At 68.4% G+C, this 55,729-nt stretch carries 51 protein-coding genes, 1 tRNA gene, 1 other RNA gene and 1 pseudogene (1 of these 54 cut by a window edge); 23 read left to right on the top strand and 31 right to left on the bottom strand.

Annotated elements, in window-relative coordinates; all coding sequences use genetic code 11:
* The 7 genes from AUL33_RS04590 to AUL33_RS04560 all read right to left on the bottom strand — a co-directional run.
* Positions 1-288 carry the 5' end (the start) of an ABC transporter ATP-binding protein gene (locus AUL33_RS04590; RefSeq protein ID WP_062204360.1) on the bottom strand. 1,380 nt of this gene lie to the left of the window's left edge, so only the first 288 of its 1,668 coding nucleotides appear in the window; the start codon lies at positions 286-288; the stop codon falls past the left edge of the window.
* Positions 289-302: 14 nt separating this feature from the next.
* Positions 303-1,352: a cation diffusion facilitator family transporter gene (locus AUL33_RS04585; protein ID WP_062204357.1), complete on the bottom strand. Its 1,050-nt coding sequence runs from the start codon at positions 1,350-1,352 to the stop codon at positions 303-305.
* Positions 1,353-1,361: 9 nt separating this feature from the next.
* On the bottom strand, positions 1,362-2,486 hold the full coding sequence (locus AUL33_RS04580) for an ABC transporter permease (RefSeq protein ID WP_062204613.1): 1,125 nt from the start codon (positions 2,484-2,486) through the stop codon (positions 1,362-1,364).
* Between the two features lie 157 nt (positions 2,487-2,643).
* Complete coding sequence (locus tag AUL33_RS04575; RefSeq protein ID WP_062204355.1) at positions 2,644-3,732, bottom strand: microcin C ABC transporter permease YejB; 1,089 nt, start codon at positions 3,730-3,732, stop codon at positions 2,644-2,646.
* 47 nt (positions 3,733-3,779) lie between these two features.
* Positions 3,780-5,660, bottom strand: coding sequence for an extracellular solute-binding protein (locus AUL33_RS04570; RefSeq protein WP_062204353.1), 1,881 nt, complete (start codon positions 5,658-5,660; stop codon positions 3,780-3,782).
* On the bottom strand, positions 5,657-7,654 hold the full coding sequence (locus tag AUL33_RS04565) for an extracellular solute-binding protein (RefSeq protein ID WP_082652324.1): 1,998 nt from the start codon (positions 7,652-7,654) through the stop codon (positions 5,657-5,659). Before AUL33_RS04565 ends, AUL33_RS04570 begins: the two co-directional genes overlap by 4 nt.
* A gap of 264 nt (positions 7,655-7,918) precedes the next feature.
* Positions 7,919-8,788: a cytochrome c family protein gene (locus AUL33_RS04560; protein ID WP_082652312.1), complete on the bottom strand. Its 870-nt coding sequence runs from the start codon at positions 8,786-8,788 to the stop codon at positions 7,919-7,921.
* Positions 8,789-8,996: 208 nt separating this feature from the next.
* On the opposite strand from AUL33_RS04560, the pseudogene AUL33_RS22720 reads away from it, so the two are divergent.
* Both AUL33_RS22720 and AUL33_RS22480 read left to right on the top strand, forming a co-directional pair.
* Positions 8,997-9,707: pseudogene (locus tag AUL33_RS22720) on the top strand (3-deoxy-manno-octulosonate cytidylyltransferase); the annotation flags it as partial.
* Entirely contained in the window at positions 9,693-10,604 is a 912-nt protein-coding gene (locus tag AUL33_RS22480) for a prephenate dehydratase (protein ID WP_062204611.1), read from the top strand. The pseudogene AUL33_RS22720 and the gene AUL33_RS22480, both read left to right, overlap by 15 nt.
* Before the next feature lie 113 nt (positions 10,605-10,717).
* On the opposite strand, the gene AUL33_RS21495 is transcribed toward AUL33_RS22480, so the two are convergent.
* From AUL33_RS21495 to AUL33_RS04545, 3 genes are all read right to left on the bottom strand, one after another.
* Complete coding sequence (locus tag AUL33_RS21495; RefSeq protein WP_082652311.1) at positions 10,718-10,864, bottom strand: DUF1127 domain-containing protein; 147 nt, start codon at positions 10,862-10,864, stop codon at positions 10,718-10,720.
* A 165-nt stretch (positions 10,865-11,029) separates the two neighbouring features.
* Positions 11,030-11,995 carry an NAD(+) diphosphatase gene (nudC, locus tag AUL33_RS04550; RefSeq protein WP_062204348.1) on the bottom strand — a complete coding sequence of 322 codons (966 nt, stop codon included), beginning with the start codon at positions 11,993-11,995 and terminating at the stop codon, positions 11,030-11,032.
* Positions 11,995-12,420 (bottom strand): HIT family protein, encoded by a 426-nt coding sequence (locus AUL33_RS04545; RefSeq protein ID WP_062204345.1) that lies wholly within the window; start codon positions 12,418-12,420, stop codon positions 11,995-11,997. The genes nudC and AUL33_RS04545 overlap by 1 nt, the downstream gene beginning before the upstream one ends.
* A 30-nt stretch (positions 12,421-12,450) precedes the next feature.
* On the opposite strand from AUL33_RS04545, the gene ffs reads away from it, so the two are divergent.
* An RNA gene (ffs, locus tag AUL33_RS04540) (signal recognition particle sRNA small type) lies at positions 12,451-12,547 on the top strand.
* A 73-nt stretch (positions 12,548-12,620) separates the two neighbouring features.
* Here ffs and AUL33_RS04535 read toward each other — a convergent pair.
* Positions 12,621-13,223 (bottom strand): isoprenylcysteine carboxylmethyltransferase family protein, encoded by a 603-nt coding sequence (locus AUL33_RS04535; RefSeq protein WP_062204341.1) that lies wholly within the window; start codon positions 13,221-13,223, stop codon positions 12,621-12,623.
* A gap of 247 nt (positions 13,224-13,470) precedes the next feature.
* Here AUL33_RS04535 and AUL33_RS04530 point away from each other — a divergent pair, with 247 nt between their 5' ends.
* The 3 genes from AUL33_RS04530 (at position 13,471) to recR (ending at position 16,520) form a co-directional block, all read left to right on the top strand.
* Positions 13,471-15,480, top strand: a complete 2,010-nt coding sequence (locus tag AUL33_RS04530) for a DNA polymerase III subunit gamma/tau (RefSeq protein ID WP_062204338.1) — start codon at positions 13,471-13,473, stop codon at positions 15,478-15,480.
* A 26-nt stretch (positions 15,481-15,506) separates the two neighbouring features.
* A complete protein-coding gene (locus AUL33_RS04525) occupies positions 15,507-15,830 on the top strand; it encodes a YbaB/EbfC family nucleoid-associated protein (protein WP_062204335.1) in 324 nt (107 codons plus the stop codon).
* Positions 15,831-15,914: 84 nt separating this feature from the next.
* Positions 15,915-16,520, top strand: coding sequence for a recombination mediator RecR (gene recR, locus AUL33_RS04520; protein ID WP_062204332.1), 606 nt, complete (start codon positions 15,915-15,917; stop codon positions 16,518-16,520).
* Between the two features lie 4 nt (positions 16,521-16,524).
* Here recR and AUL33_RS04515 read toward each other — a convergent pair whose 3' ends face one another.
* A complete protein-coding gene (locus AUL33_RS04515) occupies positions 16,525-16,893 on the bottom strand; it encodes a VOC family protein (RefSeq protein ID WP_062204328.1) in 369 nt (122 codons plus the stop codon).
* Positions 16,894-17,006: 113 nt separating this feature from the next.
* Here AUL33_RS04515 and AUL33_RS04510 point away from each other — a divergent pair, with 113 nt between their 5' ends.
* Positions 17,007-18,248 carry a lytic murein transglycosylase gene (locus tag AUL33_RS04510; RefSeq protein WP_082652310.1) on the top strand — a complete coding sequence of 414 codons (1,242 nt, stop codon included), beginning with the start codon at positions 17,007-17,009 and terminating at the stop codon, positions 18,246-18,248.
* Positions 18,249-18,293: 45 nt separating this feature from the next.
* Positions 18,294-19,199 carry a cation diffusion facilitator family transporter gene (locus tag AUL33_RS04505; protein ID WP_062204322.1) on the top strand — a complete coding sequence of 302 codons (906 nt, stop codon included), beginning with the start codon at positions 18,294-18,296 and terminating at the stop codon, positions 19,197-19,199.
* 68 nt (positions 19,200-19,267) lie between these two features.
* On the opposite strand, the gene AUL33_RS04500 is transcribed toward AUL33_RS04505, so the two are convergent.
* Positions 19,268-21,259 carry a PhoX family phosphatase gene (locus tag AUL33_RS04500; protein ID WP_062204319.1) on the bottom strand — a complete coding sequence of 664 codons (1,992 nt, stop codon included), beginning with the start codon at positions 21,257-21,259 and terminating at the stop codon, positions 19,268-19,270.
* A gap of 68 nt (positions 21,260-21,327) precedes the next feature.
* Here AUL33_RS04500 and AUL33_RS04495 point away from each other — a divergent pair, with 68 nt between their 5' ends.
* Entirely contained in the window at positions 21,328-21,852 is a 525-nt protein-coding gene (locus AUL33_RS04495) for a PRC-barrel domain-containing protein (RefSeq protein ID WP_062204316.1), read from the top strand.
* Positions 21,853-21,928: 76 nt separating this feature from the next.
* On the opposite strand, the gene AUL33_RS04490 is transcribed toward AUL33_RS04495, so the two are convergent.
* Positions 21,929-23,404 (bottom strand): trypsin-like peptidase domain-containing protein, encoded by a 1,476-nt coding sequence (locus AUL33_RS04490; protein WP_062204313.1) that lies wholly within the window; start codon positions 23,402-23,404, stop codon positions 21,929-21,931.
* A 161-nt stretch (positions 23,405-23,565) separates the two neighbouring features.
* Positions 23,566-24,729 carry a DNA recombination protein RmuC gene (locus AUL33_RS04485; protein ID WP_062204308.1) on the bottom strand — a complete coding sequence of 388 codons (1,164 nt, stop codon included), beginning with the start codon at positions 24,727-24,729 and terminating at the stop codon, positions 23,566-23,568.
* 98 nt (positions 24,730-24,827) lie between these two features.
* On the opposite strand from AUL33_RS04485, the gene def reads away from it, so the two are divergent.
* Genes def through truA form a run of 3 tightly spaced genes read left to right on the top strand, consistent with a single transcriptional unit; the run spans position 24,828 to position 27,058 of the window.
* Positions 24,828-25,346: a peptide deformylase gene (gene def / locus AUL33_RS04480; RefSeq protein WP_062204306.1), complete on the top strand. Its 519-nt coding sequence runs from the start codon at positions 24,828-24,830 to the stop codon at positions 25,344-25,346.
* A gap of 13 nt (positions 25,347-25,359) precedes the next feature.
* Positions 25,360-26,307: a methionyl-tRNA formyltransferase gene (fmt, locus tag AUL33_RS04475; protein WP_062204293.1), complete on the top strand. Its 948-nt coding sequence runs from the start codon at positions 25,360-25,362 to the stop codon at positions 26,305-26,307.
* Between the two features lies 1 nt (position 26,308).
* The gene (truA, locus tag AUL33_RS04470; protein WP_062204290.1) at positions 26,309-27,058 is read left to right on the top strand and encodes a tRNA pseudouridine(38-40) synthase TruA; all 750 of its coding nucleotides are present in this window, start codon (positions 26,309-26,311) and stop codon (positions 27,056-27,058) included.
* Between the two features lie 19 nt (positions 27,059-27,077).
* Here the strand turns inward: truA and AUL33_RS04465 are convergent, their stop codons facing one another.
* Both AUL33_RS04465 and dapE read right to left on the bottom strand, forming a co-directional pair.
* Complete coding sequence (locus AUL33_RS04465; RefSeq protein WP_244491975.1) at positions 27,078-27,701, bottom strand: hypothetical protein; 624 nt, start codon at positions 27,699-27,701, stop codon at positions 27,078-27,080.
* Positions 27,673-28,854 carry a succinyl-diaminopimelate desuccinylase gene (dapE, locus tag AUL33_RS04460; RefSeq protein WP_062204285.1) on the bottom strand — a complete coding sequence of 394 codons (1,182 nt, stop codon included), beginning with the start codon at positions 28,852-28,854 and terminating at the stop codon, positions 27,673-27,675. The genes AUL33_RS04465 and dapE overlap by 29 nt, the downstream gene beginning before the upstream one ends.
* Positions 28,855-29,126: 272 nt before the next feature.
* On the opposite strand from dapE, the gene AUL33_RS22715 reads away from it, so the two are divergent.
* Entirely contained in the window at positions 29,127-30,461 is a 1,335-nt protein-coding gene (locus AUL33_RS22715) for a lytic transglycosylase domain-containing protein (RefSeq protein WP_062204282.1), read from the top strand.
* 82 nt (positions 30,462-30,543) lie between these two features.
* Here the strand turns inward: AUL33_RS22715 and dapD are convergent, their stop codons facing one another.
* Entirely contained in the window at positions 30,544-31,398 is an 855-nt protein-coding gene (gene dapD, locus AUL33_RS04450; RefSeq protein WP_062204278.1) for a 2,3,4,5-tetrahydropyridine-2,6-dicarboxylate N-succinyltransferase, read from the bottom strand.
* Between the two features lie 87 nt (positions 31,399-31,485).
* On the opposite strand from dapD, the gene AUL33_RS04445 reads away from it, so the two are divergent.
* Both AUL33_RS04445 and AUL33_RS04440 read left to right on the top strand, forming a co-directional pair.
* Complete coding sequence (locus AUL33_RS04445) at positions 31,486-32,364, top strand: TIGR00730 family Rossman fold protein (RefSeq protein WP_062204275.1); 879 nt, start codon at positions 31,486-31,488, stop codon at positions 32,362-32,364.
* A 91-nt stretch (positions 32,365-32,455) separates the two neighbouring features.
* Positions 32,456-32,767, top strand: coding sequence for a hypothetical protein (locus AUL33_RS04440; protein WP_062204272.1), 312 nt, complete (start codon positions 32,456-32,458; stop codon positions 32,765-32,767).
* Between the two features lie 12 nt (positions 32,768-32,779).
* Here AUL33_RS04440 and AUL33_RS04435 read toward each other — a convergent pair whose 3' ends face one another.
* From AUL33_RS04435 to argB, 4 genes are all read right to left on the bottom strand, one after another.
* The gene (locus tag AUL33_RS04435; protein WP_062204270.1) at positions 32,780-33,505 is read right to left on the bottom strand and encodes a pyrimidine 5'-nucleotidase; all 726 of its coding nucleotides are present in this window, start codon (positions 33,503-33,505) and stop codon (positions 32,780-32,782) included.
* A 58-nt stretch (positions 33,506-33,563) separates the two neighbouring features.
* A complete protein-coding gene (locus AUL33_RS04430; protein WP_062204267.1) occupies positions 33,564-34,754 on the bottom strand; it encodes an OprO/OprP family phosphate-selective porin in 1,191 nt (396 codons plus the stop codon).
* Between the two features lie 145 nt (positions 34,755-34,899).
* Positions 34,900-36,207, bottom strand: a complete 1,308-nt coding sequence (locus tag AUL33_RS04425) for an MFS transporter (RefSeq protein ID WP_062204264.1) — start codon at positions 36,205-36,207, stop codon at positions 34,900-34,902.
* 145 nt (positions 36,208-36,352) lie between these two features.
* Complete coding sequence (argB, locus tag AUL33_RS04420; RefSeq protein ID WP_062204262.1) at positions 36,353-37,237, bottom strand: acetylglutamate kinase; 885 nt, start codon at positions 37,235-37,237, stop codon at positions 36,353-36,355.
* Positions 37,238-37,417: 180 nt separating this feature from the next.
* On the opposite strand from argB, the gene AUL33_RS04415 reads away from it, so the two are divergent.
* On the top strand, positions 37,418-38,242 hold the full coding sequence (locus AUL33_RS04415) for a hypothetical protein (protein WP_156419279.1): 825 nt from the start codon (positions 37,418-37,420) through the stop codon (positions 38,240-38,242).
* Here the strand turns inward: AUL33_RS04415 and AUL33_RS04410 are convergent.
* On the bottom strand, positions 38,231-40,888 hold the full coding sequence (locus AUL33_RS04410; protein WP_062204260.1) for a response regulator: 2,658 nt from the start codon (positions 40,886-40,888) through the stop codon (positions 38,231-38,233). The two genes, AUL33_RS04415 and AUL33_RS04410, sit on opposite strands and share 12 nt — an antisense overlap.
* A 241-nt stretch (positions 40,889-41,129) precedes the next feature.
* Between AUL33_RS04410 and AUL33_RS04405 the strand changes: the two genes are divergently transcribed.
* On the top strand, positions 41,130-41,354 hold the full coding sequence (locus tag AUL33_RS04405; RefSeq protein ID WP_062204253.1) for a hypothetical protein: 225 nt from the start codon (positions 41,130-41,132) through the stop codon (positions 41,352-41,354).
* Between the two features lie 598 nt (positions 41,355-41,952).
* The gene (locus tag AUL33_RS04400; protein WP_374754404.1) at positions 41,953-42,585 is read left to right on the top strand and encodes a TetR/AcrR family transcriptional regulator; all 633 of its coding nucleotides are present in this window, start codon (positions 41,953-41,955) and stop codon (positions 42,583-42,585) included.
* A 3-nt stretch (positions 42,586-42,588) separates the two neighbouring features.
* On the opposite strand, the gene AUL33_RS04395 is transcribed toward AUL33_RS04400, so the two are convergent.
* Complete coding sequence (locus AUL33_RS04395; RefSeq protein WP_062204250.1) at positions 42,589-43,764, bottom strand: fumarylacetoacetate hydrolase family protein; 1,176 nt, start codon at positions 43,762-43,764, stop codon at positions 42,589-42,591.
* A gap of 278 nt (positions 43,765-44,042) precedes the next feature.
* Between AUL33_RS04395 and AUL33_RS04390 the strand changes: the two genes are divergently transcribed.
* Positions 44,043-44,891, top strand: a complete 849-nt coding sequence (locus AUL33_RS04390) for an alpha/beta fold hydrolase (protein ID WP_244491973.1) — start codon at positions 44,043-44,045, stop codon at positions 44,889-44,891.
* Here the strand turns inward: AUL33_RS04390 and AUL33_RS04385 are convergent.
* From AUL33_RS04385 to AUL33_RS04375, 3 genes are all read right to left on the bottom strand, one after another.
* The gene (locus AUL33_RS04385) at positions 44,845-46,020 is read right to left on the bottom strand and encodes an App1 family protein (protein WP_062204247.1); all 1,176 of its coding nucleotides are present in this window, start codon (positions 46,018-46,020) and stop codon (positions 44,845-44,847) included. The genes AUL33_RS04390 and AUL33_RS04385 overlap by 47 nt on opposite strands.
* Before the next feature lie 66 nt (positions 46,021-46,086).
* The gene (locus AUL33_RS04380) at positions 46,087-47,532 is read right to left on the bottom strand and encodes a phospholipase D-like domain-containing protein (protein ID WP_062204245.1); all 1,446 of its coding nucleotides are present in this window, start codon (positions 47,530-47,532) and stop codon (positions 46,087-46,089) included.
* Between the two features lie 117 nt (positions 47,533-47,649).
* A complete protein-coding gene (locus AUL33_RS04375) occupies positions 47,650-47,892 on the bottom strand; it encodes a hypothetical protein (protein ID WP_062204242.1) in 243 nt (80 codons plus the stop codon).
* A gap of 156 nt (positions 47,893-48,048) precedes the next feature.
* Between AUL33_RS04375 and AUL33_RS04370 the strand changes: the two genes are divergently transcribed.
* Positions 48,049-50,160, top strand: a complete 2,112-nt coding sequence (locus tag AUL33_RS04370) for an NAD(+) synthase (RefSeq protein WP_062204240.1) — start codon at positions 48,049-48,051, stop codon at positions 50,158-50,160.
* Between the two features lie 54 nt (positions 50,161-50,214).
* The gene (locus tag AUL33_RS04365) at positions 50,215-51,255 is read left to right on the top strand and encodes a helix-turn-helix domain-containing protein (protein WP_062204237.1); all 1,041 of its coding nucleotides are present in this window, start codon (positions 50,215-50,217) and stop codon (positions 51,253-51,255) included.
* An 85-nt stretch (positions 51,256-51,340) separates the two neighbouring features.
* On the opposite strand, the gene AUL33_RS04360 is transcribed toward AUL33_RS04365, so the two are convergent.
* A tRNA-Leu gene (locus AUL33_RS04360) sits at positions 51,341-51,425 on the bottom strand.
* Positions 51,426-51,591: 166 nt separating this feature from the next.
* On the opposite strand from AUL33_RS04360, the gene AUL33_RS04355 reads away from it, so the two are divergent.
* A complete protein-coding gene (locus AUL33_RS04355; protein ID WP_062204234.1) occupies positions 51,592-52,125 on the top strand; it encodes a disulfide bond formation protein B in 534 nt (177 codons plus the stop codon).
* Positions 52,126-52,158: 33 nt separating this feature from the next.
* On the opposite strand, the gene AUL33_RS04350 is transcribed toward AUL33_RS04355, so the two are convergent.
* Positions 52,159-52,719, bottom strand: a complete 561-nt coding sequence (locus AUL33_RS04350; RefSeq protein ID WP_062204231.1) for an HNH endonuclease — start codon at positions 52,717-52,719, stop codon at positions 52,159-52,161.
* 175 nt (positions 52,720-52,894) lie between these two features.
* Positions 52,895-53,584 (bottom strand): DNA-3-methyladenine glycosylase, encoded by a 690-nt coding sequence (locus AUL33_RS04345; RefSeq protein WP_062204228.1) that lies wholly within the window; start codon positions 53,582-53,584, stop codon positions 52,895-52,897.
* 47 nt (positions 53,585-53,631) lie between these two features.
* Here AUL33_RS04345 and gluQRS point away from each other — a divergent pair, with 47 nt between their 5' ends.
* Entirely contained in the window at positions 53,632-54,555 is a 924-nt protein-coding gene (gluQRS, locus tag AUL33_RS04340; RefSeq protein WP_062204225.1) for a tRNA glutamyl-Q(34) synthetase GluQRS, read from the top strand.
* A 9-nt stretch (positions 54,556-54,564) separates the two neighbouring features.
* Here the strand turns inward: gluQRS and AUL33_RS04335 are convergent, their stop codons facing one another.
* On the bottom strand, positions 54,565-55,524 hold the full coding sequence (locus tag AUL33_RS04335; protein WP_062204222.1) for an AEC family transporter: 960 nt from the start codon (positions 55,522-55,524) through the stop codon (positions 54,565-54,567).
* Between the last annotated feature and the right edge of the window lie 205 nt (positions 55,525-55,729).

Raw genomic sequence — 55,729 nt, 5'->3', positions numbered from 1 at the left:
CAGGCGCTCGTTCGAAACGGCGATCAGATCCTCGCCGCCGAACATCACCGCACCGCCCGGATGGCTGGCTGAAGGGTAGGGCAGGAGCTTGAGGATCGACAGGGCCGAGACCGACTTGCCCGAGCCGGACTCGCCGACCAGCGCCACCGTCTCGCCCTTGTGGATCTCGAAGGAGATGCCCTTCACGGCGAGGCTCGTCTCGCCGTTCTGGTGGAACGCCACCTGAAGGTCGCGCACGGCGAGAAGCGGCGCTTGCGAAGCGGTCGGGCGGCTGGCGGCTTGGCTCACGCGGGGGAGTTCCTTCACGCCGGCCGCGGCAGGGCCGCCGGCTGGTGGGGGTGGCCATGGTCGTGGTCGTGCGCGGCATGGTCGTGGCCATGGCCGGAATGATCGTTCGCGTGCGGGCGATCGCCGGCGACCGAAGGGAAGCAGACATTCGTCGTCTCGTCGGCGCAGGCCCCGGGGGCCTCGACCTCCACGGTCGCATGCTCGATGGCGAAACTGCGGCGCAACTCGGCCTTCACGGCGCGCACGACAGTCGGGCCGTCTGCGGTGTCGGTGACGCAGGCATGCAGCGTCGCGGCGCGGCGCTTGGGCGTCAGCATCCAGACATGGACGTGATGAATGCTGGCGAGGCCGGGAATGGCGGCAAGGCGAGCCTCTATCGCGCCGGCATCGACGTCGGCCGGCGCGCCTTCGAGCAGGATGTGGCCGGACTCGCGGATCAGGCGGTAGGCATTGCCGAGAATGAGCAGGCAGACGAAGACCGAAAGGATCGGGTCGATCGGGGTCCAGCCCGTGCCGAGGATGATCAGCGACGCTGCGATCGCGGCGACCGAACCCAAGAGATCCCCCATCACGTGCAGGAGCGCGCCGCGCATGTTGAGGTCCTGCCTGTCGCCGCCATGGAGCACGAAGAAGGCCGCGACGTTGACCACCAGCCCGCCGACCGCCACCGCCAGCATCGGACCGGCGAGCACGGGCACGGGATCGGCGAGGCGGGCATAGGCCTCGTAGAGAATGACGGCGCTGATGCCGAAGAGCACGAGGCCGTTGGAATAGGCGACGAGGATCTGGAAGCGGTCGTAGCCGAAGGTGCGCCGCGTATCCGCCGGACGGCGGGCCATGCGGATGGCGAACCAGGCCAGCGCCAGTCCGGCGAAGTCGACGAGCATGTGTCCGGCATCGGCGAGCAGCGCCAGCGAGCCCGAGATCAGCCCGCCCGCCACCTCGGCCAGCATGAACAGGCCCGTGAGGCCCGCCGCGATCGCCAGCCGCGTCTCGCCGGCATGTGCGCCGTGATCGTGGCTGTGATCGTGGTCGTGGTCGCCGTGATCGTGGGTGTGGGTCACGTCACGCTCCTAGCGAAAGCTCTTGCGGGGGTCGAAGGCGTCGCGCACGGCTTCGCCGACGAAGACGAGGAGCGAGAGCATCAGCGAGAGGACCACGAAGCCGGAAATGCCGAGCCAGGGGGCCTGCAGGTTGTTGCGTCCCTGCGAGAGGAGTTCGCCGAGCGAAGGGCTGCCGGGCGGCAGGCCGAAGCCGAGGAAGTCGAGCGAGGTCAGCGTGGTGATCGATCCGTTGAGGATGAAGGGCAGGAAGGTCAGCGTCGCGACCATCGCGTTCGGCAGGAGATGCCGGCCCATGATCGTCCAGTCGCCGACGCCGAGCGCCCGCGCGGCATTGACGTATTCGAAGTTGCGCGCTCGCAGGAATTCAGCCCGCACGACGCCGACGAAGGCGACCCACGAGAACAGCAGCATGATGCCCAGCAGGATCCAGAAGCCGGGCGGCAGGATCGCCGAGACGATCAGCAGCAGGTAGAGCACCGGGATCGACGACCAGATCTCGATGAAGCGCTGGAAGACGAGGTCGACCCAGCCGCCGAAATAGCCCTGCACCGCGCCGGCGAAGACGCCGATCACCGCCGAGGCGGCCGTCAGCACCAGCCCGAACAGAACGGAGATGCGGAAGCCGTAGATCAGCCGGGCCAGCACGTCGCGTGCTTGGTCGTCGGTGCCGAGCCAGTTCCAGTTTCCGATCGTGCAGTTGGGATCCTCGACGCCGAGCGGATAGCGCTGGCAGCGCTCCTCCTTCGTGTAGGTCCAGGAGGGGGCCGATGGCGCGGGCGTCGGGATCTCGTTGTTGACGCTCTGGTAGGAGTAGCGGATCACCGGCCAGACCATCCAGCCGTTGGCGGCGATCTCGTCTTGGATGAACGGGTCGCGGTAGTTCGTCACCGGCAGGAAGCCGCCGAAGACCTCTTCCGGATAGTCGACGAGGATCGGGGTGTAGAAGTCGCCCTTGTAGGAGATCAGCACCGGCCGGTCGTTCGCCACGACTTCGGCGACGAGGGTGACGAGGAAGAGCGCGAGGAAGACCCAGAGCGACCACCAGCCGCGCCGGTTGGCCTTGAAATTCTGCCAGCGGCGCTTGTTGAGCGGCGACAGCCGGGCGCGCTTCGTGGCGACGAGCGGGGGCGCCATCTGCGCCACGCCGCTGGCGCCGGCCTGCGCCTCGCGTCGCGTGTCGATCTCGGGCGGACGATCGGCCTCGCGGCGGTCCTTGACGACATCGTCCATCGTCAGACCTCCCGCCGCAGGGGCCGGACGGAAAACCGCTTTGCACTTTTGCTGGCCATCGTCAGACCTCCCGCTTCTCGAAGTCGATGCGCGGATCGATCCAGGTGTAGGTGAGGTCGGAGATGAGCGTCGTCACGAGACCGATGAGCGAGAAGATGTAGAGGGTGGCGAAGACGACCGGATAGTCGCGCTTGTAGATGCTCTCGAAGGAGAGAAGCCCCAGTCCGTCGAGCGAAAAGATCGTCTCGATGAGAAGCGAACCCGCGAAGAAGGCCGAGATAAAGGCGCCGGGAAAGCCGGCGACGATGATCAGCATGGCGTTGCGGAAGACGTGGCCGTAGAGCACACGCCGCTCCGTCAGGCCCTTGGCGCGGGCGGTGGTGACGTACTGCTTGCGGATCTCGTCGAGGAACGAGTTCTTCGTCAGCAGCGTCGTGGTGGCGAAGGCCGACAGCGAGAGCGCGATGAGCGGCAGCGTCAGGTGCCAGAAATAGTCGACGATGCGCTCGGGCCAGGAGAGCTGCGCCCAGTTGTCGGAGGTGAGGCCCCGCAACGGGAACCAGTCGAGGAAGGAGCCGCCCGCAAACAGCACGATGAGCAGCACCGCGAAAAGGAAGCCGGGGATGGCATAGGCGACGATGATCAGCCCGCTCGTCCATGTGTCGAAGCGCGAACCCTCCTTCAGCGCCTTGCGGATGCCGAGCGGGATAGAGATCAGATAGGAGAGGAGCGTGATCCAGAGGCCGAGCGAGATCGAGACGGGGAGCTTCTGGAGCACAAGATCGACCACGGTGGCGTTCGAGAAGAAGCTCGTGCCGAAGTCGAAACGCGCATAGTTCCAGATCATCTCGCCGAAGCGTTCCAGCGGCGGCTTGTCGAAGCCGAACTGTACCTCGAGCCGCTTGATGAACTCGGGGTCGAGCCCCTGCGCGCCGCGATAGCCGGAGGTCTCGCCGCCCTGCGCCGCCATGTCGCCGCCACCGCCGCCCGAAAGCCGGTCCGCGGCGCCGCCGCCCTGACCCTGCAGGCCGGCGATGACCTGCTCCACCGGGCCACCCGGCGCGAACTGGATCACCGCGAAGGACACCGCCATGATGCCGAGCAGCGTCGGGATCATCAGGAGGATGCGTCGGAGGATATAGGCGCCCATTCACCGGTCCCGTCGGAGCCGGACCGACCGGCCCGCACCCGCAATTGTCATGCGCGGCCCGCAGCCTTCGCCTTCGCTTCGTCGTACCACCAGAGCGACTCGACCGGGAACCCGTAATCGGGCTTGGGGCTTCGAAAGCCGAACATGTCCCAGTAGGCGACGGCGTGGCCCTCGGCGTGAATGTTGGGAAGCCAGTCGAGGCGCCAGCGCAGCACCCGGTCGAGGCAGCGCATGGCCAGTGTCAGGTCCTCGCGGGTCTTCGCCGTGCCGATCCGGTCGAGCAGCGCGTCGATGGCGGGGCTCGCCATGCCCGGATAGTTGTACGATCCGTTCCGGTCGCGCGACGCGCTGCCGAAGAACAGCCCGAGGCTCTCGCGGGTCGGGGTGCTATTGAGGACGAAGCGGCAGAGGATCATGTCGAAGTCGAACCGGTTCAGACGGTCCTGGTACTGCGCGGCGTCGACGACGCGCATCGAGGCGTCGATCCCGAGGAGCCGCATCGTCTCGACCATCTTGCCGTAGACGCGGCCCTGCTCGGGATCGTTCAGCATGTATTCGAGACGGAACGGCTCACCCGCCGCGTTGACGAGGCTTGCTCCCCTGCGCGTCCATCCCGCCGCCTTGAACAGCTCGGACGCTTCGCGAAGCCGGACACGGTCGTTGCCCGAACCGTCGGAGACCGGCTGCATCCAGACCTCGCCGAAGACCTCCGGCTGGAGGTCCGCCCGCAGCGGCTCGAGGATCGCCAGCTCTTCGGGCGAGGGCGCACCAGTCGCGACGTAGTCCGACAGCTGGAACGGCGACTGTGAATGCTGGCGCAGCCCGAACAGCAGGTTGGCGTTCGTCCACTCGAAGTCGAAGCAGAGGTTGATCGCCCGGCGCACGCGTGGGTCCGAGAACTGCGCCCGCCTCTGGTTCAGCGCCCAGCACTGGAAGTTCGGCCATTTTTCGCCGTCGAACTGGCGCGTCACCACGCGCTTCTGCTGCACCGCCGGGAAGCTGTACTCGCTCGCCCAGGCGCGCGTCGTGAACTCCTCGCGGAAGGTGACGTCGCCCTTCTTGAAGGCTTCGAGCTGCGCCTGCCGGTCGCGGAAGAACTCGATGCGGATGGTCTGGAAGTGGCCGAGGCCCTTCGAGAAGGCCATGTCGCGGCCCCAGTAGTCGCCGCGCTTCTCGTATTCGATGAAGCGCCCGGCATTGTAGCGGCCGATGGTATAGGCGCCCGAACCCGGGATGGGGTCGAAACCGCCTTGGCCGAAGGGACGGCCCTGGAAGAAGGCGGCGGGCACGATCGGGATCGACAGGGCGGCGAGGGCCGTCGGCACCGTCTGCCGGCCGGTGAAGACGATGCGCACGGTGCGCTCGTCCTCGGCCACCACCTCGGCCACTTCGGCGAGCGTGATGGCAAGGCTTGGATGCCCCTCCGTCTTCATCGCCGTATAGGAGAAGACGACGTCGGCTGCGGTGACGGGCTGCCCGTCCGAGAAGCGCGCCTGCGGCCGCAGCCGGAAGGTGAAGCGGTTGGCGTCGGGCGACATCGCCACGCTTTCGGCCAGAAGCCCGTAGAGCGCGTCGGGCTCGTCGAGCGTCGAAAGCATCAGACCCTCGTAGAGCAATTCGATGCGCGGCGGCGCATTGCCCTGCAGGACGAAGGTGTTGAACGTGTCGAAGGTGTCGGGCGCCTGGTTGAAGAACCAGGACGGCGCGGTGAGAATGATGCGCCCGCCCTCGGGCGCCTCCGGTGAGGCATAGTCGAACTGCGGATAGCCAGCGGGATATTTCAGGTCGCCGAAGGCCGAGAGGCCGTGCAGCGGCGTGTCCGGCGTGTTGGCGGCCAGCGACAACCGGGGCAGGGCGAGCGTGGCCGCGGCGCTCAAGCCCAGCGCACCGAAATGGCGGCGCGTGATGCGTCCGAACGAGGCGGTCATGGCCGGGCCGGCGGGATGACGGGCGGCGCGCTCGGATCCGGCGCATCGGCAGCGGCGGCATCGGCCGGCGTGTTCACCGGCACATCGCCCTTCACCCACCAGGAGAACGGGTCGAGCCCGGCATAGGCGGGGCGCGTGTCCGGCATGCCGAACTTGTCCCAATGCGCCAGCCAGATTTCCGGATTGTGCCACTGCGGCACCACGTAGAAGTTCCACAGGAGCACGCGGTCGAGCGCATGGGTCGCCGCGACGAGGCTGTCGCGATCCATCGCGTAGATGATCTTATCGACGATCGCGTCCACCGCCGGGTTGCGGATGCCCGGCGCGTTGCGGCTGCCGGGCTGCGCGGCCGCCGCGCTCGACCAGAAGTCGCGCTGCTCGTTGCCGGGCGAGAGCGACTGCGCGAAGACGTCGGTGATGACGTCGAACTCGAAATTGTCCGACAGCGCCTGATATTGCGAGGTGTCGACGATGCGGGTGTTGGTCTGGATGCCCAGCCGGTTCAGCTGGTTGGCGAAGGGATCGATCACCCGCGAGGAGGAGGGGTCGGCGGCGAGGAATTCGATCGTGAAGGGTTGGCCCGTCGCGGCGTTGACGAGCTGGGTGCCGCGCCGCTCCCAGCCGGCGGCCTTCAGAAGCTCGAACGCCTCGCGCAGATAGGTTCGCTCGGCATTCGGCTGCGAATAGTCCGGCAGGGTGAAGGGCGTCGTGAAGACCTCGGGCGGGATCTGGTCACGCAGCGGTTCGAGGATCGCGAGTTCGGCGGGCGAGGGTAGGCCGGACGAGGCCAGTTCGGTGCCCTGGAAGTAGCTCGAGGTGCGCTTGTAGAGCCCGTAGAACAGACCGCGATTCATGTCCTCGAAGTTGAAGGCGAGCGTCAGCGCCCGGCGCACGCGCGGATCGGCGAACTTGTCGCGGCGGGTGTTGAGGACGAAGCCCTGCATCGGCTCGCCGGTTTCGGAGGGCAGGGCCTGCTTCTTGACGCGGCCATCGTTGAAGGCGGGAAAGTTGTAACCCTGCGCCCAGCGGCCGGCGCTGTTCTCCGAGCGGTAGTCGGAGAAGCCGCCACGCTTGAAGGCTTCCCAGCCCGAGTTCTGATCGCGGAAATAGGTGTAGCGGATCTCGTCGTAATTGTAGCGCCCGACCCGCGCGCCTTTCTCGGCCGCCCAGTAGTCGGGCACGCGCTCCCAGGTGATCGTCGCGCCCGGCTGGAAGGCCTTGACGCGGTAGGGTCCCGAGCCGACCGGGATTTCAAGCGTTGGATTGTCGATGTCGCGCTTCCGGCCCGAGGCGTCCGTGCCCTCCCAGTAGTGGCGCGGCAGCACGACGAGATCGCCCATGATGTTGGGAAGCTCGCGGTTGCCGGTCTGGTCGAAGCGGAAGGTGACTTCTCGCTCGCCCGTCACCTCGACCGCCGTGACGTTGCGATAATAGTTGGCGTAGAGCGGCGATAGGCGGGTCACGGTCTGAAAGGTCCAGACGACGTCGTCGGGCGTGATCGGCTGACCGTCGTGGAAGCGCGCTTGCGGGTCGAGGCGGAAGCTGACCGACGAATAGTCGGAGGGATAGCGCACCGCCTCGGCGACAAGCGCGTGGCTGACGCCCGGCTCGTCGAGCGCCTGATCCATCAGCGTGTCGTAGGCGATGCCGCCGCCGAAGGCGACGAAGCCGGCGGCCGGCGTGCCGCGCACCGGGAAGGGATTGAAGCTGTCGAACGTGCCGGGCGCCTGCTGGTTCAGCGTCCCGCCCTTCGGCGCGGCGGGGTTCACGTAGTCGTAATGGGGGAAGTCGGCCCCGTATTTCGAGGGCCGGATGAGCGAGGAGGAGGTCATCCATTCGCCCATCACGGCTGCCGTCGGCGTCGCGTTCCCAGCTGCGGCCGGCGCGGGAAGGGCAGGCGTCGCGGCCGGGCCGGGTGTCTCCTGCGCGCCCGCTTGAGGCAGGGCGCCCGCTTGAAGCAGCGTGACGGCGAGGACGGCGGATGCGGCGCGCATGCGGAACGGCAAATCGGTCTCCAGTCTGAGGCGTCGGCGATCCCGGGGGATCGGGAGAAGACGGCCGCATGTTTATGGCCATCCTCGGGCCGCGGCGCCGGATGACGAAAGTGTAATCGCGAGTGGCGGCTTGTCCACCCGCCGACACGAAGCCTTTGCACCGCAACGGAGCATACAGGAGTGCCATGAGCGCCCGACGCCGGACACGAAAAAGCCGGACCCGAAGGCCCGGCTCTGTCATCCGATCCGCGATGACGCGACGGTTTACTGCGCCGGAACCGGCGCCGCGTTCGGTTGAGCCGGGGCGGCGGGCGCAGCCTCGCCGGGGGCGGCCGGCGGGGTCGGCGCGGCAGCGGGTGCGCTGGTCGCGTTGTCGCCCGTGGCTGGCACGGCGCCGGCAGGTGCGGTCGGCGCGGCGCCGGTGGTGGCGTCCGTCGTGCCGCCGCCCTGCGGCTGCGACACCGCATCGCCCGGAACGAGCGAGGGGTCGGTGCTGGTGGCGGGGGCCGTGGCAGGCGCGGCCGTTGCGTCGCCGGCCGGAGCCGCCGCGCCCTCGGCGGAGGCTTCCGTCGCACCGGCATCGGGCGCGGGCAGCGGCGGCGGGTTGTCGGAAAGCGAGCGCAGGTAGGCGAGGAGGTCGGCGCGCTCCTGGTCCTTCGGAAGACCGGCGAAGCCCATCGCCGTGCCCTTGATGTACTGCTTGGGACCGTGGAGGAAGTGGTTCAGGTGATCCCAGTCCCAGAGCACCGTCTTGCCCTGGCTGAACTCGGTCATCGCCGCCGAGTAAGAGAAGCCCTCGTGCGAGGCCATCGGCCGGTTCACGATGTCCCACAGATCGGGGCCGACCTTGTTCGGTCCGCCCTTCTCGCCGGAATGGCAGGCCTGGCAGCGCTTGAAGATGGCCGCGCCCGCCTCGGCGTTGGCGGTTTGCATGATCTGGCCGACCGGCGTGGTGACGGCGGCCGCCGGCGCGGCGGCGCCGCCCGCCGTCGGCTCGGCGGCAACGATCGCGAAGCCGGGCTGCTCGGGCGCTTCGGAGTGGAAGATGCCTTCCGCCAGAAGGCTGCCGCCGAACAGAACGAAGACGGTGCCCAGAAGAGCGCCGAAGACTTTGTTGGCCTCGAAAGAATTCATGGTAAAGGGCGGCTCCCTCTGCCGACGGCGCGAAGAGCCGACGAACGCCTGAAAAATCGGGCGGACGCTAGGTCTTTCGCCAAATCATGGCAACACCTATAAGCCCGCAAATCTGGAAGCGTTCTGACATTCCGGCCGGGATCGATCAAGCGTCCTCCTGCCACAGAATCGCTGAAATCGTAGACAGCCGCATCGAGGCCGCCACCCCATGTCCACACTCGTCCTCATCCCCGCGCGCTTGGCTTCGACGCGCCTGCCGCGCAAGCCGCTGGCCGACATCCACGGCGCCCCGATGATCGTGCGTGTTGCCGAACGCGCCCGGGCCGCGATGATCGGCCGCGTCGTGGTGGCGACCGACAGCATCGAGATCCGCGACGCCGTGGTGGCCGCGGGCTTCGAGGCGGTCATGACGGGCGATCACCACCAGTCCGGGTCGGACCGGATCTTCGAGGCGCTGCAGGCGGTGGATCCCGGCGGCGAGGTGGAGATCGTCGTCAACCTGCAGGGCGACCTGCCGACGATCGAGGCCGAGACGATCCGCGCCGTGCTGCGCCCTCTCGCCGATCCCGCCTGCGACATCGCCACCGTCGCGGTGGAGATCGCCAACGCGGCCGACCGCGACGATCCCAACGTCGTCAAGATCGTCGGCACGCCGGCCGGCGAGGCGCGGCTCAACGCGCTCTACTTCACGCGCGCAAGCGCTCCCACGGGTGAGGGGCCGCTCTATCACCATGTCGGCATCTACGCCTATCGCCGGGCGGTGCTGGAGCGCTTCGTGACGCTGCCGCCTTCGCCGCTGGAGCGCCGCGAGCGGCTGGAGCAGCTGCGCGCGCTGGAGGCGGGCATGCGCATCGACGCCGAGGTGGTGGAGGCCGTGCCGCTCGGCGTCGACACCGCCTACCAGCTGCAGGAGGCGCGCGACCAGTTCGCGCCCGCCGCCCCCACCGGCCGCATCGCCTTCCAGGGCGAGGCCGGCGCCAATTCCGACACGGCCTGCCGGCGCATGTACCCGGCGATGGAGCCGCTGCCCTGCGCGACCTTCGAAGATGCGTTCGCCGCGGTGACGCGGGGCGAGGCGGATCTGGCGATGATCCCGATCGAGAACACGATCGCCGGCCGCGTCGCCGACATCCATCATCTCCTGCCGGTCTCCGGCCTGAAGATCGTCGGCGAGTTCTTCCTGCCGATCCGTTTCCAGCTGATGGCCAAGCCCGGTACGGTGCTGGCCGACATCCGCGAGGTCCACAGCCACATCCACGCGCTCGGCCAGTGCCGCGGCATTCTGCGCGAAAATGGCTGGAAGCCGGTGATCTCCGGCGATACGGCGGGTGCCGCGCGCATCGTCTCGCAGATGCCGGAGCGCCAGGTGGCGGCGCTGGCGCCGCGTCTGGCGGCCGAGCTCTACGGGCTGGACATTCTTGCGGAGGACGTCGAGGACGCCGAGCACAACACGACCCGTTTCGTGGTGCTCTCGCGCCGCAGCGCCGGCGAGCGCGAACTCTGGGCCACCCATGACGGCTCGCGCGTCGTCACCACCTTCATCTTCGAGGTGCGCAACCTGCCGGCCGCGCTCTACAAGGCGCTCGGCGGCTTCGCGACGAACGGCATCAACATGACGAAGCTCGAGAGCTATCAGCTCGAGGGCAAGTTCGTGGCAACGCAGTTCTATTCGGATATCGAGGGTCATCCCGATGATGTCGGCGTTGCCCACGCGCTGGAGGAACTGCGCTTCTTCTCCAAGCGCGTCTCGATCCTCGGCGTCTATCCCGCGGCCGACGACCGGCCGGAGGAGCCGCGCCCCGTGCTCGGCGAGTAACGGCGGCGGGCCGTGGACCCGGCCGACGTCCTTCCACCGTTCCGACAACAAAAAGCCCCGCTCGGCGGGGCTTTTTCGTCTTCGTCGTCAGGCTGGCCCGGAGGCCGTCCGGTTCAGCGGCCGATGCGAACCATACGCTCGATGTCGCCGCGCACGACGCCGATGTCGGAGAGCATGCGGTCGTCCATGCGGGTGAGCTCGAGCACGGTGCGGCGATGCGAGCGGAACGACTGGAGGCGCTTGGTGAAGGAGGTGATCATGACGGTCTGTCCGGGTTTTTGAATTCGTTGTGACCCTCATATACGCCTCTGACCTGCCCGCCAGGAGAGCAGATGCTGCACGTCTGTTGTGCATCCTGCGCATGACGGTGGCAGGACTGCTGTAACACTTCGGCAACCAGTTTGTGCAGATGCTGCCCAGAATGCCTATTCTTCGCGCAGTACGAAGCTACGGATGAGATGATGCGCAATCGCATAGCGAGGTGGAACGGCCAACCCGCTGGGATGTGAGCCATCCAGCATCGAGGCCACCTCGTCCCGGTCGAACCAGCGGCAGTCATCGAGCTCAGCCGAGTCGAAGCGGATCTCGCCGGGTTCGGCCAGCGCCACGCAGCCGATCATCAGCGAGCCCGGAAAAGGCCAGGGCTGCGAGGAGTGATAGCGCACGGCTCCGACGCGGATGCCGGCTTCCTCCATCGTCTCGCGGCGCACCGCATTCTCCAGCGTCTCGCCCGCCTCGATGAAGCCGGCGAGGCACGACCAGAAGTTGACGGGAAAGTGCGGTTGCCGGCCGAGGAGGCAGCGCCCGTGCCCGTCATGCACGAGCATGATCGACACGGGGTCGGTGCGCGGGAAGACGAGGTGATCGCAGGCCGTGCAGCGGCGGCGGAAGCCCGCCGCATCCGAGCGGGTGGGGCTGCCGCAGCGCCCGCAGAAGCGCGTCTGCGCATGCCAGTTGAGGAGATGGGCGGCCTGCGCCAGCTGGCCTTCGAGATCGGGGTCCAGCGCCTCGCGCATGCCGAGCGTGCGCAGGTCGTAGGCGTCGAACCCGGCGATGTGCTGTGGCGCCCCCGGCCAGTCCGGCTGTATCGTCGCCCCCGCGCGCTCGGCCGGCAGCGTGGTAGCAAGGCGCGGCGCGCCGTCTGCGGCGGTATGGCCGAGGAGGATCTCGATCCCACCGTCCCCCGCCAGCGCCCGGGCCTCGTCGACCGTGAACAACGGCTCCGGCGAATCGGCGGTGCCACGACACAGCCACTGACCGCTCGCCTGAACGAGGACCCGCGCGGCCGGGTCGGCGAGCGCCTCACCGAGCGAGGCGTCGGTGCGCAATTCGCCGTCACGGCGCAGGCGGTTGCCGGCATAGCCGAGGCGGACGGGGGCGGGTGCGGTCATCAGAGGCTTTCGCGCAGGGCGCGGACGAACTCGTCCGCGTTGTCGTCGTCGTAGGGGGTCGCCGTCTCGAAGCCCCAGACCGGCCTCGGCCAGTTCGGGTCGTCGGTGGACCTCGCGACGACGTGAAGATGGAACTGCCGCACGGAATTTCCGAGGGTGGCGACGTTGATCTTTTCACAGGAAGTCGCCGCCTTCAGCGCTTCGGCGCAGCGCGAGGCCTCTTCGGTCAGCGCAGCGCGGTCCTCCGATGCCATGTCGAACAGCTCGACGACACCGGTGCGGCGCGGCACGAGGATCAGCCAGGGCCAGCGCGAATCGTTCATCAGGAGAACGCGGCAGAGAGAGAGGTCCGCGACGGGGCGCGTGTCGGCGAGGAGGCGCGGATCGAGATCATCGCTCGGTGGCGTGGTCGAGGCGGCTTGCATTCGGTTCGGTTCTCCACGATATGGAAGATGGGAGGTTGGTGGTGGACGAGCCGCTCGCCAATCGGGTCAGGTCCGGAAGGAAGCAGCCCCAACGAATCCGGCACGGGTCATCGTGCCAGCCTCCCACCCTCTTCTTTGAGCCTCAATCAGTCCACCCGCGGCGCCATCCGGCGCCCGCGGTTTTTCGCGTCGAGGCTGCCTTAGTAGAGGCTGAGGACCGTCGGCATCATCTGCCCGTGCTGCAGCATCTCGACGAACTCGAAGGCCGGCACGGCAAGGAAGAAGACGAGGCCGTCGCCGAGCGTGCGGTAGAGGCGGCTGGTCGAGATATCGAGCTTGGCGCTGTCCAAGAACAGGCGGGGCGAGGGCCAGAAGCGCGGCACACGCGCCTTGTAAGCCTCATAGGCCGCGCCGAACAGCCCGCCGAGATGGCGCTCCTCCCGCCGGATCACCAGCGAGAAGGCCGCGACCGAGGCGGCGAAGCATAGGAGCCCGAGCATCAGGCTGCCGGTCTGCGCGCCGACGCCGCCTGCGGCGATCGACGAGAACAGATAAAGCGGGTTGCGGGTCACCGAATAGGGGCCGCTGTCGATGATGTCCTTCGACTTGTGGCCGCCGATATAGAGCGTGCACCACATGCGCCCGACGATGCCGATCGAGATCAGCGCCATGCCGGCGATCTCGATCGCCTCGTGCCCCTCTTCGCCCCAGGCCGAACGAACCAGCAGGAACGCCGCGAAGACGAGCGTGATGAGCACGGCAAGGGCGAGGCGGCGGAGCGACTGGTAGCGGCTGAGGGTCATCGGTGGTCACTCTGGTCGAGGTCGGGACGCGCTGGCTGGCGATCGGTGCCGGCGAAATGCACGATCGATTGCGCCCGCACCATGGCGCAGCCGGTGCAAACCTGTCGAGCGGCCCTCACGGTCGCGGCCCCTCGGCCCATGCGACAGGCTTGTGTGGACCCCGGCCATCGCAGCCTCTAGGGTCGCCGCAAACCCCATGCGGCCCCCGCCGGGCCCTGCCTTCGTTCGAGGATTCGATCCGCCCGCCATGGCCGACGACGTGCCGACCTCCGCCCCGCCTGCCGCCGCCGCGCCCTACCGGGTCCTGGCGCGAAAGTACCGGCCGCGCTCCTTCGACGACCTGATCGGCCAGGAGCCGATGGTGCGCACGCTGACCAACGCCTTCGATTCGGGCCGCATCGCGCAGGCCTGGATGCTGACCGGCGTGCGCGGCGTCGGCAAGACCACCACGGCCCGCATCCTGGCGCGGGCGCTGAACTACGAGACGGATGCGATCCACCAGCCGCGCATTCACATGATCGAGCCCGGTGTCCACGATCAGGCGATCATGGAAGGACGCCATGTCGATGTGGTCGAGATGGATGCGGCCTCGCACACCGGCATCGACGACATCCGCGAGATCATCGCGCAGGTGCGCTACCGGCCGGTCTCGGCCCGCTACAAGGTCTACATCATCGACGAGGTCCACATGCTGTCGACGCAAGCCTTCAACGGCCTGCTGAAGACGCTGGAGGAGCCGCCCGAGCACGTGAAGTTCGTGTTCGCGACCACCGAGATCCGCAAGGTGCCGATCACCGTCCTGTCGCGCTGCCAGCGCTTCGACCTGCGGCGCGTCGATCCCGCGGTGATGATCCAGCACCTGCGCAAGGTTCTGGCAGCCGAATCGGTCGAAGCCGAGGACGATGCGCTGCGCATCATCGCGCGCGCCTCCGAGGGCTCGGTGCGCGATGCGCTGTCGCTCACCGATCAGGCGATCGCACACGGTGCGGGGACGGTCGGTACGCAGACCGTGCGCGACATGCTGGGTCTGGCCGACCGGGCGCGCGTCGTCGATCTCTTCGAGCTTCTGATGCGCGGCGACGGGGCCGGGGCGCTGCGTGAACTCGGGGCGCAGTATCAGGCCGGCGCCGATCCCGTGGTGGTGCTGACGGATCTCGCCGACTTCACCCATCTCGTGACCTCGCTGCGCTTCGTGCCGGAGACGGCGGGCGATGCCTCTCTCTCGCCCGACGAGGTGGAGCGCGGTCGCGATTTCGCCGAGCGCCTGTCGGTGAAGACGCTGTCGGAAGTCTGGCAGATGCTTCTGAAAGCGATCGAGGAGGCGCGCGCCGCCGCCTCGCCCAAGCAGGCCGCCGAGATGGCGCTGATCCGAATCGCCCACGCCGCCGACATGCCGTCGCCGGACGACCTGTTGACGCTGCTGCGCAGCGGCACGCTGCCGACGCTTCCCGGATCTGGCTCGTCGCCGTCCGGCAACGGCATCGGCAACGGGATGGCGGGCAACAATGGCCATGGCAGCGCGGGCGGCGTTTCGTCCCCGGCCGCGCCGTCGCCTGTCGATGCCGTGAGCGGCGGCGGGGGCTCGGGCGCGCCCGCACATCCCGGCGCGACGATGCAGCTTCGCACCGTCGCCGGAACCGGCGGCGGCCTCTCGCTGGCCGCCCGGATGCAGCAGTCCGCGCCGCAGCCGGCGCCGACCCGCGCGCCCGTTCCGAGCGCCGCCGAACTCGCCGGCCTGCCACGCTCGCTGCGCGACCTCGAAAGTCTGGCGGCGGCGCGGCGCGATTCGAAGATGAAGGCGTGGATCCGCCGCTATCTCCGTCTCTCCAGCATCGAGCCCGGCCGGCTGGAGATGCAGCCCACCGAGGGCGCGCCCGTCACCTTCGCCGGTGACCTCGCCAAGCGTCTGCACGACTGGACGGGCCTTCGCTGGGTGGTGACGGTCGGCGGGGAGGCCGGGCCGACGCTGGAGGAGGCGGAGGCCGCCCGCCGCGCCCAACTCATTGCCGAGGCCGAGGCCGACCCGGAGGTTGCCGCGATCCTCGCGCTGATGCCCGGCGCCGTGGTGAAGGAAGTGCGCCTTCGCGGCGAACCCGAGGCGGAGGCACCGGAACCGGTCGCCATCGAGACGGTTTCCGACGCGGACCTGCCGGAGCAGTACGACATCGACCCGTCCGGCCTTGGCTTGGGCGAGGGGGATGACGACATGGGCGAAGGCGTTCTGTTCGATCCCGACGCCGACAGCGACGACGACTGACGATCAACACGCGAGGACCCGACAGCATGAAAGACATCATGGGCATGATGAAGCAGGCGAAGGCCATGCAGGAAAAGATGCAGAGCCTTCAGGCCGAGATCGCCGAGGCGACCGCCACGGGACAAGCCGGCGGCGGCGTCGTGTCCGTGACGCTGAAGGGCACGGGCGAACTCACCGGCCTGCAGATCGACGCCTCGCTGATGAAGGCCGACGAGAAGGATATTCTCGAGGACCTGATCGTCGCCGCCCATGCCGATGCCAAGCGCAAGCTGGATGCCGAGGTTCAGGAGAAGACGCAGTCGCTGACCGCCGGCCTGCAGCTTCCCCCCGGCATGAAGCTGCCCTTTTAGCACCCGGACGACCTTCGTACCCTCATCCCCAGCGCCGGCTCTCCAAGGGCCGGCGCATCGTTTTTATCAGCAGATCGACACGACATGGCCAAGACCATCGCCGGCCCGGAGATCGAGAGGCTGATCCAGCTTCTCGGCAAGCTTCCGGGCCTTGGACCGCGTTCCGCGCGCCGCGCCGCGCTGCATCTCGTCAAGCGGCGCGAGCAGCTTCTGCGCCCGCTCGGCCACGCCATGTCGGAGGCGGCCGAACACGTGAAGGTCTGCTCGAACTGCGGCAACATCGACACGCGCGACCCTTGCACGATCTGCACCGATCCCAGCCGCGACCGGTCCACCGTCATCGTGGTCGAAGACGTGTCCGACCTCTGGGCGCTCGAGCGGGCCAAGGCGCTGAACGCGGCCTATCACGTCCTCGGCGGCGTGCTCTCGCCGCTCGACGGAGTCGGGCCGGACGACCTCACCATCCGTCGTCTCGTGGAGCGCGTGGCCGAGGGCGGGATCGCCGAGATCATCGTGGCGGTCAACGCCACCGTCGAGGGCCAGACCACAGCCCATTACCTTATCGACCAGCTCGACGGCTTCGATGTGAAGATCACCCGCCTTGCGCACGGCGTGCCGGTCGGCGGCGAACTCGACTATCTCGACGAGGGCACGCTCTCGGCCGCCATGCGCTCGCGCACGAAGATCTGACCGCTCAGTCCGGCCGACGCTGCATGAGTTCGATGCGATTTCCGAACGGATCGGCCGTATAGAGCCGGTCATATCCCGGCAACGGCAAGCCGGGCTCGACCGGGTGTCCGGCGGCGGCGAGCCGGTCCTCGAGGGCTGCCAGATCGTCGACGAGGAAGGCTGGATGGGCTTTCAGCGCCGGCCGGAAATCCTGTTCCACGCCGCAGTGCAGCTGTATGTCGCCCACCGCGAACCAGCAGCCGCCGCGCCCGACGAGACTTTCGGGCTTCGCGATCTCGGCCATGCCGAGACGTTCGCCGTAGAAGCGTCGCGCCTCCGCCTCGCCTGCGGGCAGGATCGCCAGTTGCAGGTGATCGAGCGCGAGAACCACCATCCCACCAATCCTCACGACATCGTGCGACCTCATCATGGGCACTGCCGCCACCCCGGCGCAAGTCCGGTCCATTAGCCTTCCGGCAGGACAGCCGCATGCCGGAGACTTGGACCATGAGACGGATCGCAATCGCCCTTCTGGCGCTGACGGCCCTTGCCAGCGGCGCAGCCACACCGGCGCTGGCGCAGACGAGCGATGTCGACGCCGGCTTCCGGCGTTTTCTCGATCGCGAGATCTGGCCGCAGGCCGAGGCCGAGGGCGTGTCGCGCGCGACCTTCGACGCCGCCCTCGGACGCGTGAAGCCCAACCTCAAGCTGCCTGACCTGCAATTGCCCGGCCAGCCCGCCAAGGTCGAGGAGATCAACCGGCAGGCCGAGTTCCAGAGCCCGTCGGCCTATTTCGACGAGGCCAAGGTCGCGGGCGTTGCGGCCAAGGGGCGGGCGCTGCTCAAGACCTACGGCCCGGTGCTCAAGCGCATCGAGCAGCGCAGCGGCGTGCCGGGCCCGATCGTCCTGGCCATCTGGGGCCGCGAGTCCGGCTACGGCGCGGCGAAGATCCCCTATGATGCCTTCGAGGTTCTGGGCACCAAGGCCTATCTTTCGCGCCGCAAGGACATGTTCCGCACCGAGCTGCTGGCCGCGCTGAAGATCGTCGAGGACGGCGACCTGACCGTGGCGCAGATGAAGTCGTCCTGGGCCGGCGCCCTCGGCCAGCCGCAGTTCATGCCCTCGAAGTTCCGCGAGCTGGCGGTGGACGGCGACGGCGACGGCAAGCGCGACATCTGGAACTCGGTGCCCGACACGCTTGCCTCGATCGCCCATTACCTCCAGCTCTCGGGCTGGGTCGCGGGGCGCGGCTGGGGCTTCGAGGCGACCATTCCGGACGCCGTGTCCTGCACGCTGGAAGGGCCGGACAAGGGCCGACCGATCGCCGACTTCGTGCGCGGTGGCGTCACCCGTGTCTCGGGCAAGCCGTTCCCGGCGTCCGAGACGAAGGCCACCGGCCATCTCCTGATGCCGGCAGGACGCTTCGGCCCTGGCTTCATCGCCACGCCGAACTTCTACGTCATCAAGACCTACAACAATTCAGACCTCTACGCCCTGTTCATCGGCCATGTCGCCGACCGCATCGCCGGGGCCGGGCCGTTTGCCGGGCGCTGGCAACCGGTGAAGGGGCTGACGCGCGGCGACGTCTCGCGCCTGCAGGAGAAGCTGCAGGCGCAGGGCTACGACGTCGGCGGCACCGATGGCCTCGCCGGCTTCAAGACCCGCCGCTCCATCGGCGCCTTCGAGGAGAAAACCGGGCTCCCCGCCGATTGCTGGCCGACACGGGAACTGGCCGATCGCTTCCGCTGAGGGGCCGAGCTTGTCGCGGCGCCGAACCCCGTTACATCGGCGGGCATGACCGATCATGCCGAAGACATCGTCCTCAAGCGCTCCATCGCCATGACCGTCGTGGTCGGCGCCTCCGGCGTCGCCTTCGGCATCCTGTCGGGATCCCTGTCGATCGCCTTCGACGGGGTGTTCTCGGCCGTCGATGCGGCGATGACGGGACTGGCGCTCCTCGTGACGCGGCTGATCGCGCGCGACACGAGCCGGCGGTTCCAGATGGGCTTCTGGCATTTCGAGCCGATTGTGCTCGCCTTCAACGGCGCGCTGCTGACGCTCCTGTCGTTCTACGCCTTCATCAACGCTGTCGGCACGATCCTGGCCGGCGGGCGCGAACTGGTGTTCGACTGGGCCATCGGCTACGCCGTCCTCGTGGTCGCCATCTGCATCGGCATGGTGATCTATGGCCGCCGCGCCAACCGCTCGATCGGCTCGCAGTTCCTGGCACTCGATATCAAGGGCTGGACCATGTCCGGCGCGATCACCGCCGCGCTGCTCCTCGCCTTCACCATCGCTTCGCTGCTGGAGGGCACGGACTACGCCTGGCTGACGCCCTATGTCGATCCCGCCGTCCTCGCCGTCCTGACGCTCTGCCTCATTCCGGTGCCGCTGCGCACCGTCGTCTCGGCGCTGAAGGACGTGTTCCTCGTGGCGCCCGCCAAGCTCGATCTGGAGGTGCGCGCTGCGGCCGAAGCCGCGGTCGCTCGCCACGGCTTTCTCGATGCCCGTACCTATGTCGCCAAGGCCGGGCGCTCGAAGCTTGTCGAGGTGCATTTCATCGTGCCGGCCGGGTTCGCGATCGGTTCGGTCGGCGTCCTCGACGCCATTCGCGAAGAGGTGGGTGAGGCGATCGGCGGCGCGGGTCGCGACCGCTGGCTGACCATTGCCTTCACCGGCGACCCGAAATGGGCCGACTGACAACATGGATGCGGCGCACGGGGGAGGATCCGGGCGCCGCATCGCTCAAGTCAGGGGCGTTCGTCGCGTCAGGCGATCTTGCCGCCGCCCTGCTTGGTGATCGCGACCACGGACGGGCGCACCGGCATGTCCGGCTTGAAGTCGGGCCAGCGGGTCGAGAGATCCTCGTAGTAGGAGAGGCGGCCGAAACCGTCCCAGTCCTCGCCCCCGTCGCCGGGATGCTGCACGGCGACGAAGGCCGTCTGCATGTCCGGCAGAAGCAGGGGACCGCACATCTCGGCGCCGACCGGCACGCGGAAGAACAGCTTCGAGGTGCCGCGGGCCGGGCCGTCCGTGTCGACCGCGAAGAGGCCGTCGGTGCGCCCGGTGGCCTTCGGCGAGTTGCCGTCGGTCGAGACCCAGAGCCGGCCGTCGGTGTCGACGGCGCAGTTGTCGGGCATCCCGAACCAGCCGTTCTTCGTAGTCTCCGTCGAGAAGGTGGCGCCGACCGCGGCCACCGAGGGGTCGCCGCACTTCAGCAGGATCTCCCACTTGCCCTTCAAGGCCGCAAAGTCGCCCTCGTCCTCGGCGATCTCGATGATGTGGCCGAAGGCGTTGTTGGCCCGCGGGTTGGCCGCATCGACCTTGTCGTCCTTGCGCTTGGAATTGTTCGTCAGCATCACATAGACGCGGCCGTTCTCGGCGTTCGGGCCGATATCCTCCGGACGGTCCATCGGCGTCGCGCCGAGAAGGTCGGCGGCGCGGCGGGTCTCGATCAGGACGTCGGCCTGGCTGGCGAAGCCGTTCTCTGCCGTCAGCTTGCCTTGCCCGAAGGTCAGCGGCATCCACTCCATCGTGCCGTCCTCCTCGAACTTCGCGACATGGAGCGTGCCCTCGTCGAGAAGGTCCATGTTGGCGGCGCGGTCGGCGGGATCGAACTTGCCGGCTGTCACGAACTTGTAGACGTAGTCGAAGCGCTCGTCGTCGCCGAGATAGAAGACGACGCGGCCGTCCTTGGCGACGATGTTGTCGGCGCCCTCATGCTTGAACCGGCCGAGGGCGGTGCGCTTCTTCGGCACCGAGTTCGGGTCCATCGCATCGACTTCGACCACCCAGCCGAAGCGGTTGGCCTCGTTCGGGTCCTTGGCGAGATCGAACCGGTCGTGGAACTGGCCCCAGGCATAGGTGCCCTCGGGAATGCCGAGACGCTTGTAGTTGGCGGCCTCGCGATGATCGGCGGGCAGTTCTCCGCTGAAATAGCCGTGGATGTTCTCCTCGGCCATGATGTAGGTGCCCCAAGGCGTGACGCCGCCGGCGCAGTTGTTGATCGTGCCGAAGACCTTGCGGCCGGACGTGTCGGCCACCGTCTGGAGGCGCACGTCGCCGGCGGCGGGGCCGGTCAGCATCATTTCGGTGTTGGAGGTGATGCGGCGGTTCATCGCGCCGTCGCGCACGACCTGCCACTTGCCGTCCGTCTTGCGGATCTCGACGATCGTGCCGCCATGAGCGGCCATCTCGATGTCGACGCGCTTCCGGTCGGCGGGGGAGATCACGAGCTTCTCACCCTCGACCTTGACGATGCCGGGGAACATCAGGTGTTCGTTGGTGTATTCGTGGTTGACCACGAGGAGCCCATGTTCGGACGAGCCGTCCAGCGGGATGAAGCCGACATAGTCGTTGTTGTAGCCGAACTGGCGGGCCTGCGCCTCCGGCGTCTGGTTCACGGGGTCGAAGGCCGGGCTGTCGGGGAAGAGCGCGTCGCCCCAGCGCAGGAGCACGTCGGCGTCGTAGCCCTCGGCGACGTGATGTGTCTCGTCGATGCCGGCCTCGACTTCGGTGAAGGAGAAGCGCGAGGCGCCGGCCTCGGCTTTCGCCTCGTCGGCCGACAGGAGCGCGAGCGGGCTCACCGTGGCGGCGATGGCTGTGGCGGCCAGCGAGCCGCGCAGGAAGTCGCGGCGCGAGAACCGTGCGGCGACGATCTCGCCCATCGTGCGGTTGTTCGTCGGGTTCAGGCCCTCGCCCTCGGCATCCTCGAGCCGGCTGGTCGGGAAGAAGTTCTGCGCGCTCATGGCATCGGTCATCGTGGGGCGTCCTGTGCGACGATCTGGAACGGTTCCAGTCCCGCCTATCGCCCGAACGTCACAACCGGATGACGGTCGAAAGCGTGTTCCGCTGTGCCGGATCGTCGCGGTCGAGGGGATCGCGGAACCATGAAAGTTTCACGAAGGGGGAACGCGGGCTTTTCGTTCGGCGTCATCGATCGAACACCGGCGGTCTTCGCCGCCCGATCGAAAAGGACGTTTTCATGGCCAGAAAGTCTTCGATGACCAATGCAGTTCGTACGGCGGCACTTCTGTTCGCCCTGACCGGAGCAGCCTTGGCCCAGACGCCCGACCAGCCTCCGGTTCCGGCGGTGACCGAGGCCGGCGAGGCCATCGATTCCGGCGTCGGCGATCTCGATGCCCGCAGCTGGATCGGCAAGACGGTTGTGAGTTCGGATGCCCGGGACATCGGGCCTCTGCGCGACGTTAAGATGGCCAGCGACACCTCGGACGGTGGTCTGCTGGTGGTCGAGCACGCCGGCCGCCTTCTCGAACTGCCGCTCTCGGGTGCCAGCGCCGACGGCGACCGCGTGACGGTGACGCCGACGTTCGAGCGCGCCGTGGCGAATTGATGCCCTAAACGTAAAGGAGGCCGGGCCATGATGCCCGGCCTCCTCCATGTCGCTGCGCCTGAGGATGCGACGTCGGTCAGTTTCCGCCTAGGCAGAGCACCGGGTAAATCGATTCCTGCACCTTTGCGGTCGCGTCCGGCACGCTTTCCAAAGCCAGCGAGGCATCGGCCGTTTCAAAGGCGATGCCGTGATCCCGGAGGAACTTCGCGGCGGCGTCGGGGCGGATGGCGAAGTTGATGGACTGCGGGATGTCGCCCGTCAGATCGGCGACGGCAACGGCATTCAGCTTGGCCGTGACGACGCCGACGACGCGGCCGGCGAGGTCGACAAGCGGGCCGCCCGAATTGCCAGGCTGAACGGCCGCCGAGATCTGCAGGTAGTTGGCGTCGTTCATCAGGCCCATCAGAGACGAGACGTTTCCGCGCGTGACATTCAGGCTGTCGGCCAGGATCGAACGCAGCGGGAAGCCGAGCGCCAGCACGTCCTCGCCAAGACGCGGCTTGCCGGCGACGATCGGCAGCGGCTTGCCGAGTTTGGCGTCGACCTTGATCAGCGCGAGGTCGTGGTCCTCGTCGACGACGACCTTCGACGCCGCACCGAGATCGCCGACGAGCACGGTCTTGCAGGCCTTGGCGACATGCGCGTTGGTCAGCAGCCATCCATCCTTCGACACCACGAAGCTTGTGCCGGACGAGTCGAAGCCCGGCTTCGACAGCGTCCCGGCGTCGCCGTGCGGTTCGGTCGAAAGCGCTGGTTCGCCGAAGGCCACGCCCTCGGCGCGGCCGCTCTCCAGCAAACGAGCGACGGGGCCGACATCGCGGCTCTCCGGCTCGCCCGCAAACGGCTGGAAGCTGTTCAGCGCAACTGAAATGTAGGGCCGAACGGAAGCGTCGGCACTATTGCGCCAGGCGACCGAGAAGCCACGCAGATCGTTATCGCGACCGGAGAAGCGGATTACGTAATCGCGGCCATCATCGACACCACGAACCGTAAAGCCGTCGTCGTGGAATTCGGCATCGGTCACGGTCTTCGTGCCACTCTCTGCGGACAGGACGTCGTAGACGCCGCGCAGCGAATAGCTCTCGTCGTGAAACCGGACAGTCTCGATCTCGAGGTCGCTACCCTTCGAGCGCCACATGCGGCCGACCTCGGTCTCGCCGGCGGCGGAGACCAGCGCAAGCGGCAGCCCGAGGCGCGCGCCGGTGGTCGGGTCGTCGGTCAGCTTGTAGCCGGCGATGTCTCGAACCTTATCGCTCTCGGCGATCACCCGCTTGAGGAACGTCTCGTCCATGACGCCATCGGCCGCGAAGCCATGGCGTGCCTGGAAGTCGCGAATGGCGCGCAGCGTCTGCGCTCCAATGCGACCGTCGAACGGACCGACATAGTCGCCAGTCCAGGCCAGCCGCGTCTGCAGGCCGATCCGGAAGGAAGCGTCGGTGTTCTTGTTGTAAGCGGAGGCGAGATCGGCGCTGGGGCTCGCTGCCGCCGGCAGCGCCATCGGCGAGGCGCAAAGCACGAAACCCGCCAGTACTGCCGTGACCACGCTGCGCATGGAAACCCCCGAGATTGATCAGTCATGGGGACAATGCGGCAGCGCCGTTTTCGATCCCGGTGTCTTAATGATTTGTCAAGCTTTAGCGCTTGCGTTTTTCCGCATGGTTTCATCGCCATGTGGAAAACCCGAACAATGCAACATGAACGGACGGTTCTGTTTCATCGGAGCGTCACGGAGCCGTCGGCGCGCCGCTCATCGGGCGCCTCGTCCTCGATCTCGACCCGAGCGATCCGCTCTCCGCGACGGATCAGCTTCTCCGTCGAGACGAGGATCTGGTCCACGTCCCGGCCAGTCTGGGCGAAATGGGTCTTGAGCGAGGCAACCCTCGCGTCGAGTCTCTGCAGATCCTCGGCGAGAAGCAACACCTCCTTCTGGATACGCCCGGCCTCCTGTCGCATGCGCTGGTCCTTCAGAAGGGCCTTCACCACCTCGATCGACAGCATCAGGAGCGTCGGCGAGACGATCACCACCCGGGCGCGATGGGCACGTCGGATGACGTCCTCGAAATGCTCGTTCAGTTCGGCGAAGATCGATTCGGAGGGCACGAAGAGAAAGGCGGTGTCCTGCGTCTCGCCCGGCAGGAGATACTTTTCCGAGACCGCCCGGATATGCACGTCCATGTCGCGGCGCATGCGCTGGGCCGCGAAGACACGTGCGTCCTCGCCATCGGCCTCGCGAAAAGCCGTCCAGGCCTCGAGTGGAAACTTGGCGTCGATCGCCAGCGCCGGGGCACCGTTCGGCATCGGGATGAGACAGTCCGGCCGCTTGCCGTTGGAGAGCGTCGCCTGGAACGAGTAGGCACCGCGCGGCAAGGCGTCCATGATGATCGCCTCCATCCGCGCCTGCCCGAAGGCGCCGCGTGCCTGCTTGTTCGACAGGATGTCCTGCAGGCGCACGACCTCGCCGGCGAGATCGCGGATCTGCCCCTGCGCACGGTCGATCACCGCCAGCCGCTCGGCGAGGCGCGTCAGCGTCTCGCCCGTCTGGACCTGCGTCTCCTGGATCGAGCGGCCGACACGCACGCCCATCCCGTCGAGCCGTTCGCCGACCGTTCGCGCCAGCTCCGCCTGCCGGGCGCCGAGCATCTCGCCCATGCTCTGCATGCGCCCCGCGAGCTCGGCTTGCGCGCGCAGAATTGCCTCGCCCCGGCTCTCGTCCTCCTCTTCGAAGCCGTCCCCGCCGGCGCCCCGCCAGCGTCGCAGCAGCCAGACGACGATCGCCAGCCCGATCGCGACCGTCACCACTTCGCCGAGCGTCACGGCGTGGCCGGCGAGGACGAAGAGCGGCTGATCGAGGAGGGAGGCGAGGGCGGCGAATTCCATGGCGCGACGCTAGCGGATTCGCTAGGGTTCGGCCAGATCAAACCAAGAACATTTGCGACCCAGTTGACCGTTTCGGCGCTTGGTCTTACCTGACGATCATGACCGTCAAGCCTCTCGTCATCCTTCCCGATCCCATCCTGCGCCGCGCCTCGGAGCCGGTCCTGCGCGTCGATGCCGACGTCCGGCGTCTCGCCGACGACATGCTGGAGACCATGTACGACGCGCCGGGCATCGGCCTTGCCGCGATCCAGATCGGCGAGCCGCTCCGCATGCTGGTCATCGACCTGTCGAAGGAGGACGCCGAGGAAAAGGCGCCGCAGGTCTTCCTTAATCCGGAGGTCGTGCGTGCGTCGGACGAGCGCTCGGTCTACGAGGAAGGCTGTCTCTCGATCCCCGATTATTATGCCGAGGTCGAGCGCCCAGCCACGGTGACGCTGCGCTATCTCGGCCTCGACGGCTCGACCCACGAGATCGAGGCCGACGGACTGCTCGCGACCTGCCTGCAGCACGAGATCGACCATCTCGACGGGGTGCTCTTCATCGACCACATCTCGAAGCTCAAGCGCGACATGGTGATCCGCAAGTTCACCAAGTCGGCGAAGAAGGTGGCGGTCTGACCGGGTTCTCGCCATGGCTTTGACCCTCGTCTTCATGGGCACGCCGGAGTTTTCGGTGCCGACGCTGCGCGCGCTGGCCGAGGCCGGGCATCGCATCGCCGCCGTCTATTCGCAGCCGCCCCGGCCCGCCGGACGCCGCGGCCTGAGCCCGACGCCCTCGCCGGTGGCCCGCGAAGCCGAGCGGCTCGGCCTCGTCGTGCGCACGCCGGTCTCGCTGAAGGGCGAAGAGGAGCAGGCGGCCTTCGCCGCGCTCGGTGCCGATGTCGCTGTGGTCGTCGCCTACGGCTTGCTGCTGCCGCCGGCCGTTCTGGCCGCGCCGCGCTCCGGCGCGCTCAACGGCCACGGCTCGCTCCTGCCGCGCTGGCGCGGCGCCGCGCCGATCCAGCGCGCGATCGAGGCGGGCGATGCGGCCACCGGCATGATGGTGATGGGCATGGAGGCGGGGCTCGACACCGGGCCCGTGGCGCTGACGCGCGAACTGGGGATCGGCGCGAGCGAGACCGCCGGCGAGCTTCACGACCGCTTGTCGCAGGCCTCGGCCGAGCTGATGGTGGAGGCCTTGGCGCAATTGGAGACGGGAACGCTCGCTTTCGAGACGCAGGACGCCATCGCGCAACGCACCGGTCGCGCGCCGGCCTATGCCCGCAAGATCGAAAAGGGCGAGGCGCTCGTCGACTGGAGCCGGCCCGCGAGCGAGATCGTTCGCCGCATCAACGCCTTCTCGCCGTTTCCCGGCGCCTGGACGATGCTGGACGGCGAACGCCTGAAGCTCCTGCGCGCCGTCGCGGAGCCGGGCGAAGGCCCTGCCGGCACGGTGCTGGGCGACGGGCTGCTGGTGGCGGCGGGCGAGGGCGCTGTCCGGCTTCTCGAGGTGCAGAAGGCGGGCGGGCGCGTGTCTTCGGCAGCCGATTTCCTGCGGGGAACGCCGGTGCCCGCCGGCGCCCGCCTCGGCGCTCCCTAAGATGCCGCGCTACAAGCTCACCATCGAATATGACGGCGCCCCCTATGTCGGCTGGCAGCGCCAGAAGAACGGATTGTCGGTGCAGGAAACCGTCGAGATCGCGCTGAAGGCGTTCTGCGGCGAGGACGTGACGCTGTTCGGCGCGGGCCGCACCGATGCCGGGGTCCACGCGACGGGGCAGGTCGCCCATGTCGATATTCCGAAACTCTGGCCGATCGACACGGTGCGCGATGCGCTGAATGCGTATCTGCGGGAGGAGGGCGGCGTCGCCATCCTCGCCGCCGAAATCGTGCCCGAGACGTTCGACGCCCGGTTCTCGGCCCGCAAGCGGCACTACCTCTACCGCATCCTCAATCGGCGGCCGCCGCCGACCGTGCTCAAGGGCCATGTCTGGTGGGTCTGGAAGAGCCTGGACGTCGAGGCGATGAACGCGGCGGCGCAGCGGCTGCTCGGGACGCATGATTTCCACACGTTCCGCTCGGTGAACTGTCAGGCGAAAAGCCCGATCCGCACGCTCGACCGGCTCGACGTCGTAACGGGGCCCGGCGGCGAGGTGCATATCCACGCCTCCGCGCAGTCCTTCCTCCACAACCAGATCCGATCGCTCGCCGGCTCGCTGAAGCTCGTCGGCGACCATCGCTGGAGCGACGGGGATCTCGTCGCCGCCCTCGAAGCGCGGGACCGCAAGCGCTGCGGCCCGGTGGCGCCACCTGACGGGCTCTACCTCACGCAGGTCGACTACGCATCTTAAGCCGGCTCGCGCCGGCGGCTCAGACGAGCGGCACCTGCAGGAGGTCGGAGACGGCGCCGTAGGAAAGAAGCGACGAGATGACCATCATCGTCACGATGGCGATCGAGAAGGGCACGTCGCTGCCGGTGGCCTGGACGATCAGGCGCACCGTCAGGACGATCGACGCCGCCGAAATCAGGATGCCGAGAAGTTGCATCGCGGCATTCGGCCCGGTGAACATCAGGAGCAGGAAGAAGGGCGAGAAGGCCCAGGTCAGGAGCGCGCCGCCCCAGTTGGTCGCGATGACGAAGGGCACGATCTTGCGCGTGAAGCCGAGATGCCGCGCCGCCACCATCATGACGAGGATCGGCAGCAGCCACGCCGTAAGGTCGGCCAGCGCATGGGCGGCGTAGGCCGTGGTCTCGTGCCCACCGGCGGCGAGGCCGGCACGCTCCACCCGCTCGAACTCCAGCCAGGAGAGGATGGTGGGCGGCAGCGCCACGAGGATGGCGGCGAAGGATCGCCAGAAGCCGTCGGCCGAGAGGTCGAGACGGTCGAGCCCGTCGCGATGGCCCGCCATCAACCGCGCCGCGCCGGTGAAGTAGCGGGCGATTTCCGGCAGGCTCGGAAGGAAATCAGGACTGGGCGGCGAACCAGCGGGCAACGAAGGTTTCATAGATGGCCGTCAGCGTTTCGAGGTCGGAAAGGGCGACCCGCTCATTGGTCATATGCATGGTCTTGCCGACAAGCCCGAATTCGACGACGGGGCAATGGTTCTTGATGAAGCGGGCGTCCGACGTGCCGCCCGAGGTGGAGAGTTCGGGCCGGCGACCGGTCACCGCCTCGATCGCGCCAGCCAGTTCGGCCGTCAGCGGGCCCGGTTCGGTGCGAAACACGTCCGACGGCGGCTCGCGCCACGCCACGGCATAGGTCCCAGGCCCGTCCACCACGCCAAGCACCGCTTCGATCCGTCGCACCACCTCGGCCCGCAGCGTCTCGGCCGTCCAGCGGTCGTTGAAGCGGATGTTGAAGGCGATCGTGATCCCTGCCGGAATGACGTTGGTGGCGCCGTTGCCGGTGTCCACCGAAGTGATTTCGAGGTTGGAGGGCTGGAACGCCTGCGTCCCCTCGTCGAGCGGCGTGTCGAGAAGCGCCGCGAGCGTGGGCGCCAGCCGGCGGGCGGGGTTGTCGGCGAGATGGGGATAGGCGACATGGCCTTGCGTGCCCTTCAGCGTCACGGTTCCCGACAGCGAGCCGCGCCGGCCGATCTTCATCATGTCGCCGAGCCGGTCGGGATTGGTGGGCTCGCCGACGAGGCAGGCGTCGTATCGCTCGCCGCGCCCCTCGGCGAAGGCCAGCAGCTTCACCGTGCCGTTGATCGCCGGGCCCTCTTCGTCGCCGGTGACGAGAAAGGAGATCCGCCCCGGCGGTAGGGCGCCGCGTTCCTCCAGGCGCGCCAGCGCCGCCACGAAGCAGGCGATGCCGCCTTTCATGTCCACGGCGCCGCGACCGTAGAGTTCGCCCTCGGCGATCTCGCCGGCGAAGGGTCCGAGGTGCCATTGCGACTCGTCGCCGGGCGGAACCACGTCGGTATGGCCGGCGAAGCACAGGTGCGGACCCTTGGTCCCGCGCCGCGCCAGCAGGTTTTCCACATCTGCTGTGCCCTCGTCCGAGAAGGTCGGACGCAGCGTCTCGAAGCCGAGCGGCGCGAGCATCGATTCGAGGGCACCGAGCGCGCCGGCGTCCTGCGGCGTCACGGATCGGCAGCGCAGAAGGGCGACGAGGTTGGCGGCGGGATCGACGGGAAGGGCGCTCATAAGCTGCTCCTTAGACGAGCCTATCGCGGGCGTCACGGGGTTCCAAGCTGGTGCCGACCCGTCTTTCCTTTCGTCGGGGGGTGGTGTCTTTCGGCAACATTGCGGTAACCTTCGTGAACGGATCGTAACTTTCGCCCAAGGCCTGCCATGTTTCGGCCGGGTTCGGCGCCAAGTTCGCTCTGCATGGGAAACGGCCTTGGGGATTCTGCATGACGATACGGCGGGCTGAAGGAGTTCGGGTTCCCTCGTGGCGATCCGGCCGTCTGGTTTCGGTGGCGACCCTCGCCCTCCTCGCACCGCTGACATTGTCGGCTTGCGTCTCCGACGGAGACAAGCTCACCGGCACCGCCAATCTCGCGCCGAAGGCCGGCGAGGGCACCGACGTCGCTTCCTCGACGTCCACCGCTCCTCGCGCCATCATCGAGATCGCCGGCGCCGACAAGGGTCCCACCCGCGTCACGCTGCCGTCCTCGCGTCCGATCGAGGCCGAGCGCGGTGCCCGGGTCGTCGCCGCCAAGGCTGTTGCGCCCGTTGCTGCCGCCCCTGCGGCTGCCGCGTCCGCCGCTGCAGTCGTGGTTCAGGCCGAGCCGAAGGGTCTGACGACCCGCGCGGTGGAAACCGCGATCGCCGCCAAGGATGCGGCCAAGGATGGCGTCGTCGCCGCTAAGGACACCGTGGTCGCGGGCGCCAGCCGCGTCGGCGCCGGTGCCTCGGCCGTCGCCAACGTCTCCGTCGCCACCATGAAAAACGTCGCGCAGGCCGTCGGCGACACGATCTCGGGCGATCCGAAGATCGACCGTCTCATCGCCGAAGCCGCCGACGAAAACGATATTCCGCGCGAGCTCGCCTATGCGGTCGTGCGCGTCGAGAGCCACTACAATCCGCGTGCCCGCGGCTCCGGCGTCTACGGCCTGTCGCAGATCAAGCCCGCCACCGCGCGCGGTCTCGGCTTCTCCGGTCCGGCCGAGGGCCTTCTCGATCCCGAGACGAACCTCCGCTACGGCATGCGCTACCTCAAGGGCGCCTGGGAGCAGGGCGGCGGCGACGTCTGCCAGGCGGCGATGAAGTACAAGGGCGGGCATCGCACCACCGTCATGTCGAAGTCGGCGAGCGTCTACTGCTCGAACGTGAAGCGCCACATCGCGGCGTTCCGTGCCCGCAAGACCCCCGCCATGTCCCCGGATGCGACGCTGGTCGCCGCCGTGGAGCCGACCGTGAGGCCCGGCCTGATCGCGCGCACCGTCGCCGCGTCTCCCGCCCGCCAGCCAGCCAAGATCGTCATCGCGAAGTCCGAGACGTTGCCCGGCGTGCCGGCTTCCGCCGCGGCCATCGTCGCGTCGCCGCAGGGGACGAGCGGTGCCGCGGCCGCTACGGCGTCCGTCGCGATGCCCAAGGCTGCGCCCCGTGTCGCTGAGCGGGACGTGACGGTCGCCGACAACCGTCCCGTTGCTAATGCCAACGGGGCCATCCCGCTCGGCGGCATGGTCGGTGGGCGCGTCGTGCGCCAGGCGCCGAAGCCGCTGCCCGATGCCGACCGGTTCGGTGGCAGCTTCGACGCCTCCTCGCCTTCGGGCGGCGCTCCGGCCGGTGGCCTCGGCTTCAACTGATTTCAGCCGGAGACGGCTAGAATGAAAAAAGGCCGGGTGCGCAAGCGCCCGGCCTTTTCTTCGGGTGCGTCGGCGGGGCAGCTCAGCTGCGCAGAAGCTCGTTGACGCTGGTCTTCGAACGCGTGCGCTCGTCCACACGCTTGACGATCACGGCGCAGTAAAGCGCCGGACCGGGCTCGCCATTGCCCATCGCACGGCCCGGCAGGGAGCCGGCCACCACGACGGAATAGGGCGGCACTTCGCCATAGGTGATCGAGCCGGTCTCACGATCGACGATCTTCGTCGACTGGCCGATGAAGACGCCCATGCCGAGCACCGCGCCCTCGCGCACGATGCAGCCCTCGACCACTTCGGATCGGGCGCCGATGAAGCAATTGTCCTCGATGATGGTGGGGCCGGCCTGCAGGGGCTCCAGCACGCCGCCGATGCCGACGCCGCCCGAGAGGTGGACGTTGCGGCCGATCTGCGCGCAGGAGCCGACGGTGGCCCAGGTGTCGACCATCGTGCCCTCGCCGACGGAGGCACCGAGATTGACGAAGGACGGCATCAGGATGGCGTTGCGGCCGATATGGGCGGAGCGGCGCACGATGGCGCCCGGCACGGCGCGAAAGCCCGCCTCGCGGAAGCGGTTCTCGCCCCAGCCCTCGAACTTCGAGGGCACCTTGTCCCACCAGGTGGCGCCGCCGGGGCCGCCCTCGACGACGCTCATGTCGTTGAGGCGGAAGGACAGGAGCACCGCCTTCTTCAGCCACTGGTGGACGGTCCACGTGCCGTCCTCACCACGCGTGGCGACCTTCGCCTCGCCGCGGTCGAGAAGGTCGAGCGCCGTGTCGACGGCGTCGCGGACCTCGCCCGTCGTCGCGGCGTCGATGCCGTCGCGGGCGTCGAAGGCGGCCTCGACGATGCGTTCGAGATCGGCGTGGGAGCCAGCGGTCATCTTCGGAGATCTCCGGGAGGGGTTTCGAGCGGGTCCGTTCTCCTAGTAGAAGGACCCCCAACAATCAATCGAAGCGGGCCGATGCCAATGACCGAGGATGGGCGCAACCAATTGCCGGCGACCGGGCGCGAGACCGAGGATGGCGGCTTCTCGCCGTTCCCCGATTCCGTCACCGACCGCCAGCAGCAGGCGGGCAAGCCGCGCACGCCGCAGACGCTGTCGCCGACCTATCGGCTGGCCTATGACGACCCGGACTTCCTGGGATCGGAGGCGATGCGCGGGGTGCGCCTGCAGCTCGAACTGATGAAGGCGGAGATGGGCCTGCGCGAAGCCGGCATCCTCTCCACCGTCGTCCTCTTCGGCGGGGCGCGGATCCCCGAGCCCGGCAAACCGGCCTGGGCGGCCCGCAACGCCGGGCAGGCGGCGCGGCTGGAGGCCAACAGCCACTATTACGACGAGGCGCGGCGCTTTGCCCAACTGGCCTCGCAGCATTCGGCCAACAGCTCCGGCGGCAAGGAGTTCGTGATCGTCACCGGCGGGGGGCCGGGCGTGATGGAGGCGGGCAACCGGGGCGCGGCGGATGTCGGCGGCGTGTCGATCGCGTTGAACATCACGCTGCCGCACGAGCAGGCGCCGAACCCCTACGCCACGCCCGAGCTGTGCTTCAACTTCCACTACTTCGCCGTGCGCAAGATGCATTTTCTGCTGCGGGCCAAGGCGATGGTGGCCTTTCCCGGCGGCTTCGGCACGCTGGACGAATTGTTCGAGGCGTTGACGCTGATGCAGACCGGCCGCATGGCGCGCATGCCGGTGATCCTCTTCGGCGAGGCTTTCTGGCGCCGGCTGATCGACTTCGACTTCCTGGCCGAGGAGGGCACGATCGCGCCCGGCGACGTCGAGCTCTTCCGATTCGCCGACACGGCCGAGGACGGATGGCGGATGATCCGGGACTTCTACGAGTTCTGACACCGGCCGGGCTTCGGGAACCGCCGGCTCGCGGCTGCCGTTCGAAAGGGGAGACGGCGCGCCGTGGGCCGCCACCAGACAGGGGCGATCCATGGGCGACCTCGACACCGATCCGAAGATGATGCGCGCGCAGCAGGACAAGGACGCCGCCGAGACGATGGCGCCCGACGAGACGCGCGAGGCGCCGAAGGCCGGCGATACCGACGATGTCAGCGGCGCTGCGCGAAAAGCCGCGATCGAGGGGCGCGTCGAGGACGGGCGCGATCCGCTGGATGTGGTCCTCGAGGCCAATCGTGCCGCGATCGAGCCGGGCGGCAAGACGACGGAGCGCAGCCCACAGGAGCGGGCGGCCGCCGAAAAGGCCTCGCTGGCGCAGCCGGGACGATCGCGCCTCGGCTCCTGACGAGCCGTCCCGTCAGTCCGGCCGAACGCGCTGAAGGAAGCGGGTGAGATCGTCGGTGACGAAATCGATATGCTCGCCCTCGCGCCCCTCGTGCTCCCAGACGTCGCCGAGCGTCGTCTCGAAGTTTTCGGGCACGATGAGGACGGTGCGCATACCCAGCGCCTTCGGCACGGTCAGGTTGCGTGCGAGATCCTCGAACATGGCGGCGTGCGCCGTGTCGATGCGGTGCAGGCCCATGAACTTATCGTAGGCTTCGGCGGCAGGCTTGGGCACCAGGCCGGCGGCGACGATGTCGAAGATATCCTCGAAATGCTCGAAGATGCCGAGTTGGCGCGCGGTGCGCTCGGCATGGCCGCGGTCGCCGTTGGTGAAGATGAACTTGCGGCCGGGCAGGGCAGCGATCTCGGCGCCGAGCGCGGGATCGGGCGTCAGCCAGGAATAATCGATGTCGTGGACATAGGAGAGGAAGGCGTCCGGGTCGATCTTGTGGACGCTCATCAGGCCGCGCAGCGTCGTGCCGTATTCGCGGTAGAAGGCCTTCTGCACCCCGCGCGCCTCCTCGGGCGGCACCTGCAGCAGCTCGGCGACGAACGCGGTCATCCGGGCATCGATCTGTGAAAACAGGTCCGTCCGGCGCGGATAGAGCGTGTTGTCGAGATCGAAGACCCAGGTGTGGACATGGGCGAAGTCGCCCTTCGTGGCCTCGGCCGTACGGCGGATCGTGGTGTTTTCGCTCATGCGCCTTTTCGCCATGGCAGGGCGGTCCGCGTCAACCGGCGAATGGGCGCGGCGCGAATCAATAGATGATCGCCGCGCGCAGGAGGGTCGCGTTCACCCGGTCGCCCTCATTCGGCCCGTCGTTCACCTGCGTATAGGTGTGGCTGGCGGTGAAGCGCAGGATGTCGGTCGGGTACCAGTTCAGGATCGCCGTGCCCGCCAGTTCCGAGCCGCCGTCATCGGCGTCCGTCAGGTCGAGCGCGTCGAAGCGGGCGCCGATCTCGAAGGCGCCGATGCCGCCCTTCGTGACCGCATGCGCGGGCTTCACCTGCTCGAACTGGCCTGAGGACGCCTCGTATTTGCGATGGTCGTCGGTGAGGAAGAGGAGAGCGGAGGCGTAGCCGCCGTGAACGGTGGCCGAGCCGTCGTCGAGCGCATCGACGCGGCTCAGCGTGTACTCGCTTTGCAGGGTCAGGCGACCGAGCGTCGCGGCGAATTCCACGTTCAGCGACAGGAGTTCCGCCGATCCGTCGAAGTCGCCGGTGGAGACAGGCGAGGCCGAGACGAGATTGGTGCCGACGCCTCCCGAAAAGGACAAAGGCTCCTGCCGGTCGAAGCCGCCGGCAAGGCCGAGGCCGAAATGCACGGCATCCGCACCCTCGAGATAGGGTGCATAGCTGCCGCGCGCGGCCAGCGTCACGCCGTCGTCGAAGGGCTGATCGTTGATGTCGCCGCCGAAGACGCCGCCCGAAAGGCTCCAGCGCTCGCCGCCGGCCAGCGCCGCGATGCCGGTGCCGTCCGAGAGTTGCAGTCCGGCGTTCAGGCCGTTCTCGGCAAAGGTCGCCGAGCGGCTGCCCATCATCTGCTGCATGGAGAACGGTACCGTCTGGTAGCCGCCCTGCAGCGTCAGCGTCTCGTTCAGCTTGTAGTTCAGATAGGCGTAGGTGACGGGCGAGGTCTCGAGGTTGGCGAAGTCCACCGTGAGACGCCCGCCGAGATCGTCATAGCCGAAATCGACATAGAGCCGGCCGCGCCGCACCTCGCCGTTGCGCCGGTCGGCTTCGCCCACGAGATCGCGCGGCGATGAGGACGCCCAGCCACCGTCGAACTGGACGAAGGGCGAGAACTGGATGTAGCGCTCGTCGTCGCCGATGCGCGGCGCGCGCTCCACGGTCTCGACGATCGATCGGTCCGACGCCTCCTGCGCCCATGCCGAAGCCGGCGTCAGGGCGAGAAGGATCAAGGCGAGCGGGAACAGGTGGCGGGACATGGGGCTCCTCTGCCGTCGGCGGCGGCACAAGCCTCCCGTCCCATCCGAGCCCATCTTATTCCAGTGCGGTGCGGCAACAGGTCATTCCGGAACCCGCTTCGGACATTTCGGTCAGGTGAGATCGCGCGCCGGCCCGGCGACCGCGTCAGGCATGTGTCGCCGTCTGATCCTGGGGCGCCGGCGAGAACAGAAGCGCGATCGCGGTGATCACGGCGGCGGCGGTGAGATAATAGCCGACTGCCGCGAGCCCGTGGTCGGTGGCGAGACGCGTCGCCACGTAGGGTGCGAGCGAGGCGCCGACGATGCCACCGAGGTTGAAGGTCAGCGAAGCGCCGGTGTAGCGCACGGCCGTCGGGAAGAGCTCGGACAGCGCCGTGCCGAGCGGGCCGTAGGTGAGGCCCATCAGCGCGAAGCCGACGACCTGGAAGGCGATGACGCTGGCCGTCGTGCCCGCGCCGAACAGCGGCTGGAACAGGAAGCCGAAGAGGCCGATGCCGAGCGTCGCCGCCAGCAGCATCGCCTTCGAGCCGAACCGGTCGGCCAGCAGCGCCGAGACCGGGATCGCCAGACCGAAGAACACGACGCCGACCATCTGGATCGGCAGGAAGGTTGAGCGGTCGAAGCCGAGGGGGCCGGTGCCCCAGGAGAGGACGAAGGTCGTCATCAGATAGAAGAGGACGAAGGTGGCGGCAGCACCGAACGTGCCGGCGAGAAGCCGCGCCTTGTGGCGGGCGAAGACCTCGACGATCGGCACGGCGACGCGCTCGTGCCGGTCGATGGCGTTCTGAAAGGCGGGCGTCTCGTGGATCTTCAGACGGACATAGAGGCCGACGAAGACGAGAAGCGCCGAGGCGATGAAGGGCAGCCGCCAGCCGAAGGCGAAGAACTGCTCGTCGCTCATCAGGTCGCTGAGGAGAAGGAAGGAGCCGGTGGCGCAGATGAAGCCGATGGGGGCGCCGAGCTGCGGGAACATGCCGTACCACGCGCGCTTGCCCGGCGGGGCGTTCTCCGTGGCCAGCAGCACCGCGCCGCCCCACTCACCGCCCAACCCGAGACCCTGGCCGAGGCGGCAGAGCGCCAGAAGCAGCGGCGCGGCGACGCCGGCCTGCGCAAAGGTCGGCAGCAGGCCGATGGCGACGGTGGAGAGGCCCATCGTCATCAGCGCGGCGACGAGCGTCGCCTTGCGCCCGATCCGATCGCCGAAATGGCCGAAGATCGCCGCGCCGATCGGCCGTGCGAAAAAGGCGATGGCGAAGGTCGCGAAGGACTGCAGCATCGCGGTCGTCGGCTCGGCGTTCGGAAAAAACAGGTGCGGGAACACCAGCACCGCGGCCGTCGCGTAGATGTAGAAGTCGAAGAACTCGATCGTCGTGCCGATGAGGCTGGCGAAGAGCACGCGGCCCTTGGAGTTTCCGGGCGCGGCGGCGAGGGCGGCAGGTTGGGTGAGGGACACGGGCGCTTGCTGACCTTGGGCATGGGGGAAGGGCGTACCCGAAGGTACGCGCCGCCGCAGTACCAAAGGGTACGCCCTCATGCAAGCCGTTCGTATGTATTCCTTATGGATGGATCGCCCGGCAAAGCCAGACGATCCCCGTCGATCAGGGAACGATGAGGGTTCCCGCGCCGTGCTCGGTCAGGAGTTCGAGCAGCACGGCATGCAGCACCTTGCCGTTGAGGATGACGACGCCGGCGACGCCCCGGTCGATGGCCTCGATGCAGGTTTCGACCTTCGGGATCATGCCGCCCGAGATCGTGCCGTCGGCGATGAGGGCGCGGGCCTGCGCCACCGACAGCTCCTTGATGAGCTGGCCGTCGCGATCGAGGACGCCCGGCACGTCGGTGAGGAAGAGGAGGCGCGCGGCCTGCACCGCGCCGGCGATGGCGCCGGCGAACGTGTCGGCGTTGATGTTGTAGGTCGCGCCGTCGCGGCCCGGCGCCACCGGCGCGATGACCGGGATCATCTCGGAGCGGGCGAGAAGGTCGAGGAGCGTACGATCGACCTCCACGGGCTCGCCGACGAAGCCGAGATCGAGCACCCGCTCGATGTTCGAATCGGGATCGGTGACGACCTTCTTCGCCTTCTCGGCGAAGACCATGTTGCCGTCCTTGCCGCAGAGACCAATCGCCCACTCGCCCTCGGCATTGATGAGCGCGACGATCTCCTTGTTGATGGAGCCGGCCAGGACCATCTCGACGATCTCGACGGTGCGCTCGTCGGTGACGCGCAGCCCGTGCTCGAACCGGCTTTCGATGCCCATCTTCTCGAGCATCCGGCCGATCTGCGGGCCGCCGCCATGCACCACGATCGGGTTGATGCCGGACTGCTTCAGAAGCGCGATGTCGCGCGCGAAGGCCTTGCCGAGCGCCGGATTGCCCATGGCGTGGCCGCCATATTTCACGACCACCGTCTTGTGCTCGTAGGCCTGCATGAAGGGCAGGGCTTCGGCGAGAAGACTCGCCTGCATTTCCGCTTGGTCGTTCATCGTTCACCCGGGCAACGCAAAGGATGCGCGGGGTGTAGCGCGCCAGCGCCGCGGAATGAAGCGTTCCCTTCGTGAAAGATCCGCGACGGTGCCAGGCACAATCCAAAGGACAAACGTTATCGTGCGATTTACGTCATGCGTGTAATGTCGCCGCCGGGTTGGAACCGGGAGCGGCAGGCGATGCGGCAGGGCAGGTGGGACAGTCGCGGCAGCAGGGCGTGGCTTGCTGCCGCAATTGCGGGGATGGGCTGCCTCGGCGCTTCCGCCCCGGCGCGGGCCGGCGCGTGGACGCTGGAGAAGGGGCGGGCGCTGGTGATCGTCGGTGCGCAAGGATCGCGCGCCTCAAACGGCTACGACGCCGATCGCCGCTCGGGGGCGATCCCGGCCTTCCGCAAGGCCGAGATCCAGGCTCTGGCCGAATACGGCGTATCCGACCGGTTCACGCTGCGCGGACGCAGCGAGTTCCGCGACGTACGGCAGGAGGGCGGCGAGCCCGAGCGGCGCACGGGCCTCGGCTTCTCCGAAATCGGCGGGCGCTACCGGCTCGTCCAGCGGGGCGGCTTCGTCGGCTCCGTGGAGGCGAACCTTCGCATCGCCAAGGCCGAGGATATCGTCGATCCCGAGCAGGCGGGGCTGCTGGAGGGCGAGTATGAGGGGCGCCTGCTGGCCGGCTATGGCTTCACCCTGCGCGGCAAGGCCACCTTCGTCGACGGGCAGGCGGCCTACCGGGTGAGGGCGGCGGATCGCCCCGACGAAATCAAGCTCGATGCGACGTTCGGGATCCGGCCGACGCCGCGTGTTCTGGCGCTCGCGCAGGTCCTCTCGACCCTGTCGGTCGGCAGCGCGCCGGGTGTCGATGGCTATGACTACCACAAGCTCCAGCTGAGCGCGGTGTACGACGCCAGCGAGCGCATCTCGTTGCAACTCGGTGGGTTCACCACGCTCGCCGGGCGCAACGCGCTTGCCGAGGACGGGATCGTGACCGCGATCTGGCTACGATTCTAGCATCCGGTCGGCCGCACGCGACGCGCTTTCGCTTGACGGTGCCGGGTGCAGGACAGATCGGATTGCCGCGTCCAGCTCGTCCATCCCGTAGGGCTTGGGCAGCAGCGCCAGATGCGCCGCGCCGGCCGTGTCGAACCCGTCGACATGGCGGTCGCCCGTGGCGAAGACGACGCCGACGCCGGGCTTGAGCGCCAATGCCTGGCGCGCCAGCTCGGGCCCGGACATTCCCGGCAGGTTCACGTCGGTGACGAGGACGTCGAAGGGCACGGTCTGCATCGCCGTCAACGCATCCTCCGCCCGGCCAGCCTCGACCACGACATGGCCGAGATCCTTCAGCATGTCGGAGGTGTTCATGCGGATGAGGCCGTCGTCCTCGACGAGGAGGATCGTGGCATTGGTGGGCGCGGGCCTCGTCGGGGCAGGAGTGCCGCTGGGCGTGCGCACGCCCTCGGGATCGGCCGGCACGAGCGAGGGGCTCTGCTGGTTGCGGGCACGGTTGGCCTGCGCCTGATTGCCGAGGACGTGGCGGAACTTCCGGGCGAGTGCCTCGCGCGTGTAGGGCTTCGACAGCAGCTGCACGCCGGCGTCGAGCCGCCCACCATGGACGATGGAATTCTCGGTGTAGCCGGAGGTGAAGAGCACCGCGATGTTCGGCAGGCGCTCGCGCGCCTTGCGGGCGAGCTCCGGGCTCTTCAGCGTGCCCGGCATCACCACGTCGGTGAACAGCATGTCGATGGGAATGCCGCTCTCGACGACGTTGAGCGCCGACTGGGCATCCACCGCCTTCAGCACCCGGTAGCCGAGATCGCCGAGCATCTCGACGACGGTGGCGCGCACCGCGTCGTCGTCCTCGACCACGAGCACCGTTTCGGTGCCGCCGGCGATGGGGCCTGCCTCGACGGAGACCTCGATGTCCTCGGCCTGCGCGGCGCGGGGCAGGTAGAGCTTGATCGTCGTGCCATGTCCGACCTCGGAGTAGATCTTCACGTGGCCGCCGGACTGCTTGACGAAGCCGTAGACCATCGAGAGCCCGAGGCCCGATCCCTTGCCCTCGGCCTTCGTCGAGAAGAACGGCTCGAACACCTTGCCGATGATCTCCGGGGTCATGCCCGAGCCTGTGTCGCTGACCGCCAGCATGACGTACTGGCCGGGCGTCACCTCGGCATGGGTGCGCGCGTACTCGTCGTCGAGGCTGGCATTGCCGAGCTCGATCGTCAGGCGGCCTTGGCCCTCCATCGCGTCGCGCCCGTTGATGGCGAGGTTGAGGAGCGCGTTTTCGATCTGCGTCGGGTCGATGAACGTGTTCCAGAGCCCGCCGCCGACCACGGTCTCGATCTCGATGCCTTCGCCGATCGCACGGCGCAGCATGTCGTCCATGCCGCGCACGAAGCGCGTGACGTTGACCACCTTGGGCTCCAGCGCCTGCCGCCGGCCGAAGGCGAGAAGCTGCGCGGCGAGCTTGGAGCCGCGCGCGACACCGGCCAGCGCGTTCTGCACCCGCTGCTCGGCCCGCTCGTTGCCCACGATGTCCTTGGCGAGAAGCTGGAGATTGCCCGAAACGACCTGGAGCAGGTTGTTGAAGTCGTGCGCGACGCCGCCCGTCAGCTTGCCCACCGTCTCCAGCTTCTGCGACTGGGCGAGCGCCAGTTCGGCCTTTCGCCGCTCGTCGACGGCGGTGACGATGCGCGTTTCCAGCGTCTCGTTCATCTGGCGTAGCTGGTCTTCGGCGCGCTCGCGGTGGCGCACCTGACGCTCCAGCATCTCGGCATGCTCGACGAGGCGCTCCTCGTGCAGCCGCTCGGCCGTGATGTCGGTGTGGACGCCCACCCATTCGCGTAAGGTTCCGGCCTCGTCGAAGGTCGGAACGGCGCGCACCGAGAACCAACCCCAGCTGCCGTCGGCCCGCCGGATCCGGTGCTCGTGCTGAAAGACGGACCTCGTGGCAACGGCGGCGTTCCAGGCCTCGATCGTGCCGGTGGCATCGTCGGCGTGGACCGCGTCGGCCCAGCCGAAATCGCGGCATTCGGCTTCGCTCTGGCCTGTCAGGCGCTGCCAGCCCGGCTGCTCGCCGATCATCCGGCCATCGGCGCTGTTGGTCCAGATCGTGGCATGAACGGCATCGACGGCGGCGCGGAACCGCTCGTTGGCGCGGTGGACGGCGCGCTCGGCCAGCACGCGTTCGGTGTTCTCGATGACGGTGCAGAGGACGGCGCGATAGCGCCCTGTCTCGTCGCGGATCGGCGTATAGAAGAGGTCGAGAAAGAGCGCTTCGGGCACGCCGTTGCGCAGCAGCGTCATCTCCTGGTTCAGAAAGCTCTGGACGCCGCCGGCAAACCCTACCTCCATCACCGACCGGTTCCAGTCCCAGATCTCGGGCCAGATCGTACGCACCAGCCCACCGAAGGCAGCGGGATGCCTGGCCCCGGCAATGGCGACGTAGCCGTCATTGTAGATCATGACGGGGTCGTCGCCCCACATCAGAACCTGGGGAACCGGCGAGGCGATGAGCGTGTCGACGATGGCTGCAAAGGCCGGGGACCAGTCCTGGCGCGCGCCAAGCGCCGTCGTCTCCCAGGAGAAGGATTCGAGGAGGGCGCGGGTGGTGCCGCCGGTATGGGAAGCGTGCGATCCAACCGACGTCGACATGATCCTGGTTCCTGTTCAAGGACTTGCTGATTTCAGGCAGGCATGCCCGGAAATCGCGGCCTTCGCAAGGCCGCCTTGTTACCGCCGTCGAGCCGGTCCGAGGCCGGCGGTTTCCATGCGCCGGAGACGGCCGATGCACTTGATAGGATGGGATCGCACGATAATTGATAGGATAAGTTGCATCCCGCACGCGTTGGTTTGCGTAGCTTACGTTTTACGGGACATGGCAGGACACTCAGATATGTCGGATGAAGACCTTCTCGCCCTGATCGAACGCCTTCACATCGTGGCCGCCAACCATCTGGAAGAACGCTGGGCCGGCGGTACCGAGCTGGAAGACGGCGGGCATCTGGATGCGAGCCTCGCCAACGACGCCGCGATGGCGGTCAACGAACTCTTGGCACTTCGCCAGATTCTTCGGGTCTCCACGCGCTTATATGAGCGGGGAGCCGAGCCTCTGCACTAGGTCCCGTCAGGACAACGGTCAGAGCGTGATTGTCGAGCCTTTCCATGGCATGGCGTTCCCGGCCGGGAGATAATCCCCGCGCAATCGCGTCGCCTTCCGTGTCAGCTGTGCGACTCCGACATGCGTCTCCAGCGCACACGCGTTTGGCCACCGCATGGAACACCCCGTCGGCGATGACCAGTTGTGCGCAGCCATCGGCATCGTGCGCCGCTTTGCCTCCCCGTACCGACGCCTCGATCTCGCCCCACCCGATCGCCTGCATCGCCGCCTCGATTGAAACGCCGCTTTCGCTGGAGCGGCGCAGTGCAAGTCGACGCTCTCGATCTCCTGCGTGGTCTTCCGTGCCCCTGCCGGCGGTAAGTCCGGCACATTGATCGCCAATCCCACCAGCGCCGCACACGCGACCAGCGTCTCCTCGTCATCGGTCGGCGTCACCGGGTTGGCCATCTGCAAAGCCGCCCGCCGCCGGTGCGGATTGCAGCGGCATGACAGTGCGGCGTCGCGATGCGATAAGGCGGCTTCCATCGGGAACGGCTTGCCTGGTCGGGATCGAGACGGGATCGAGACCGTTCCAGACAGACGGCACAGGAGATCGGGTTTGGACGAGTCGAAAGCGAGCGAAGCGAGCGGAGCGGGCGACACGGGACTGGCGGACCTGCCGGCGCGGCCCCTGCGCGCCGATGCGCGGCGCAACCGCGACCGTCTCGTCGCCGCAGCGGCTTCGGCTTTCGGCACGGAAGGCGTCGACACCTCGCTGGAGGCGATCGCCAGAAGCGCCGGCGTCGGCATCGGCACGCTCTACCGGCACTTCCCGACCCGCGAGGCGCTGATCGAAGTCGTCTATTGCCGCGAGGTGGAAGCGCTCGTCGCCGCGGCCGAGGATCTCTCGTGCACGCAGCCGGCGGACGAGGCGCTGGCGCAGTGGATGCAGCGCTTCGTCGACTACATCGCCGCCAAGCGGGGCATGGGCGAGAGCCTGAAGATCCTCTTCGTCTCCAAGTCGCCGCTCTTTGCCGAAAAGTCCGGGCTGATCCCGCTGGCGCTGAAGGGCCTCGTGGACCGCGCCGTCGCGGCCGGGGCGATCCGGGCCGACGCCGACAGCGGCGATGTCCTGCATGCGCTGTCGAGCGTCTATGCGGCGGCCTCCGGGCCGGACTGGCGGGAGCGCTCCCGCCGTCTCGTGCGCCTGCTCATGGACGGGCTGCGCTACGGCGCGCCCGCCCGGCCTTGAGCCTCAGAGCGCCTTCAGGAGGTCGCGCTTGGCCAGATTGCGCATCAGCGCGGCGATGCCGAAGGTCCAGGGCTCGGCCTTGTCGGTATGGGTGACGACGTTTTCCAGCCGGCCGAGGCGGGGCGAGGCGATGGCGACGACGTCGCCGGTCTTGTGGGTGAAGCCCTTGCCCGGCGCATCGCGATCCTCGACCGGGGCGAACAGCGTGCCGAGAAAGAGCACGAACCCGTCGGGATACTGATGGCTGCGGTTGGCGGCCTGGCGCACCAGTTCGGCCGGGTCGCGGCTGATCTGGCTCATCGAGGAATGGCCCTCAAGACGGTAGCCGTCCGTGCCCTCGACCGTCAGCGTCAGTTCGGCGGAACGCACGTCGTCGAGCGTGAAGCCCTCGTCGAAGAGGCGGATGAACGGGCCGATGGCGGAGGAGGCGTTGTTGTCCTTGGCCTTGCCGAGAAGCAGCGCCGAGCGCCCCTCGACATCCCTCAGGTTCACGTCGTTGCCGAGCGTCGCGCCGACGATCTCGCCGCGTGAATTGACCGCAAGCACCACTTCGGGCTCCGGATTGTTCCATTCCGAGGAGGGCAGGATGCCGACCTGCGAGCCGTGGCCGACGCTCGCCAGAACCGGCGCCTTGGTGAAGACCTCGGCGTCCGGCCCGATGCCGACCTCGAGATATTGCGACCAGTAGCCCTTGTCCTGCAGGATGCGCTTGACCTCCGCGGCCTTCGACGACCCCGCCACCACGTCGGTGAGGGCCCCGCCGATGACCTGTCCGATCTCGTCGCGGATCTCGGCGGCCTTGGCGAGGTCGCCCTTGGCGCGCTCCTCGATCACCCGCTCGATCATCGAGCGCGCGAAGGTGACGCCGCAGGCCTTCACCGCCTGAAGATCGCAGGGCGCGAGCAGCACCGGCTTCGTCTCGCGGGCAGCGCCCGTCGCGGCCCCGTTCGCCAGGACCTCGGAAAGCGACCAGCTCTGGCCCTTCGTCGCGCCGCGCAGCGTCGCCACGGGGTCGGCCGATTCCAGCAGCGTCGAGACGGTCGCGGCCGTCGCGGTGACGCAGACGAGGCGGTCGCCCCGGACGTGGACCACGACGGGGCCGCCGACCGCGGGGTCGAACAGGCGCCCGACCAGCGTGGCGGTGGCGACATCCTGGGGCAGGGGCGAGCGATCGGTCATGCGGGCATCCGTTCGGGTCGAGACGTGGCAGGGCGGCGATTCCCGTCGCGAGATCGCCGAATGGTTCTGTCTCGCAAGGCAAACCGTGGAATGGCGCCGACTGCAAGCCTCCGCCATGCTGCGCTGCAGCGTCGGCGGTGCCGAGAGATCGCGAGCGACCGGCTTGCGGCCCGCACCCTGAGCAAGGCATATCGGCTTTCGCCGGCCTGCCGCGCGACAAAGGGGACGGCCGAGATGAACGAGCGAGACGAGCCCGACGCCTTCAGGCCGAACCCGTGATGCTGATGCAGGCTGCCGCCCGGCGCGCACCGCCGCGTCAGGGCGTGATGCGCCACGACGATCACCGCCCACCCGGCGGTTCGCGCGAGACGCCGGTGCTCCTCCTCCATGGCGCCGTGCAGACCCGCGCGATCTGGCAGGCGCAGGTGGAGGCTCTCGAGGGGACGCGGCGGGTGGTGGTGCCGGACCTGCGCGGCCATGGCGCGACGCCGCTCGGATCCGCGCCGTTCGATATCGGCGCGATGGCTGGGGATTGCGTGGCGCTGCTCGATGCGCTGGCGATCCGCCGGGTGATCGTGGTCGGCGTCTCGCTCGGCGGCATGATCGCGCTCGAACTGGCCTGCCGCCGGCCGGACCGGGTCGAGGCGATCGTCATCGCCAACACGCCCCGCGCGCTCGTCGTCACCCGCTGGATGCGTCGCATCCTCGCCGCGCTGGGGCCGCAGCGTCTGCTCTATCCGACCTTTCGCCTGCTCGGGCAGGCGCGCTCGGCCCGCATCGGCCTCTGGCTGGCCGGGCTGCTCGTCGGCCGGCACTGGGTGGGCAAGACGGCGCGGCGCCATTTCATCGCCGGCTTCTCCACCATGCAGCCGCAGGCGATCGTGGCGACCTACCGCGCGATCGTCGAATGCGAGCCGGTCGACCCTCGCGACATCCGCTGCCCGTGCCTCGTGGTGGAGGGCGCCGACGATGCCGGCACGATCCGCGAGCAGTCCGAGACGATCGACCGACTGGCGCCGCGGGCCCGGCGGGTCGAGATGCCCGCCGGGCATGTCGCCAATCTCGACGACCCCCGGCGCTTCAATGCGATCCTGACACGCTTTCTCGGCTCGCTGTTGCGGCGCTGACGCCGGCCTCGATCTCGGCCAGCATCGCGCGGTGCGTGCCGGGCGCGACGAGGCCGAGGCGCTCGCAGGCTTCCGCCGCGCCCTCCAGCGTCGGGCTCGTCGTCACCGTCACGCCGGCCCCGCGGATCGCGTCGAGGGCGCTCGCGACCGCGGACTTCAGCCCCTTCGGCGAGACATCGCGCAGATGCACCGAGACGATGCGTCCGGGATGGCGGCGCACCGTTTCGGCGTAGATCTCGGCGTCGCTCTGCCCGGTGTCGCCGATGAGGACGAAGCCGAGCCGCGGATAGGCGGCGAGCAGCGCCTCGATGGCGCCGAGCTTGTGGCCGCGATGCCCGCCGGTCAGCCACTGCGTCGGCGTGATCCCGAAATCCTTGAGCATCATCGGGCCGGCGGGAATGCCCTGCCGGTCGAGAAACTCGGTGAAGAGCTCATGGAGGTTCCATGGGCTGGAGGAGACGTAGAAGACCGGGTTGGTCTCGCCGCCGACGCGGCCCGCCGCGAGCGCCCGGTAGAAGGTGGCGATGCCGGGGAAGGCGACGCGCCCTTCCGCCGAGTTGAGCGCCACCGTCCGCAGATGCCGGAAGAAATGTTGAGCGCTCGTCTCGACGATCGTGTCGTCGATGTCCGAGATCACCGCGATCCCGGCCTTGGGCGAGACGCATCGCACGAGCGCGTGTCCGTCGATCGGGGCGAAGCGGTAGCCGGGCGCCCCTTCGAGCCGCAGCGCGATCTCAGCCCAGGGCGCGTCGCCGGGCGCGTGCGCGGCCGGGATGTCGCCGCGGGGGATCTCTACGGAGAAGAAGCCCTCGCGCGTCGTCAGGGTGCGGCCGGACAGGCCGAAGCCTCGCCACGAGACCGCGGCCTTGCGGATCTCGTCGGTCTCGTAGCGCCGGAACGAACGCCAGAGATTGCGCCAGGGCGAGCGCGTCGGCCTAGCGTGGACGACCTTCTCGTCCTCGATCACCCGTCCGCTGAAGCGCACGAGATCGTCGGTCGCGAGCCCGCGATAGGGCAGGAGGATCGGCGCCGAGGTTAGCCCGAGCGCGATCTTGGCGCGGGTGCGCAGGGTTCCCCAATGCTGGACGAGGGTGCCCACGACGTGGAGGGGCAGGCGGTCACGGCTCATGGCAGGCGGTTTCTTCGCTCGGGGGACGGTTCTGCGATCCCATGAACGCCGAACCGCTTCTCCGGTTCACACCCGGCGGAACAGGCTGGCGATGCGATCGGGCCAGCCGAGCGGGCGCTCGGGATCGGCGACGTCGGATTCGGCCAGCATCTCCTCGTCCACCGTCAGGTCGCGCGTCGGCATCGCTTCGAGCCTGGTCGGCATCCGGCCGTTCAGCGCCTCGATCGTGCGGATGAGCGCACCGTCCTGGCGCGCCATCTCGGCCGCAACCGTCTCGGCGTCGGTGCCCAGATGCTCGCCGAGCAGCCCGTCGCGCTTGCGGCGGATCTTGTCCGCCATCGCCTCGTCGCCGGACTCGCGCTCGATCACAAGGTCGCATTCGGTGTCGAAGCCCATCGAGCGGTTGTTGAGGTTGGCGGATCCGAGCTTCAGCACGCGATCGTCGGCGATCATGATCTTGGCGTGAACGTAGATCGGCGAGCCCGCCTCGTTGACGGGGTAGAGGATGCGGAACCGGTCGTGCCGGTCGGCGCCCTTCACGAGATGCATCATGCGGATGCGGGCCGAATCCATCGCCTTGGCTTCCAGCCAGCCGTCCGCCGTGTCGGGATTGATCACGACGATCTCGGGACCGTCCTCTTCGCCGAGACGCCGGGCGATCGCCTGCGCGACGCGGCGAGAGGCGAAATACTGGCTTTCGATGTAGAGCGTGCGCCGGGCCGTGCCGATGATCGCGAGCGTCGCCGCCTCGATCTCGCTGATCTGGCGCCGGTCGTCATAGGCGGGCGCGGTGCGGGCGATGCCGACGTCGATCGCCTCGAAATCGACGTCGAGGCCCTCCGGCCAGATGTCGGCCGCGCCCGCGATCGGGTCGAGCGCCTTCCCCGTCGCGCGCTCCCAGCGATGACGCGCCAGATCCGACAGCGCCTTGACCACGGGACCGGAGACGCAACTCGTGGCATCGTGCCACGGACCGAGAGGCGCGCCGCGCGGAGTATGACGTCCCTTGCGGTTTTCCTCGTGCTCGCGCGTGTCCCAGCGCCCCACCGTCATGTCGATGCCGCCGCAGAAGGCGAGCGTCTCGTCGATGACGAGGAGTTTCATGTGATGGGCCGAAAGCGGCGGATGGGCGCCGTCGAGCTTCAGCTTCACCCGCCCGCCGAACATCCAGTTCAGCATGTAGACCGGCGTCTCGCCGCGGCCGAGCGAGTTCAGGAGGCCGATGTCCCACTTGAGGATGCGCACTTCGAGGTCCGGCCGGCGCTTGGCCAGCCAGTTGAGGAGCGATCCGATCTCGTTCGGGCCTTCCAGCGTCTGGCCTTCCGGCTCCATCTCGATGCGCGCGTCGAAATCCCAACCGACGAGGAGAATCGAGTGCCGGGCTTCGAGCATCGCCTGCTTGGCGGCATGGAAGAAGTCGGCGGCATCGACGATGATCGAGAACCGGTCGGCGCGGTGGACCTGCCAGCACGTGTCGTTCTCTCGCAGGATCGTCGGCGCGTCGTCGGCCATTCTCGGCTCCTCGTTGGCTCATGGATCGGCGTGGCGGTTGCCGGCCGGAGGCGGGAAGATGGGCCGGCCGGCGGGTTCGCCAAGCCGCCGCCCATCCCCCAGGTCGGGCAAGCGCTGTCAGTGCAGTGGCGCCTTGCCGTCCACGATGGCACCGCGGGCGGTTTCGTGGCGCGCATGCAGCTCGCGGAAGCGGTCGAGCTCCGTGCCGGTCAGCTCGCCCTTCTGGTCGCGCCGCGACAGCGCGAGGTAGATCGGGCTTTCCTCGGCGGTCAGGCCGACGAAGATCTCGTGCCCGCCCGCATCGATCGTGATCGCGCGCATGCCTTCCAGAAACTCGCGTTCGCCATCGGTCAGATCCATGGTCGTCCTCCACATCGTTGCGTTCGGTGTTCAACTAGGGCCGCCGGGATCGCGCGCCTCCCGTCTTTCGATTTTTCCCGTTTCGGCGCATGAGTGCGTCGCGGGATCCGGCGGTTCGCCGGGGCCGCTCGCGCCAGGGTTCGAAGGATCGCTTTGATGACCGCAGACGAGACGAACCGGACGAACCGGGCCGCCACGTTTTTCGCGCTTCACTCGCACGGGTTCCTGCGCGCCGGCGCCGCCACGCCGACCGTGGTGGTCGCCGACCCCCGCGCCAACAGCCGGGCGATCCTCGCCGAGGTCCGGCGCGCGTCCGAAGCCGGCTGCGATCTCGTGGTGCTGCCGGAACTCGCGGTCTCGGCCTATGCGATCGACGATCTCCTGCTGCAGGACGCGCTGCTGGATGCCGTCGAGACGGCGCTCGGCGAGCTTGCTGCTGCGACTGGCGATCTGACGCCGCTCGTGCTCGTCGGCGCGCCGCTGCGCCGCAACGGCCGGATCTACAATTGCGCCGTCGCGCTGTCGCGCGGGCGCATTCTCGGTGCCGTGCCGAAGGTGTTCCTGCCGAACTACCGCGAGTTCTACGAGAAGCGCTGGTTCGCCTCGGGGGCCGGCATCGTCGGCGCATGCGTCGTGATCGCCGGCGAGACCGTGCCCTTCGGCACCGATCTTCTCTTCGAGGCCGAGGATCTGCCGGACTTCGTCGTCCATGCCGAGATCTGCGAGGACGTTTGGTCCCCCGCACCGCCCTCGATCCGCGGCGCGCTGGCCGGCGCCACCGTGCTCTGCAACCTCTCGGCTTCCAACATCGTGGTCGGCAAGTCCGCCGACCGGCATCTCCTCTGCGCCTCGCAGGCGATGCGCTGCATGGCCGCCTATGTCTACTCCGCCGCCGGGGCGGGCGAGAGCACCAACGATCTCGCGTGGGACGGGCAGGGAATGATCTACGAGCTCGGCGACCTCCTCGCCGAGTCCGAGCGCTTCCGCCGCGAGCCGCAACTGACCGTCGCCGACATCGACCTCCAGCGCCTGCGCATGGAGCGGATGCGCATGCCTTCCTTCAACGACGCCGCGATGAATGAGGGCAACCCGGAGACAGCCTTCCGGCGCGTGCGCTTCCGGCACCGGCCGTCCTTCGCCGATCTTGGGCTCGCGCGCCCGATGCGGCGCTTTCCCTATGTGCCGAACCGCGCCTCGCGGCTGGACGAGGACTGCTTCGAAGCCTTCAACATCCAGGTCCATGCCCTGGTGAAGCGCTTCGAATCGACGCCGGGCGACCGCATGATGATCGGCGTTTCCGGCGGCCTCGATTCGACCCATGCGCTCATCGTCGCGGCGAAGGCCTGCGACCTGATGGGCCTGCCGCGCAGCACCATCCTCGGCTTCACCCTGCCGGGATTCGCCACCGGCGACGAGACGAAAGCCAATGCCTGGGCGCTGATGCGCGCCCTCGGGATCGAGGCGGACGAGATCGACATTCGCCCGGCCGCGCGCCAGATGCTGGCCGACATGGGCCACCCGTTCAGCGAGGGAGAGCCGGTCTACGACATCACCTTCGAGAACGTGCAGGCGGGCCTTCGCACCGACTATCTCTTCCGCATCGCCAACCAGCGCGGCGGCTTCGTCATCGGCACCGGCGATCTCTCGGAACTCGCGCTGGGTTGGTGTACCTACGGCGTCGGCGACCAGATGAGCCATTACGGCGTCAATTCCGGGGTGCCGAAAACGCTCATCCAGTATCTCATCCGCTGGACGGTCGGCACCGGCCAGTTCGACGAGGCGACGGGGCAGGTGCTCTCGGCGATCCTCGACACCGAGATCTCGCCCGAGCTCGTGCCGGCCGATGCCAGCGGCGCGATCCAGAGCACCGAGGCCAAGATCGGCCCCTACGAGCTCAACGACTTCTTCCTCTTCCACACGATGCGCTATGGCCTGCCGCCGCGAAAGGTCGCCTTTCTCGCCTGGCATGCCTGGCGCGACACGGCAGAGGGCCGCTGGCCCGCTGGCTTCCCGGACCCCAAGAAGAACGCCTACGATCTCGCCGTGATCCGGCATTGGCTGGAGCGCTTCCTGATGCGCTTCTTCCAGACCAGCCAGTTCAAGCGCACTGCGATGCCGAACGGCCCGAAGGTCTCGGCCGGCGGCAGTCTTTCTCCGCGCGGCGACTGGCGCGCGCCTTCCGACGCCGTTGCCGCGCTCTGGCTGCGCGACCTCGAGGGCGTGCCACAGGAGGCTCCTTCCCACCTGACACCCGCATTGGAGACCTAGCGCCGACGTGTCGATCCGTGAGGCATACGAGGGGCGAGCGGGAGGCGAGACGCGATGGCGGATGAGGGACGGGACGGACCGATCGTCGCCGACGGCATGGCCGGGCGCGAAGGCTTCGAGCTCTGGCGACGGATGGTGGATCCGCTCTTCGACGTGCACCTGTCTCGCGAGTCGGCGCCGGCTGCGTTTCAAGCCAGCAGCCGAACCTCGGCGCTCGGCGCCGGCTTCCTCGCACGCGCCTCCGCCGGCGCGCAGCACTTCTCGCGCACGCCCGCCTTCGTGCGCCAAAGCGGCTGGGACCATGTGCTCGTGCAACTCTACACCGAGGGCGGCTACCATGGCGTCGCGGGCGAGCGTCCGGTGCGGGTCGATCCCGGCGAGATCAGCCTGCTCGACCTCGGCCGGACGCTGCAGACGACGGCGACAGGCTTCTCGAACGTCTCGCTGCTCGTGCCGCGCGAGAAGGCCGGCGGGCTCGGCGATTTCCACGGGCGGGTCTTCCGCGCCGGGCGGGCGCACACCGCGCTCGTGCGTACCCACATCCAGTTCCTGTCGCGCCATGCCGACGCGATGACCGGCACGGAGGGCGAGGTGGGTGTCGATGCCCTGCTTCATCTCGTATCGGGCGAGCCGATCCGCTCGGCCGATCCGGCGGTGAAGGCCACCGTGGCGTCGACCCTTCGCGCACTCGTCGCCGATCATGTCGACCGCCATCTGGCACAGCCCGATCTCTCGCCGACATCGATCGCGATCGCTCTCAGCCTTTCGCGGGCGACGCTCTACCGGGTCCTCGCGCTCGACGGCGGCGTCGCCGACTTCATCCGGCTTCGCCGGCTCACGCGCGCCTTCGAACTACTCTCGGACCCGAACCCGACCATCCGGACCGCCCGGGGCGTCGCGGCCGCGGTGGGATTTTCCAGCGAGTCGCAGTTCTCGCATGCCTTCCGCCGCTGCTTCGACATGACGCCCGGCGAGTTGCGCGCCTTGGCGCGGCACGGCGACGGACCGGCAGTCTCGCTCGACCGTCACGTTCGCGGCTGGCTGGCGGGACTGCGCGAGATGAGCACGGGTGCGGCCAGTGTCGCGCTGGCCTGATGCAGTCGGGAAATCAGCGGGCGGTCTGCGATCGGACGGACCGCTGCACAGGGTCGAACGCCTCGCGTTCGGTCGGCTGATACGGTGGTGCGGGCGGTCGGGGTCGAACCGACACTCCTTGCGGAACCGGATTTTGAGTCCGGCGCGTCTACCAATTCCACCACGCCCGCGTGCCCGCCGCTTTCGGCTGGACGGTGCGTTTCATGCCATGAAAGCGTGGGCCCGTCCAGCCGCCGTGGGGGTCATGCACGCACGCCGCGATCGTGGTAAGTCGCACCGGAATGGGGCGGCGACCGAGCGGCGCAACCCCGGCTCTTGTAACGGATCGACGATCAGATGCCCGATACGTCCCTGTCCCTCCGCAAGGCGGCCGGCTTCCGGCAGACGCTGGCCGCGGTGTTTCTCACTGTAGGCATGAGCGCGACGGTCGGCGGGGCGCTCCTGTTCCAGCAGGTCGGGGGCTACATTCCCTGCGCCCTCTGCCTCGAACAGCGCACGCCCTATTACGTCGCGATCCCGCTCGCCGTCCTGGCCGTCGTCGCCAGACTGGCGCGACTGAAGCCCGCGGTGACGCGCGGTCTGTTGCTCGCGGTGGGCCTGCTCATGCTCTGGGGCTTCGCGCTCGCGGTCTACCATGCCGGTGTCGAGTGGCGCTTCTGGGCGGGACCGGCCGATTGCACGATGGCCGCGCCCGTCGATCTCGGCGGCGATCTCCTCTCGACACTCGATTCGGTGCATCCGCCATCCTGCGCCGATGCGGCGCTGCGCATTCTCGGCCTGTCGCTGGCGGGTTGGAACGCGATTCTCGCGGCCGTCTTCGCCGCCGTGGCGCTGCGCAGCGCGCTGGCGCGGGGCGACCGCTTTGCGTGATGCCAGCGGCGGTGTTGGCGAACCGCGGTCGCGCTATTCCGGATCCAGCTCCGAATCCCAGTAGAGATAGTCGAGCCAGCTCTCGTGCAGGAAGTTCGGCGGGAACAGTCGGCCGTTGTTGTGGAGGTCGTGCACCGTCGGCTGGTAGGCCGGCTGGTGCGGGTGCATGCCGGCATCCTTCGGCATCAGCCCGCCCTTCCTGAGATTGCAGGGCGAGCAGGCGGTGATGACGTTTTCCCACGTGGTCAGTCCGCCGCGCGAGCGGGGGATGACGTGGTCGAAGGTCAGATCGTGCGGCGAGCCGCAATACTGGCACTGGAAGCGGTCGCGCAGGAAGACGTTGAAGCGGGTGAAGGCGGGATGGCGGGCCGGCTTGACGTAGGACTTGAGGCAGACGACGGACGGCAGCCGCATCGAGAAGGTCGGGCTATGGACGGCACGGTCGTATTCGGCGAGAATCGTCACACGGTCGAGAAACACGGCCTTGATCGCATCCTGCCAGGACCACAGCGACAGCGGGTAATAGGACAGCGGCCGGAAGTCCGCGTTCAGGACGAGCGCCGGAGACAAGGTGGACTGCACTGCGATCGTCAAGGATACTCTCCTTCACGCAAGGCAGCGGTTCGCAAGAGAGAGCCGGTCTTGCAAACCGTATGCTCATGCTCGTTTTGAATGCGTCTGCACTATCGTGTCCTATCGTGTCGCCTTTGTGAAGCCTTCAGAACAGCTTAGCGCCCGCGGTGCACAGTCGCGCGGCATCGGGTCCGGTTCAGCGGGGCGGGAGGCGGGTCGTGACCTCGTTTCCCGCATCGGCGGACGGCCCGACCGGGGCGCCGTCGCGGCGCGTCAGGCTGCGGTAGTAGGCCCAGAACAGCCGGGCTGCGACCGAGCGCGCCGGGCTCCACAACTCGGCCATGGCGGCGAGCGGCTTCTCCTTCACCCGCTCCGGCAGTGCGAACGCGTGCGCGACCGCGACCTGCAGAGCGAGGTCGCCGGCGGGAAAGATGTCGGGATGACCGGCCGCGAAGAGGAGATGGCATTCCGCCGTCCAGCGACCGATCCCATGAACGGCAACGAGCGCCGAGACGGCCTCGTGCGATTCGGCCTCCTCGATACCAGCCAGATCCAGCCGGCCTTCCATCATCGCCTGCGCGATCGCCAGTGCGGTGCGGTGCTTGGCGCGCGACAGGCCGGCGCGGCGGAACGCCTCGTCGGGGGCGGTGAGAAGCGCCTCGGGGTCGGTCAGGTCGATCTCGGCCTCCAGCCGGGCGAAGATGGCGTCGGCGCTGGCCGTCGAGACCTGCTGGCCCATGATGGTGCGAAGCAAACCCGGCAGGCCGGGCGCGAGGCGGCGCAGCGGCAGGGTGCCGGCCATCAGGATCACCGGTTCGAGACGCGGGTCGGCGCGCCGCAACGCCTCCAGCGCCTCCGCGATATCGGCTTCGGTGCGAAGTGTCATGACGGTTCCGTTCCTCGTCTCAGCGTCGTCGCCGGAAGGACCGACCTATGAGCGAACGTCCCGCCGACCACGGCTCGACCGAGGTTCCCGCCCGCCGGGTCTTTCGCTTCGCGCCCAGCCCGAACGGTCTTCTACATCTCGGCCACGCCTTTTCCGCCCTCCTCAACCACGATCTCGCGCATCTGGCCGGCGGGCGCCTGTTGCTGCGGCTGGAGGATATCGACCGCGCGCGATCGACGCCCGAGTTCGAGCGCCGGATCATCGAAGATCTCGGCTGGCTCGGCCTCGCCTTCGACGAGGTGCCCCGGCGCCAGCACGAGCACCATGCCGACTACGAGGCGGCCCTCGATGCGTTGCGCGGAGAGGGGCTGCTCTACCCCGCCTTCATGACGCGGGGCGAAACGCGCGCCTTCGCCGCCGCCTTCGAGGAGCGGGAGGGCCGCATCTGGCCGCGCGATCCCGATGGCGCGCCGGTCTATCCCGCACTCGACCGCGACCTCTGCGAATCCGAGCGAAACGATCGTATCGCCGCCGGCGAGCCGTTTGCCTGGCGGCTCGACATGGCTCGCGCGCTGGCGCTGGTCGACGGGCCGCTCGGCTTCGAGGACACCGGCGGCGAAACGCCCGCCGAGGTCGCCGCCGAGCCGGCCCTCTGGGGCGACGTGGTGCTGGCGCGCTTCGACACGCCGACGAGCTACCATCTCGCGGTCACGGTGGACGACGCCCTCCAGGGCGTCACCGACGTCGTGCGCGGACGCGACCTCCTGCCCTCGACTTCGGTTCATCGCCTGCTGCAGGCGTTGCTCGGACTTCCCGTTCCCCGCTACCACCATCACGACCTCATTCTCGGCGGCGACGGGCGCAAGCTCTCCAAGAGCCGGGGCGATGTGAGCCTTCGCGCACTCGGCGAGGCCGGGCTGACGCCGGCCGACATCCGCCGCATGGTCGGGCTGGGGCCGGCTCCCGCGTGAAGCCCGCTGTCAGTGGACAACGGCCAGCCAGCCCGTCAGCGTCACGGCCGAGACGATCGTGGTCACGAGGATCACCGCTGCCGCAAGGCTTTCGCCTGTCTTGAAATAGGTCGCGAAGAGATAGGCGTTGACGCCGACCGGGCAGGCGGCAGCCGTCACCGCGACGGCCAGCCAGAGCGGCGGCAGCAGCGTCCAGCCGACCAGAAAGACGACGAGCGGCTGTACGATAAGGGCCAGCCCGGCGATCAGCCCCGGCACGAACAGCGCCCCGCGGATGCGGTAGCGCGGTAGCGACAGGCCAAGCGCGACCAGCGCCAGCGGGCCGGCGGTGGCCGCCAGCAGCCGCACCACCTCGCCATGCGGCCCCTCGAGCGGCAGGCCGCTCAGGCGCCAGACGAAGCCGAGCGCGAGACCGATCACCAGCGCATTGCGCGACAGGTTGCGCCCGACCTGTCCGAGCGTCCGGCGGATCGAGGGCGTGGGGCCGGCGGTATTGCCGCTCTCGCGCGCGTCCCGGGCGGCCGCGCGCTCCAGAAGCAGCGTCGAGACGGTCATCATCGTCGGCAGGTGGATGGCGATGATGAGCGCCAGCGCGTCGAGCCCCTCGCGCCCGAAGGCGCGCTCGACCACGGGAATGCCGACGAAGATGAGGTTGGAGAAGCTCGCCGAGACGCCGGCGATGACGGCGCCGCGCCGGTCGGTTCCCGCGATCTTGCGGGCGAGGATCATGCCGCCGGCATAGACCGGCACGACCCCGGCGAAATAGGCGATCCAGAGATAGACCGGATTGGCCTCGCCGAAATCGGCGGTCGCCACCGTGCGGAACATCAGCGCCGGCACGGCGAGCAGGAAGACGAAACCGCTCAGCGCGTCGCCGGTCGGAGCCGGCAGCAGCTTCAGCTTGGCGACCGTGGTGCCGAGCGCGATGAGGATGAAGATCGGCGCGATCACCGACAGGACGAAGGTCATGGTGGCCGGCGGGTCCTCGGGCTAGGTCTCACGAAGGACTTAAGGCGAGTCGTTCGATGCGCGAAGCGCTTTTCGTGCCGGCGTGGTGCCGAGGGCATGGGGGCGTCCGCCCGGAGCACCCGTCGGCCCTTTCGCCATCGGCCCGCGGCTGGTATCGCCGATCGGCCGGCGGGCCGTCCCGCGCGTCGGTCCGACCCGCCTGGAA

Source organism: Aureimonas sp. AU12 (assembly GCF_001463705.1).
Lineage (GTDB): Bacteria > Pseudomonadota > Alphaproteobacteria > Rhizobiales > Rhizobiaceae > Aureimonas.
The sequence above is the reverse complement of the archived record's forward strand: the minus strand, read 5'-3'. Positions and strand labels throughout refer to the sequence as shown.

Excerpts from the sequence above, each read along its gene's own strand:
- argB (WP_062204262.1), bottom strand. The coding sequence starts at position 37,237 with ATGAACGACCAAGCGGAAATGCAGGCGAGTCTTCTCGCCGAAGCCCTG.
- AUL33_RS04495 (WP_062204316.1), top strand. The coding sequence starts at position 21,328 with ATGACGGTCGAAAGCGTGTTCCGCTGTGCCGGATCGTCGCGGTCGAGG.
- AUL33_RS04440 (WP_062204272.1), top strand. The coding sequence starts at position 32,456 with ATGGGCGACCTCGACACCGATCCGAAGATGATGCGCGCGCAGCAGGAC.
- fmt (WP_062204293.1), top strand. The coding sequence starts at position 25,360 with ATGGCTTTGACCCTCGTCTTCATGGGCACGCCGGAGTTTTCGGTGCCG.
- dapD (WP_062204278.1), bottom strand. The coding sequence starts at position 31,398 with ATGACCGCTGGCTCCCACGCCGATCTCGAACGCATCGTCGAGGCCGCC.
- AUL33_RS04335 (WP_062204222.1), bottom strand. The coding sequence starts at position 55,524 with ATGACCTTCGTCCTGTCGGTGATCGCGCCGATCTTCATCCTCATCGCG.
- AUL33_RS04565 (WP_082652324.1), bottom strand. The coding sequence starts at position 7,654 with ATGCGCGCCGCATCCGCCGTCCTCGCCGTCACGCTGCTTCAAGCGGGC.
- AUL33_RS04525 (WP_062204335.1), top strand. The coding sequence starts at position 15,507 with ATGAAAGACATCATGGGCATGATGAAGCAGGCGAAGGCCATGCAGGAA.
- recR (WP_062204332.1), top strand. The coding sequence starts at position 15,915 with ATGGCCAAGACCATCGCCGGCCCGGAGATCGAGAGGCTGATCCAGCTT.
- AUL33_RS04515 (WP_062204328.1), bottom strand. The coding sequence starts at position 16,893 with ATGGTGGTTCTCGCGCTCGATCACCTGCAACTGGCGATCCTGCCCGCA.
- AUL33_RS04530 (WP_062204338.1), top strand. The coding sequence starts at position 13,471 with ATGGCCGACGACGTGCCGACCTCCGCCCCGCCTGCCGCCGCCGCGCCC.
- AUL33_RS04510 (WP_082652310.1), top strand. The coding sequence starts at position 17,007 with ATGAGACGGATCGCAATCGCCCTTCTGGCGCTGACGGCCCTTGCCAGC.
- AUL33_RS04395 (WP_062204250.1), bottom strand. The coding sequence starts at position 43,764 with ATGACCGATCGCTCGCCCCTGCCCCAGGATGTCGCCACCGCCACGCTG.
- AUL33_RS04355 (WP_062204234.1), top strand. The coding sequence starts at position 51,592 with ATGCCCGATACGTCCCTGTCCCTCCGCAAGGCGGCCGGCTTCCGGCAG.
- truA (WP_062204290.1), top strand. The coding sequence starts at position 26,309 with ATGCCGCGCTACAAGCTCACCATCGAATATGACGGCGCCCCCTATGTC.
- AUL33_RS04345 (WP_062204228.1), bottom strand. The coding sequence starts at position 53,584 with ATGACACTTCGCACCGAAGCCGATATCGCGGAGGCGCTGGAGGCGTTG.
- AUL33_RS04575 (WP_062204355.1), bottom strand. The coding sequence starts at position 3,732 with ATGGGCGCCTATATCCTCCGACGCATCCTCCTGATGATCCCGACGCTG.
- AUL33_RS04435 (WP_062204270.1), bottom strand. The coding sequence starts at position 33,505 with ATGAGCGAAAACACCACGATCCGCCGTACGGCCGAGGCCACGAAGGGC.
- AUL33_RS04410 (WP_062204260.1), bottom strand. The coding sequence starts at position 40,888 with ATGTCGACGTCGGTTGGATCGCACGCTTCCCATACCGGCGGCACCACC.
- gluQRS (WP_062204225.1), top strand. The coding sequence starts at position 53,632 with ATGAGCGAACGTCCCGCCGACCACGGCTCGACCGAGGTTCCCGCCCGC.
- AUL33_RS04445 (WP_062204275.1), top strand. The coding sequence starts at position 31,486 with ATGACCGAGGATGGGCGCAACCAATTGCCGGCGACCGGGCGCGAGACC.
- AUL33_RS04375 (WP_062204242.1), bottom strand. The coding sequence starts at position 47,892 with ATGGATCTGACCGATGGCGAACGCGAGTTTCTGGAAGGCATGCGCGCG.
- AUL33_RS04390 (WP_244491973.1), top strand. The coding sequence starts at position 44,043 with ATGCTGATGCAGGCTGCCGCCCGGCGCGCACCGCCGCGTCAGGGCGTG.
- AUL33_RS04545 (WP_062204345.1), bottom strand. The coding sequence starts at position 12,420 with ATGCAAGCCGCCTCGACCACGCCACCGAGCGATGATCTCGATCCGCGC.
- AUL33_RS04385 (WP_062204247.1), bottom strand. The coding sequence starts at position 46,020 with ATGAGCCGTGACCGCCTGCCCCTCCACGTCGTGGGCACCCTCGTCCAG.
- AUL33_RS04580 (WP_062204613.1), bottom strand. The coding sequence starts at position 2,486 with ATGGCGCCCCCGCTCGTCGCCACGAAGCGCGCCCGGCTGTCGCCGCTC.
- def (WP_062204306.1), top strand. The coding sequence starts at position 24,828 with ATGACCGTCAAGCCTCTCGTCATCCTTCCCGATCCCATCCTGCGCCGC.
- dapE (WP_062204285.1), bottom strand. The coding sequence starts at position 28,854 with ATGAGCGCCCTTCCCGTCGATCCCGCCGCCAACCTCGTCGCCCTTCTG.
- AUL33_RS04430 (WP_062204267.1), bottom strand. The coding sequence starts at position 34,754 with ATGTCCCGCCACCTGTTCCCGCTCGCCTTGATCCTTCTCGCCCTGACG.
- AUL33_RS04415 (WP_156419279.1), top strand. The coding sequence starts at position 37,418 with ATGCGGCAGGGCAGGTGGGACAGTCGCGGCAGCAGGGCGTGGCTTGCT.
- AUL33_RS04485 (WP_062204308.1), bottom strand. The coding sequence starts at position 24,729 with ATGGAATTCGCCGCCCTCGCCTCCCTCCTCGATCAGCCGCTCTTCGTC.
- AUL33_RS04500 (WP_062204319.1), bottom strand. The coding sequence starts at position 21,259 with ATGACCGATGCCATGAGCGCGCAGAACTTCTTCCCGACCAGCCGGCTC.
- AUL33_RS04535 (WP_062204341.1), bottom strand. The coding sequence starts at position 13,223 with ATGACCCTCAGCCGCTACCAGTCGCTCCGCCGCCTCGCCCTTGCCGTG.
- AUL33_RS04380 (WP_062204245.1), bottom strand. The coding sequence starts at position 47,532 with ATGGCCGACGACGCGCCGACGATCCTGCGAGAGAACGACACGTGCTGG.
- AUL33_RS04370 (WP_062204240.1), top strand. The coding sequence starts at position 48,049 with ATGACCGCAGACGAGACGAACCGGACGAACCGGGCCGCCACGTTTTTC.
- nudC (WP_062204348.1), bottom strand. The coding sequence starts at position 11,995 with ATGACCGCACCCGCCCCCGTCCGCCTCGGCTATGCCGGCAACCGCCTG.
- AUL33_RS04570 (WP_062204353.1), bottom strand. The coding sequence starts at position 5,660 with ATGACCGCCTCGTTCGGACGCATCACGCGCCGCCATTTCGGTGCGCTG.
- AUL33_RS04365 (WP_062204237.1), top strand. The coding sequence starts at position 50,215 with ATGGCGGATGAGGGACGGGACGGACCGATCGTCGCCGACGGCATGGCC.
- AUL33_RS04490 (WP_062204313.1), bottom strand. The coding sequence starts at position 23,404 with ATGCGCAGCGTGGTCACGGCAGTACTGGCGGGTTTCGTGCTTTGCGCC.
- AUL33_RS04505 (WP_062204322.1), top strand. The coding sequence starts at position 18,294 with ATGACCGATCATGCCGAAGACATCGTCCTCAAGCGCTCCATCGCCATG.
- AUL33_RS04405 (WP_062204253.1), top strand. The coding sequence starts at position 41,130 with ATGTCGGATGAAGACCTTCTCGCCCTGATCGAACGCCTTCACATCGTG.
- AUL33_RS04560 (WP_082652312.1), bottom strand. The coding sequence starts at position 8,788 with ATGAATTCTTTCGAGGCCAACAAAGTCTTCGGCGCTCTTCTGGGCACC.
- AUL33_RS21495 (WP_082652311.1), bottom strand. The coding sequence starts at position 10,864 with ATGATCACCTCCTTCACCAAGCGCCTCCAGTCGTTCCGCTCGCATCGC.